The organism is Salmonella sp. NW722 (genome assembly GCF_051702785.1).
Lineage (GTDB): Bacteria > Pseudomonadota > Gammaproteobacteria > Enterobacterales > Enterobacteriaceae > Salmonella > Salmonella enterica.
The window spans coordinates 1-56,987 of the sequence record NZ_JAMMIN010000012.1 but is presented as its reverse complement, the minus strand read 5'-3'; the positions used below and the strand labels follow the sequence as shown (position 1 = coordinate 56,987).

The window sequence follows — 56,987 nt, the reverse complement described above, 5'->3', positions numbered from 1 at the left end:
GCCATGCCCCCCGCCGCGCCCATCAGCAACTGTTCCGCCATTCCCATCTGGAAAAAGCGATCCGGGAAAGCCTGGGCGAAAATATGTAGATCGGTATATTTTGACAGGTCCGCGGTCATACCGACGATTTCCGGGCGCTGCGCCGCCAGTTTTGACAGCGCGACGCCAAACGGCGCAGGGATCGTCGCCTGGCCTTCATCGGCGATAGAAGCAATCATCGCGGACGTTTTTAAACGTGGTTTACTCTGGCTCATTACAGCACTCCTTCCGGTTTGTTAGCGTCCAGCACCGCAATCGCTTTTTGCCACTCGTCAGCATCGACGCGAATAAAATGGTTCTTATCGCGGGTTTCGAGGAACGGCACCCCTTTGCCCATCAGCGTGTCGCAGAGAATGACCCGCGGCTGGTTGCCGGTATGACTTTTCGCGTTGTCAAAGGCCGCAATCACCGCGGCCAGATCGTTACCGTCCACGCGCTGTACGTACCAGCCGAAAGCGGCCCATTTTTCATGCAGCGGCTCAAAGCCGAGGATTTTGCGCGAATCGCCGTCCGCCTGCTGTTTGTTGACATCAACGATGTTAATCAAGTTAGTCAGGCCATAGTGGGCTGCCGACATCGCCGCTTCCCAGGTTGAACCTTCGTCCAGTTCCCCATCCGACATAGAGTTATAAACCCAGGACGTGCTGCTCTTTTGCTTCAGCCCGAGCGCCATTCCTACGGCAATGGACAGCCCCTGCCCCAGCGAACCACCGGACATCTCCATCCCCGGCGTGTAGGTCGCCATCCCCGACATCGGCAGGCGGCTGTCGTCGGAACCGTAGGTTTCCAGCTCCTCTTCCGGGATAATTCCCGCTTCCAGCAGCGCCGCATAATAGGCGATGGCGTAATGGCCGTGAGAGAGCAGGAAGCGGTCGCGCCCTTCCCACTCAGGGTCTTCCGGACGGTAGGTCATCGCGTGGCTGAACGCGGTTGCCAGCACATCGGCATAGCCCAGAGCCTGGCCGATATAGCCCTGTCCCTGAACTTCCCCCATTTGCAGGGCGTAGCGGCGGATGCGCCACGCCGCTGCGGCGACTTTTTGTGATTCGGTCATCTTCATCTCATTGCCTCGCTTAGTGAATTAACATGCCGCCGTTAACATCCAGGGTGATACCGGTGGAGTAGGACGCGAGATCGCTTCCCAGGAACAGCGCGGCGCGCGCGATGTCTACCGCATCGCCCAGGCGGTTCATCGGGATCCCGGCAAGGATGTTGGCCGTCATTTCATCGGTCAGCTTACCGGCGGTGATGTCGGTCTGAATCAGCCCCGGAGTGATGCAGTTTACGCGGACGTTATCGGGGCCAAGCTCACGCGCCATCGCCCGCGCCAGACCGAGCACGCCGGCTTTTGCCGCGCTGTAGTGCGGGCCGCCGAAGATACCGCCGCCGCGCTGGGCGGAAACGGAGGAGATGCAGACAATGCTGCCGGATTTTTGCGCTCTCATGACCGGGATAACCGCCTGTGACATCAACAGCGTGCCGCGCAGGCTGACGTCAAGCACCGCGTCATAATTAGCGCGCTTAATGTCCATTAGCTTCAGCGGCTGAGTAATACCGGCGTTATTCACCAGTACATCGACCCGACCATATTTAGCTATGATCTGTTCAATTGCCGCCTGAACCTGAACTTCGTCAGCGACGTTTGCCGCCAGCCCGAGATGACCTTCGCCTAATGCCGCAGCCGCGGCTTCGCTGGCTTCGCCATTGAGGTCGATAATGACCACTTTAGCGCCGTTTTCAGAAAATAATTTCGCGGTAGCAAAACCCAAACCGCGTGCGGAGGCCGCGCCAGTAATAATGGCGACTTTATCTTTTAATAACATATTTTCACTCCATGACATTACGTCATATTAATTAACAGGATATATTTCCGTTATTGTGGCTCATCGAGGAAGAGAATAACCACCAGACCAATTGCTGCGCAGATACCGAAATAGGTAAATACAGAATTAAAGCTGCCGGTCTTATCAAGTAAAAAACCCGCAGCCATCGGAGCGACAAACCCGCCGAGGTTGCCGCCGCTATTGATAATAGAAGAGGCAATGGGATAAGTTTTCGTGTCCGAAACCGCCATACCGTATGCTGTGAATGCGGGCCAGCCAATATTCAGGCATAAACCGACGAAGAATAACCCAACACATACCGCCCAGGTGCTTGCCGGAATATTCAGCATAATTAACATCATGACCACGGTGGAAATAGCGGTAAACATCATCGTTGGCTTACGACGACGGCCTAATACTTTATCCGAAATCCATCCGCCGCCAATCGCGCCAATAAACCCGCCGATGCACGGCATACTGGCTACAAACCCCATACTCATGACATCAAAACCGCGCTCTTTCACTAAATAGAGTGGGATCCAGGTTAATAAGCCATACAGCACGCTAACCATCATAAAATAGGCCAGGCAGTCACCAAGGATATTTTTAGAGGTGAATAATCCCTTCGCTGTATCAATAGGCGCCATCTTCTTCACCCGAATAATTTTATCCAGCAAAGTGAAACGATCGGCAATTAATATATTTTCCCGCACGGTGTTTTTATGGATATCACGCCCGGCATTAATCTCTTCCAGTTCACTTTGCGAAACAAATCCGCTCTCTGAAGGTTTTGACTTAACCAGTAAATACCAGGCAATCGCCGCCACGATCCCCGGGATCGCAAAGGAGAAAAAGACCCACCGCCAGCCCCAGGTGACTGCAATCCACACCGCCAACGGCGGCACGATAATCGGCGCAAACATGGTGGCCGCGATATAAACGCCGGTTGCCGTGGCTTTCTCTTTCGGCGGAAACCAGTTATTAATCGTTGAAGCCAGCCCCACCGGGCATGGTCCTTCGCTAAGCCCCAGTCCCAGTCGCACCATCTTCAGGCTAAACACCGAACTTACCGTGCCCATCAGCCAGGTGAAAGCGGAAAAGCCGAAAATTGATAGTGAAACTAACCCCCGCGTGCCGCGTTTGGCGATAAAAAAACCTGCCGGGATCTGGCTTACCGCGTAGCCAAGGAAAAACATACTGGCGATGGCTCCGGCTTCAAAGTTGTTGATATGAAACTCATCAATGATAAACGGCAGCACCGCGCCGATATTGGTTCTGTCGGCGTAATTTATTGCATACACCAGGAAAATCATCGTCAAAACCACCAAACGATATTTTGTCTTCCTGGCGTCAGTACAGACTACAGTATCTATACGTGACATAGGGTATCCTCATTATTGTTTATACCCTTCATACTTCAAGTTGCTTATGTGTTGGCTACGGATACTCGGCCCATCCATGGGCCTCGCCCTGACGGGCCGTCGCACGCGACGTTCAAATCTGCTCCCGGCAGATTTGTCGCTCACCCCAGTCACATAGTTATCTATGCTCCTGGGGACTCACTCCCTTGCCGCCTTTAAGCAACTCGAATTATTTTGGGTATATGTTTTTTTCGCGAACCTTACCGCATCGCGCCTTGTTATCAGGCCTGTGGTTGCAATATAACAATCCCCAAAAGAAACGGTATTCAAAAAACCTCAATTATGAATGAGGAAAATTTTCTTCGTGACTGGATTCAAATTATTGTTGAATCAGCTTGACCGACAGAAATGGCAGATAAAACTGTTAACTTCATCACGAATTACCCCATAACTTATTTTTCGCCTATGTTAAGCTGACCAGGTATTAGGGGAGTAACCGCTGAATTTACTTCCTGGGGTAATAAAATTGGGCGATCATCATTCCATTCACCGGAGATAATCATGAACCAGCCACTACAGAATAAAAGCTTGCCTGTGCCATCTTTACGCAATATCCAGGCATTCATTGAAGTGGCTGATACCAACAGCCTGAATCTGGCAGCTGAAAATCTCAATGTTACGGCCTCCGCGGTAAGCCATCAGATAGCCAGTCTGGAACAGTATCTGGGAAAGAAACTTTTTTCGCGCAGCAGTAAAGGCGTCGTATTGACCGCGATTGGTGAAAAATATTTAAAAGAGGTTTCGGGGGCGTTAAACATTATTGGACAGGCTACCAACCAGGTCATAAATGATATTCACCAGGATTATTTACGCATACATTCAGCACCGAGTTTTGGATTACTATGGTTGATGCCCCGTCTGAATAAATTTCGCCAGGCCTGGCCTGAGCTTAAAATTAGCCTGACCTGTTCTTACGAAAGTATTCAGTTCTCCCGTGATAATATCGACATCGATATCCGCCACGGCCTTTCACAATGGCCGACGCTGGTCGTCAAAACCATAAAAAATGAACGTATGCTCCCCTATACGTCATCGACTTATTTAGCGAGTCATAGCATTCAAAACATTGAAGACTTACTGGGTTGCGATCTTATTCATTCAGATAGCACGCTGATCAACTGGAGCAACTGGCTGTCCTGGCATAAGGTTCGCGGCTGGAATAAAAACTTTATTTTTAATTTTGACCGCTCCTATATGAGCATTGAGGCTGCACGTATGGGCATGGGGATTATTCTTGAAAGCAATTTACTGGCCGGACAAAGCGTTAGCCAACGCCACCTGGCGCCCGTTTTTACGACTGACGTGAGTATGCCGGTTAACGCTCACCACTTCGTTTTGCCACATCACAATGAACAAAAAGAGAAAGTGAAGATATTCTTTAATTGGGTTTCCAAAGAGCTAAGCCGCGAAGGATTTCAGATCTAATAGCTGGCGGTAGACAAACCTGAAATGTGCGCCTAAAGTTAATCAATCGATTGATTAAGACTTAGGGCGTGTGATGAATATTCCCACTACGACCACCAAGGGCGAGCAGGCGAAAAGTCAGCTCATTGCCGCCGCACTGGCGCAGTTTGGCGAGTATGGCCTCCATGCCACCACGCGCGATATCGCCGCGCTGGCGGGGCAAAATATTGCCGCCATTACTTACTATTTCGGCTCAAAAGAGGATTTATACCTCGCCTGCGCCCAGTGGATTGCCGATTTTCTTGGCGAAAAATTCCGCCCCCATGCTGAAAAAGCGGAACGTCTGTTTAGCCAGCCTGCCCCTGACCGGGACGCCATACGCGAGCTCATTCTGCTCGCCTGCAAGAACATGATTATGCTGCTGACGCAGGAAGACACCGTTAACCTGAGCAAATTTATTTCACGCGAGCAGCTCTCTCCCACGTCGGCCTATCAATTGGTCCATGAACAGGTTATCGATCCGTTGCACACCCATCTGACAAGATTGGTTGCCGCTTATACCGGCTGCGACGCCAATGATACGCGCATGATTTTGCATACCCATGCCTTACTGGGCGAAGTGCTGGCGTTTCGTCTCGGCAAAGAAACTATTCTGTTACGTACCGGCTGGCCGCAGTTTGATGAAGAAAAAGCGGAGCTGATTTACCAGACGGTAACCTGCCACATCGATCTTATTCTGCACGGTTTAACGCAAAGGAGTCTGGACTGATGAAAAAACCTGTCGTTATCGGACTGGCAATCGCAGCGATCGTCGCTGTGATTGCCGGTGGAACCTGGTGGTATCAAAGTCGGCAGGACGATGGGCTGACGCTATACGGTAATGTCGATATCCGTACCGTCAATATCAGCTTTCGCGTCGGCGGCAGGCTGGCATCGCTGAATGTTGATGAAGGCGATGCCATCAAAGCCGGACAGGTGCTCGGCGAACTGGATCACGCGCCATACGAAAACGCGCTAATGCAGGCGAAAGCTGGCGTGTCGGTCGCGCAGGCGCAATATGATTTGATGCTGGCAGGCTATCGCGATGAAGAGATAGCCCAGGCCGCCGCCGCCGTCAGACAGGCGCAAGCCGCTTATGACTACGCGCAAAACTTTTATAACCGTCAGCAAGGATTGTGGAAAAGCCGCACCATTTCCGCTAACGATCTGGAAAACGCCCGCTCATCGCGCGATCAGGCGCAGGCGACGCTGAAGTCCGCGCAGGATAAACTGAGCCAGTACCGTACCGGTAATCGTGAACAGGATATCGCCCAGGCGAAAGCCAGCCTGGAACAGACAAAGGCCCAACTGGCGCAGGCGCAGCTTGATTTGCAGGACACCACGCTTATCGCGCCTGCCAACGGAACCTTGCTCACCCGCGCGGTCGAGCCTGGCAGTATGCTGAACGCCGGCAGCACGGTATTAACGCTCTCGCTGACCCGCCCCGTCTGGGTGCGCGCCTATGTCGATGAACGCAACCTCAGTCAGACGCAACCGGGGCGCGACATTCTGTTGTATACCGACGGTCGTCCTGACAAACCTTACCACGGCAAGATTGGTTTCGTTTCGCCCACCGCGGAATTTACGCCGAAAACCGTCGAAACGCCGGATCTGCGTACCGATCTCGTCTATCGCCTGCGCATTATCGTCACCGATGCGGACGATGCGTTACGCCAGGGGATGCCAGTCACGGTGAAATTTAATGACGAGGCACGGCATGAGTGAGGCCGTTATTACGCTGCACGGTCTGACGAAGCGCTTTGCGGGAATGGATAAACCCGCCGTCGCGCCGCTCGACTGTACCATTCATTCCGGTTATGTCACCGGGCTGGTAGGGCCGGACGGCGCAGGAAAAACCACGCTAATGCGTATGCTGGCAGGCCTGCTCAAAGCCGATGGCGGCAGCGCGTCCGTATTGGGCTTCGACCCGATACAAAACGACAGCGAGCTGCACGCGGTTCTGGGCTATATGCCGCAGAAATTCGGTCTGTATGAAGATCTTACCGTCATGGAGAACCTTAATCTCTATGCCGATTTACGCAGCGTTACCGGCGAGATACGGGAAAAGACCTTTGCCCGTTTGTTGGAATTTACCGCCCTCGGCCCTTTCACTGGCCGTCTGGCGGGGAAATTGTCCGGCGGGATGAAGCAAAAACTGGGGCTGGCCTGTACGCTGGTCGGCGAACCGAAAGTGCTGCTGTTGGATGAACCGGGCGTTGGCGTTGACCCGATTTCACGGCGCGAGTTGTGGCAAATGGTCCACGAACTGGCGGGCGACGGGATGCTGATTTTATGGAGCACCTCCTATCTGGATGAAGCCGAACAGTGTCGCGATGTGCTGCTGATGAATGAAGGCGAGCTGCTCTATCAGGGCGAACCTAAAGCGCTGACGCAAACGATGGCCGGTCGTAGCTTTCTGATGAGCAGTCCACAGGAAAACAACCGTAAGTTGCTACAGAGAGCGCTCAGACTGCCGCAGGTGAGCGACGGCATGATTCAGGGACGTTCGGTACGCCTGATCCTGAAAAAAGAGGCGACCGCAGCAGATATTCGTCAGGCCGAAGGAATGCCGGAAATCACCCTCAATGAGACCGCGCCGCGCTTCGAAGATGCGTTTATCGATCTGCTTGGCGGAGCGGGAACCTCGGAGTCTCCGCTGGGTTCAATCCTGCATACGGTTGAAGGCACTGCCGGCGAAACGGTGATTGAAGCGCAGGAACTGACGAAAAAATTTGGCGATTTCGCAGCCACGGACCATGTTAATTTCGTCGTACAGCGCGGCGAGATTTTTGGCCTGCTCGGCCCGAACGGCGCGGGTAAATCAACCACCTTTAAAATGATGTGCGGCCTGCTGGTGCCGACGTCCGGCAAGGCGCTGGTGCTGGATATGGATCTGAAAGTCAGCTCCGGCAAAGCCCGTCAGCATCTGGGCTATATGGCGCAAAAATTTTCGCTTTACGGCAACCTGACGGTTGAGCAGAACCTGCGTTTTTTCTCCGGCGTCTACGGTTTGCGGGGCCGCGCGCAAAATGAAAAAATTCAGCGCATGAGTGAAGCGTTTGGTCTGAAAAGCATCGCGTCGCATCCCACCGATGCGCTGCCGCTGGGCTTTAAACAGCGACTGGCGCTGGCCTGCTCGCTGATGCACGAACCGGATATTTTATTCCTTGATGAACCAACGTCCGGGGTTGATCCCCTCACCCGCCGTGAATTTTGGCTGCACATTAATAGCATGGTGGAAAAAGGGGTCACGGTAATGGTGACGACCCACTTTATGGATGAAGCGGAATATTGCGATCGCATCGGACTGGTTTATCGCGGGAAGCTTATCGCCAGCGGTACGCCGGACGATCTCAAAGCGCAGGCCGCCGATGAGCAACAGGCCGATCCGACGATGGAGCAGGCCTTTATCACTCTCATCAATGACTGGGATAAGGAGCATACGCATGAGTAAGTCTCTCTCCTGGCGCCGCGTGCGTGCGTTGTGCGTCAAAGAGACGCGCCAGATCGTGCGCGATCCCAGTAGCTGGCTGATTGCGGTGGTGATCCCGCTGCTGTTGCTGTTTATTTTTGGTTACGGCATTAACCTCGACTCCAGCAAGCTGCGGGTGGGGATTCTGCTTGAACAGCAAAGCCAGGAGGCGCTGGATTTCACTCATGCGATGACCGGTTCACCCTATATCGACGCGACCATTAGCGATAATCGCCATGAATTAATTGAAAAAATGCAGGCCGGACGTATTCGCGGACTGGTGGTGATTCCGGTGGATTTCGCGCAGCAAATGGCGCGCGCCGGTGACAGCGCGCCGATTCAGGTGATTACCGACGGCAGCGAGCCAAACACCGCCAACTTCGTTCAGGGTTATGTGGAAGGCATCTGGCAAATCTGGCAACAGCAGCGGGCGGAAGATCGCGGCGACACCTTTGAACCGCTCATCGACGTCCAGACGCGCTACTGGTTTAACCCAGCGGCGATCAGTCAGCATTTTATTATTCCCGGGGCGGTGACCATTATCATGACGGTAATTGGCGCAATCCTCACCTCGCTGGTCGTTGCCCGCGAATGGGAGCGCGGCACGATGGAGGCGCTGCTCTCAACCGAAGTGACGCGTGTTGAACTGCTGCTGTGTAAGCTTATTCCCTATTACTTTCTCGGTATGCTGGCGATGCTGCTCTGTATGCTGGTATCGGTGTTTATTCTCGGCGTGCCGTATCGCGGTTCGCTGGTGATTCTGTTTATCATCACCAGTCTGTTTTTACTGAGTACGCTGGGGATGGGGCTGTTGATTTCCACCATCACTCGCAACCAGTTTAACGCCGCGCAGGTGGCGCTGAACGCCGCGTTTTTGCCCTCGATTATGCTGTCCGGATTTATCTTCCAGATAGACAGTATGCCTGCGGTGATCCGCGCGGTGACCTATATTATTCCGGCGCGCTATTTTGTCAGCACCCTGCAAAGTCTGTTTCTGGCCGGCAATATTCCGGTCGTGTTAGGCGTTAACGTACTGTTTTTAATCGCCTCGGCGGTGATGTTTATTGGCCTGACGTGGCTAAAAACCAAACGACGGCTGGATTAAATATGTGTATGGATAATTGTCGTCGTAGGCCGGATAAGGCGTTCACGCCGCCATCCGGCATTATGCCTGATGCGCTTTGCTTATCAGGCCTACAAACTGGACTGAGAGGACGGACATGTTTCATCGCTTATGGACGTTAATTCGCAAAGAACTGCAATCGCTTTTACGCGAACCGCAAACGCGCGCGATCCTGATTCTGCCGGTGCTGATTCAGGTCATCCTGTTTCCGTTCGCCGCGACGCTTGAAGTCACTAACGCGACTATCGCCATCTATAACGAAGATAACGGCAAACATTCGGTAGAACTTACCCAGCGCTTTGCCCGCGCGAAAGCGTTTACCCATGTGCTATTGCTGAACAGTCCGCAGGAGATCCAGCCGACTATCGATACGCAAAAAGCGCTGCTGCTGGTACGCTTCCCGGCGGATTTCTCGCGGAATCTGGATACCTTCCAGCCAGCGCCGATGCAACTCATTCTTGATGGACGTAACTCCAACAGCGCGCAAATCGCCGCCAATTATCTGCAACAGATCGTCAAGGAGTATCAGCAGACATTGCTGGACGGCAAGCCAAAGCCCAACAATAGCGAACTGGTGGTACGCAACTGGTATAACCCGAATCTGGACTACAAGTGGTTTGTGGTGCCCTCGCTGATCGCCATGATCACCACTATTGGCGTGATGATCGTCACTTCGCTGTCCGTCGCCCGCGAGCGTGAACAAGGCACTCTGGATCAGCTGCTGGTCTCTCCGCTCACCACCTGGCAGATTTTCGTTGGTAAAGCGGTGCCGGCGCTGATTGTCGCGACCTTCCAGGCCACGATCGTGCTGGCTATCGGCATTTGGGCATACCAAATTCCCTTCGCCGGTTCATTAGCGCTGTTTTATTTCACGATGGTGATTTACGGGCTGTCGCTGGTAGGCTTTGGCTTGCTGATATCATCGCTTTGCGCCACGCAACAGCAGGCGTTTATCGGCGTCTTTGTCTTTATGATGCCGGCGATTTTGCTCTCGGGTTATGTCTCGCCGGTGGAAAATATGCCAGTCTGGCTGCAAAACCTGACGTGGATAAATCCTATCCGCCACTTTACTGATATTACCAAGCAAATTTATCTTAAGGATGCGAGTCTGGGGATTGTCTGGGGAAGTTTGTGGCCGCTACTGGTGATAGCGGCCACCACGGGTTCAGCGGCGTATGCGATGTTTAGACGCAAAGTGATGTAGCTTTTTATCTTTCGCCAGTAGCGAGACCACGGCGGGCCCGGCCAGGATAGCCAGCCCCGCCAGCGCCAGTAAGACATTGTTTTGCAATACGCGGGATAGCAGCCAGAGGACAATCAGCGCGGTGCCGAAGTACCAGGTGGTAGTCAGCTCTTCCAGCACATCCGCCACATCGCGCCAGCGTTGCTCATGATGGCGCTGCAACGCCAGCATCAGCAGTACCGTCACGCCATAAAGCACGCATAATCCCAGGCCGACGCGCACTAATGTGCCGCTCATCCAGCCTATTACCAGCATCGCCACTACCAGTAAATGCAACATAATCTGCCAACAACCGAGGCCGGTTGCGACACGAACGCGTTGTTGCCACTTCATGGCTTTTCTCCTGAAGCATTTTTCTCTCATTATTCAGAGTACCGAACTTTACGGAAAATTCCGTAAGACCGCATCTTTTTGTGACGACGACTACACTATTTCAATCAGGATAGTGACGCGGACAGGAAGAAAATGACTCAACACACGCGAAATTTTTCATTCAAAGTGCTCACAATTAATACGCACAAAGGTTTTACCGCCTTTAATAAACGCTTCATCCTGCCGGAGCTACGCGACGCCGTCAGAACGGTCGGCGCCGATATCGTCTGTCTGCAAGAAGTAATGGGCGCGCATGAAGTACATCCGCTGCATATCGAAAACTGGCCGGACACTACCCACTATGAATTTTTGGCCGACACCATGTGGAGCGATTTCGCCTATGGCCGCAATGCGGTCTATCCGGAAGGCCATCACGGTAACGCGGTTCTTTCTCGCTATCCCATTGAACATTATGAAAATCGCGACGTCTCGGTCGGCGGTAGCGAAAAACGCGGCGTGCTCTATTGCCGCATTACGCCGCCCATGCTCAACCGCCCTATCCACGTCATGTGCGTACATCTCGGCCTGCGGGAGAGCCACCGCCAGGCGCAGTTAACCATGCTGGCGGGATGGGTGAATGCCTTGCCGGAATCAGAACCGGTGCTGGTGGCCGGAGACTTTAATGACTGGCGGCAAAAGGCCGGCCCGCCGTTAAATGCGGCCGGGCTGGAGGAGATATTCACCCGTGCCCATGGCCGACCGGCGCGCACATTCCCGGTGAGTATGCCGCTGCTGCGACTCGATCGTATTTACGTCAAGAATGCGAACGCCAGTTCTCCTACGGCGCTACCGCTGCGGAACTGGCGACATTTATCAGACCATGCCCCCCTTAGCGCGGAGATCCATCTATGAAATGCGGCTGGCGTGAAGGTAATCAAATTCAGCTACTGGAAAACGGCGACCAGTTCTATCCTGCCGTGTTTGAGGCTATCGCTCAGGCACAGCAAAAAATCATTCTGGAAACCTTTATCTTGTTTGAAGATGAGGTGGGTAAAAAACTCCATGCCGCTCTGCTAAAAGCCGCACAGCGCGGCGTAAAAGCCGAAGTATTACTCGACGGCTACGGCTCTCCCGATCTCAGCGACGCGTTTGTCGGCGAATTAACCTCAGCGGGCGTGATTTTTCGCTATTACGACCCCCGCCCGCGTCTACTGGGGTTGCGAACCAATATCTTCCGCCGAATGCACCGCAAAATTGTGGTGATTGATGATCGTATTGCTTTTGTCGGCGGCATTAACTACTCCGCCGAGCATATGTCGGATTACGGCCCGCAGGCGAAACAAGACTACGCGGTACGGGTCGAAGGGCCTGTTGTGGCCGATATCCTGCAATTCGAAGTCGAGAATCTGCCGGGGCAAAGCCCTGCGCGCCGCTGGTGGAAGCGCCATCACCAGGCCGAAGAAAACCGTCACCCCGGCGAAGCGCAGGCGCTGTTTGTCTGGCGAGATAATGAAGAGCACCGCGACGATATCGAACGTCATTATCTGAAAATGCTGACCCAGGCAAAGCGTGAAGTGATTATCGCTAACGCCTATTTTTTCCCCGGCTATCGCTTGCTCCACGCAATGCGTAAAGCCGCCCGCCGTGGCGTGAGCGTAAAACTGATTGTCCAGGGGGAACCAGACATGCCGATAGTCAAAGTCGGCGCGCGGTTGCTCTATAACTATCTGGTGAAGGGCGGCGTGCAGGTTTATGAATACCGACGCCGTCCGCTGCATGGCAAAGTGGCGCTGATGGACGATCACTGGGCCACGGTAGGGTCGAGTAATCTCGATCCGCTCAGCCTGTCGCTTAACCTTGAAGCTAACCTGATCATTCACGATCGTACCTTTAACCAGACCCTGCGCGATAATTTACAAGGCATCATCGTGAATGATTGTAAGCAGGTCGATGAGTCTATGCTGCCGAAACGCACCTGGTGGAACCTGACCAAAAGCGTGCTGGCGTTCCACTTTTTACGCCATTTCCCGGCGCTGGTCGGTTGGCTACCGGCGCATACCCCGCATCTGGCGCAGGTTCCCCCGCCTGCCCAGCCGGAAATGGAAACCCAGGATCGCGTTGATCCAGAAAATACAGGAGTGAAGCCCTAATGGCTAAATCGCATCCACGCTGGCGGCTGGCTAAAAAAGTGCTGACCTGGCTGTTTTTTATTGCGGTCGTCGTTCTGCTGGTGGTTTATGCTAAAAAGGTCGACTGGGGCGATGTCTGGACCGTCATCCGCGACTATAACCGCACGGCGCTTTTAAGCGCTGTAGGACTGGTGATCGTTAGCTATCTTCTGTACGGCTGCTACGACCTGCTTGGACGGCTTTATTGCGGCCATAAGCTGGCGAAGCGACAGGTGATGTTGGTATCGTTCATCTGCTATGCCTTTAACCTGACGCTCAGCACCTGGGTCGGCGGGATCGGGATGCGTTACCGACTATACTCTCGCCTCGGGTTGCCCGGCAGTACTATTACGCGCATTTTCTCACTCAGCATTACCACTAACTGGTTGGGCTATATCCTGCTTGGCGGCATCATTTTTACCTTCGGTGTTGTCCAGCTTCCCGACCACTGGTATATCGATGAAGGCACGCTACGTATTCTCGGTATCGTTTTATTGTTGGTTATCGCGGTCTATCTGTGGTTTTGCGCCTTTGCGAAGCGGCGGCATATGACGATTAAAGGGCAGAAACTGGTGCTGCCGTCATGGAAATTCGCGCTGGCGCAGATGGCGATCTCCAGCGCGAACTGGATGGCGATGGGCGCCATCATCTGGCTGCTGATGGGTCAGGATGTGAACTATTTCTTTGTGCTGGGCGTACTGCTGGTGAGCAGTATCGCGGGCGTCATCGTGCATATTCCGGCAGGCATCGGCGTGCTGGAGGCCGTATTCCTCGCGTTGCTGGCGGGCGAACATACGTCGCAAGGCACGATTATCGCCGCCCTGCTCGCGTACCGCGTGCTTTACTATTTTATTCCCCTGCTGCTGGCGCTGGTGTGCTACCTGATCCTGGAGAGCCGGGCGAAGAAGCTGCGGGCGAAAAACGAGCGGGCGATGGCGAAATAAATTTAAGCAGACGCGTTTTCGCTTTCCAGCACAACGCGTTTTATCCGGTAAAAATAAACATATGCTGAGAAAAAAGACGTATTCATCTGTAAGCGGGAAAAAAGCAGCAATGACCAGCTAAACAGCAGCAGGAGCACTTCGTGAAACTCGCCCATGAATACTGATGACAGGGTACAGAACGTTGCCAACGTAACGGAAATAATGGCCAACAATAGCGCATAGCGGTAAATAATGACCCCGCTCATTCTTCCTTTAAGCAGGAGCTGATTTGACGGGGTAAGAAAAGCGATATAGCCCACGGTCAGGAAGAAGACCAGCTCCAGATGCTTTTTATTGTGCAGCTCAAACTGCGCAATAACCATGTTTATACTGATGATCCATGTCATGGTCATCATGATCGCCGTAAGCCCAATCACGCCTCCGTGAGGAATACCTTGTTCATACCAGTTTTTTTTGTAGTGGCTGGCCGGATACACAGGTAACTTAATCTCTGGCGGGATCAGCTGCCCTTTTTTCACCAGCTCCGCCAGTGTTTTTCCTGTTAGCCACGTCATCAGATTCATGGGCTTATCATTTCCTTGTCTGTGAGGTGAGATATTTTTGTAATGCGACTCGCACTAATCGACGCCCCAGGCAGAAACGAATCATCATCGTAAACGTTTCGCCATTCATCACCCAGCGGCAAAGCACAACCATAATAATCGCGATAACCAGATCACTCTTTAGTTCGCTATTTTGATTGCACAACACGTCAAATAATCCAGTACCGCAGAGCATAATATTTAATAAAAACAGTAAAACGCAGAGGCGCAACCCCAGGATATAACCCTTGGCAATAAGCCATACCTCAGCCATAACACATAGCATCATACCTATAGCACTGCCCAAATAAATGATTATATTTAGTGGCCAATATAGAATAAACTTATCAAAAACAAAATGCGCACTGCACACACCTCCCACAAGAAGCATAAAACTAAACGCGCAAACAGGCGCAGGATTGGGTAATGAATGTTCCCATGACATTCCGGTAATGAAATGAGAAATCAGCGCTGGCGGGCATTTCTGATTAAAATCCTCGCCGCCATTTTTAATGGCGCGAGTGACGTCTTTAGCTTCACAAAACGCTAACCAAAATTGTTTGCCACATAATTTACTCATTATACCCATCATCACCAACCTGAATAAAAAACCTGCAACGCCTACGGCCTGAAAGATAGTAGTATTTCCAGAATCATCAAAATGATATAACGACACAGCGTAACCACAGCATTAATAATGCCAAGGTAAAGCGTCAGCGCGCCAAATAAAGCGCAACGAGGCAGGGATGAAAACTCGCTGTGATATAACATGCGGGCATAACCATGAAGTGTCGATTTTTCTAGTGCTGTAATCAATGTCCATACTAATACCGTCAGCACACTGGCTATCCAGACCAGAGTGCTACTGGCCACCAGGCTATTGACGACTATCGCAGCGATGATCCCGCTTACCACCATAAAAATTAACGGCCTGAATAGACCAGAACTGATATTCAGGTAGAAAATAAATAAGGCATTAAGACTAAACATGATTCCAACAATCACGAAAATGGTCGCGCCACCTGAGAAAAGGTAAGCTAATGACACGCCGGTAAGCGTAATGATGGCAATATATATCAACGTTGCGACAACAGTGCCAAAGCGGGAAAGACAGGTAACGGCCCCATACCCCAGGCCAAGCAAAAGTGCTGATATCCACAAAACAACAACAGGTTGAACGTGAGTTATCAAAAATTGAGTATACAACGTTAACCATATAATGCCGGCGGTACACCATAGTCCCAACGCAGTATACCAATAGGTAAGGGATAACATTGTCGCGGGAATAAATGCTATTTGCCGTATACGTATTGCAGCCAGAGGTCCCACTTGTCATTTATCGCTCTTCACATGATCACGGTGATAAGAATGGCAAGCGCAGGAAAACATTTCTAAGATATTTATGCTGTTTCGCCCTAAATATAGTCCTAAAAAAAATCCTGGCGCAGGGCCAGGATTTTAAGAGATCGCTATAATTAGCGGCGATTACCAAAAATACGCAGTAACATCAGGAACAGGTTGATAAAGTCCAGGTACAGCGTTAACGCGCCGAGAATCGAATATTTACGCAGATTAGCGCTATCGCGGGTATCTATTTGCTCGCCGATATTTTTCAGTTTCTGCGTGTCATAGGCCGTCAGACCGACAAACACCACCACCCCGATATAGGTTACCGCCCACATCAGCGCTTCACTCTTCAGCCAGAAATTGACCAGCGAGGCCAGAACGATACCAATAAGCGCCATAAACAGCATATTGCCGAAACCGCTAAGATCGCGTTTAGTGGTGTACCCGTACAGGCTCATGGCGCCAAACATTCCCCCCGTCACCACAAACGTGCTGGCGATAGAGGAGTAGGTGTAAACGATAAAAATACTGGATAACGTCAATCCGGTTAGCGCCGAATAGAGCATAAACAGCGTGGTCGCCATTCCGGCGCTAAGTTTATGCACCAGTCCCGACAGAACAAACACCAGCGCAAGCTGGGCAATAATTAAGCCAAAGAAAGTGATCTTACTGGAAAAGACAAACATCATGACGGCTGGCGTATTAGCCGCATACCACGCGATAAACGCGGTCAGTAACAGTCCGACCGTCATCCAGCCATACACTTGCGCCATATAGGTCTGCAGGCCGGATCGCGCCTGCACTATTGAATCAGATCGTGGAAATCTGTCCATGATGAACTCCTGTGTGGAAATGATACCCTAAAGCGTATCACATTCTGCTACCAACGTTTCGCCAACTGCTGGTCGCTGTCGCGCGCTTCGACCCAGCGATCGCCTTCCGGCGTGGCTTCACGCTTCCAGAACGGCGCACGGGTTTTCAGATAATCCATAATGAACTGGCCGGCGTCGAACGCGCTACTGCGGTGCGCGCTGGTGACGCCGACAAACACAATCTCATCGCCCGGCCATAATTCGCCAACGCGATGAATCACCGTGACCCGACCCAGCGGCCAGCGGGAACGTGCCTCAACGACGATCTCCGCCAGAGCTTTCTCAGTCATGCCGGGATAATGCTCCAGCGTCAGCGCCTTAACGCTATCGCCCAGGTTATGATTGCGCACTTTTCCGGTAAAGGTGACGACCGCGCCGTCTTCGTCGCGCGCCGCCAGCCAGGAATATTCCTCCCCGACGCTAAACGGCGCAGGGCCGACCACAATTCGCGTTTCGTGCATGTTAGCCCCCCGTGACTGGCGGGAAAAACGCCACTTCATCGCCCGCCGTCAGCGGATGGTCAAAACTTACCAGCGTCTGGTTGACCGCCGCCAACAGCTTACCGTCTTCCAGCGCCAGCGCCCAACGATCGCTCTTTGTCGCCAGATGCTGTCGCAGCGACTCAACGGTGGAAAAATCTGCTGGAAGCTCCAGCGCATCAGTTCCTGTAAGCTCGCGAACCTGGGCGAAGAAAAGCACTTTAATCATGCGCATCCACCTTAAAATCCCCCGATTTGCCGCCGCTTTTCGCCAGCAGGCGCACCGGACCAATTACCATATCTTTTTGTACCGCTTTGCACATGTCGTAGATGGTTAACGCCGCGACGGACGCCGCGGTTAACGCTTCCATTTCGACGCCGGTTTTACCGGTCAGACGGCACAGAGACTCAATACGCACGCGGTTATGCTCCGGCTCGGCCTGAAGCTGAATCTCCACTTTACTTAGCAGTAGCGGGTGGCACAGCGGGATCAGCTCCCAGGTGCGTTTGGCGGCCTGAATACCGGCAATTCGGGCGGTGGCGAAAACATCGCCCTTGTGGTGTTTGCCATCAACAATCATCGCCAGCGTTTCACTACGCATGGTAACGAATGCTTCCGCACGCGCTTCACGAACGGTTTCCGCTTTAGCGGAAACGTCCACCATGTGCGCTTCGCCTGCGGCGTTTATATGGGTTAATTGCGACATCGTTATTTCTTTAAATGAGGGTGAAAATTACATGGGCGTGTACGGGCATCCAGCTGCGGCGCAATGATATTCTCCCATGCGGTTCTGCACGCTTTTGTGGAGCCCGGCATGGCGAAAATCAAGGTGTTATTCGCCACGCCAGCTACCGCGCGCGACTGCAGAGTTGCGGTGCCGATCTCTTCAAACGAGAGCATACGAAACACTTCGCCAAATCCTTCCACTTCACGATCGAACAGCGGCAACAGCGCTTCCGGCGCCTGATCGCCTTCGGTCAAACCGGTCCCGCCAGTTATCAATACGACCTGCACCTCATCACTGGCGATCCAGGCGGAAACCTGGGCGCGAATCGCGTAACGGTTTTCTTTAACGATGGCTTTCGCCACCACTTCATGCCCGGCCTCCTGCGCCGAATCACGCAGATAATGACCGGAGGTGTCGTCTTCTTCGCCGCGTCGGCTGGAAACAGTAAGAATAGCGATGCGGGTCGGGATAAATTCAGCGCTGACCTGACTCATCTGAAATCTCCTTATTAAGGATTAACCGCCAATGTAAGATAAATTTTGCGTAATACCAGTATTGCTCTGATGAAGGAAGTGGGTCTGCTTTTTCTCCCGCAACGCGTCGGAAATACGTTCCTCAAGCGCGTATTGCTGCGCATCATCCTGTAACAGGTCGCGTAAACTTACGCCGCCGTCGCCAAACAGACATAAATGCAGCTTCCCGACGGACGAAACACGCAGGCGGTTACAGGTGGCGCAGAAATCTTTTTCGTACGGCATAATGAGACCGATCTCACCGGCGTAATCGGGATGACAAAAAACCTGCGCCGGGCCATCGCTACGCTGGCGGAGCTGGTGGATCCAGCCGCGCTTAATCAGCTCGTCGCGCAATACCTGACCCGAAATATGATGTTTGCGGAAGAGATCGCTCCCCTCGCCCGTCTCCATAAGTTCAATGAAGCGTAGCTGAATGGGGCGAGGCTGAATCCAGGCAAGGAAGGTATCCAACTGATGGTGATTCACGTCGCGCATCAGCACGGTGTTGACTTTCACCTTTTCGAAACCGGCGTCAAAGGCGGCATCGATGCCCGCCATCACCTGGCGGAATTTGTCCTGACCGGTAATCGCATGGAACTGACGCGCATCCAGACTATCCACGCTAACATTGACGCCCGTCAGCCCCGCTTCGCGCCAGTTCGCGGCATCGCGCGCCAGTCGATAACCGTTAGTGGTCACCGCGATCTGGCGAATAGCATCATTTTCACCCACGGCGGCAATGATGTCGGTAAAATCGCGGCGTAATGAAGGCTCGCCGCCGGTAAGACGCACCTTCTCCGTGCCAAGACTGGCAAAAGCGCGCGTAACGCGACGAATTTCATCAACGGTAAGGAAACCGTTGTTAGTGACGCCGCCAGGTTTGTAGCCATCCGGCAGGCAGTAGGTGCAACGAAAGTTACACACATCGGTAATCGACAAACGCAAGTAGTAAAACTTACGCGCGAAAGCATCGGTAAGTTGTGAAGCCATGTACACCTTTCCAAATACGGGAGGCGGAGTCATTTCTTCCTGCGCCCTGGTGGCAAACGTTAAACGTTGTCACGGCCAAAGCACCATATCAAAAATGACCCAGGTGCAGAGGCTAGAGTGTTTACTGTGGTTACGCCGATACTAGCGTGTAAATGACAATTTCGCCATCACGCTTTCGCTATATAAACATATACATAGCGATATGATCGTGCTATTTAGCGACAGAATACGTGAAAATCACACTTTTACATTGATATATATCATTTAGCCGTGGTAACGCCCTCGCTATAAAGGGGTAGTCGGGAATAATTAATTGTCTTTTAGCCGGTCGGCTAATTGCTGAAAACCCGCGACTTGCGCTACTGTAGCGCTGCTTATTTGACTTCAGGAATTTTTATGCGCAATCGTACGCTGGCTGACCTTGATCGTGTCGTTGCCCTCGGCGGAGGGCATGGATTAGGACGCGTCCTCTCCTCGCTTTCTTCATTAGGTTCGCGCCTGACCGGCATTGTGACTACCACAGATAACGGGGGGTCAACTGGCCGTATTCGCCGCTCGGAAGGCGGGATCGCCTGGGGCGATATGCGCAACTGTCTGAATCAGTTAATTACCGAACCCAGCGTCGCATCCGCTATGTTTGAGTACCGTTTTGGCGGTAATGGCGAACTTTCTGGTCATAACCTCGGAAATTTGATGTTAAAGGCGTTAGATCATCTGAGCGTGCGGCCTCTGGAAGCGATTAATTTAATTCGTAATCTGCTTAAAGTGGACGCGCAGCTGATCCCGATGTCGGAGCTACCGGTAGATCTGATGGCGATTGACGATCAGGGGCATGAGATTTATGGCGAGGTGAATATCGATCAGTTAGCGACTCCGCCGCAGGAGATCATGTTAACGCCAAACGTTCCGGCGACGCGGGAAGCGGTACAGGCCATTAATGACGCGGATCTGATTCTGATTGGCCCTGGCAGTTTTTATACCAGCCTGATGCCTTGCCTGCTGCTGGATGAACTGGCGCAGGCGCTGCGGCGCACCCCAGCGCCAATGGTGTATATCGGCAATCTGGGTCGCGAACTGAGTCTGCCCGCCGCCAGTTTAACGCTGGTCGATAAGCTGGCAATGATGGAGCAATATATTGGCAAAAAAGTCATTGACGCAGTAGTGGTTGGGCCGCGAGTTGACGTCAGTGCGGTGAACGATCGGCTGGTGATTCAGGAAGTGCTGGAGGCCAGCGATATCCCCTATCGCCACGATCGTCAGTTATTACACAATGCGCTGGAAAAAGCGCTACAGGCGTTGGGTTAAGCCCGTTTACCGACGACGCTGCGCTTATCAGAAGCCTGTTTACACCGAAGGGTAAACAGGCTCTCTCCCTCTTCTGATAAACTGCGTTCAGCTATCACCAGTAGGCGCTCACGAGCGAGCTCACCTCTTTTTTCAGCAATATATTCTCCATGATCTCAGTAAAGAGGGTCTGATTGATCTCTTCCATTATCCGCATTCCAGCCATGCGCTCTGCGTCAGGATCACCTGCTATTCCTAACGCTTCCAGTTCAGCATTGACCCGGCTCTGATACTCATCCGTTTCAATACACTCAGCCCTTTTGTCCATCATTTCACGCCACTCTTCTGGCGCTATACGCTCCAGCACTTTATGCCACGGCCCCCACAGCGCAAACCATTTGTGAAAATCCCTATTTTCAGCAATTTTTATCCTTATTTCCGCATCGTCCAGGTCAGACTCAGTAATACCCGAAACGTTATAGAACCGCATATCCTGGGTCATTGTTGTCAGCGACAGCGACTCTCGTAACTGATTCTGAAAACCCAGGTATACTTCGACTTCGTCAATAAAAAACAGCCGTTTTACCTTTTCTCTGGCGAGCGATTCTATTTGCTCCAGCCGAAAAATTTCACGCCCCGCCATAATCAGTTCCGCTAAGTGGCTATCAAAGGCGCCTCTTTCAGCATCATGAACCAACGTCGCTTCCTGCATTTGGTGGTATGCCAGTGTGACCCGATCTTCACAGCTTATCGTTGCATCCATCGCTATAAAAAATGCGGTTTCTCTTAGTGTGCTATCATCAGCCAGGCGCATTAGCCAGGCGGAGACTTGTTCCTTAAAATCCGGGTGTCGGGTGTTCTGCGTATCGCTAAGACGATCCAGAAACATGCTGAAGGCTGCCGCGTTTACTTCCGTCTCAAACGCCCGCCATTGGTTGACGTCTTCCTCCTCGAGATTGGTTAGCCACCCCTGGACAGCTTGATGCAGTGGTCGAGTTACCCGAACAATTGAAAAGTCGCCCATGGCAAAAAATACCTCGGGTCCCTGATAACCCGCAGAGGACATTAGCCGCTGCATATTCTGTATCGTTCGTTCTGAAAAAGGATTATGTTCTACGATTATTCTTGTAGGTCGAGGTCCCTCACCACGAAAACGGGGTAACGACTCCGGGAGACGGACCAGGCGATTGCGAGAGGCCTGCATTATTTGTAATGCCGCCGGGAGGTTTTCCGGTAGATTACTCAATGCGTTACGGGAAACGTCCAGCGTTGTTATCGTGGGAGGTAGTGTTTCAGGCAGAACAGTAATCTGATTTTTACTTACATCCAGGAACTGTAATTCTGGTGGTAACGATGCGGGCAGACTGGTTAAGGCATTTTCACCGGCCTCCAGATTCTTCAGGCCCGGCGGCAATGTTTCAGGCAGAGCGGTTAACGAATTACTCTGCACATTCAAATGGGTAATCCCTGACGGAAGATGTTCTGGCAGTGTCCTTATGCGGTTATCATAAACGCTCAGGTACCGAAGTTCCTCAGGTAGATTTTCAGGTAAGGAACTAATTTTATTATGGAAAAGATCCAGCGATTGAAGCGCTGAAGGCAAACGTTCCGGTAATTCAGTAATACGGTTAATGCTCAGCTCCATTTTCTTTATGGTATCCGGTAACGTGGCAGGGATACTGGTTAGCTGATTACTGCTGGCATACAGGGTCTTTATATTTCCCTGTAAATTTTCCGGAAAACTTTTCAGTTCATTGTTATCGAGTATCAGAGTAGTTATCTGCTCAGGAATACAGGCGGGTATAGTGGTAAGTCCTAATATTTTCAGACGGAGTTCCGTCTTATTATTTTTCAGGCAGTCACGCATCCGTTGTACGGCTTCTTCACGATTTGCTGCCTCTTCCGCTGGCGCCGCTTTTACCCACTCAGACCAGATTAACTCATAATTCACAGTATCTTTGGAGCCGGAAGCGCTACTCGCCTGCTCGCTTTCTGTCACACGGGTATAGGTGACTGACTTTCCCCCTCCCTCAACGGTATATCCATCTGTATTAAAAACTATAGACAGAATTTCCTGACTATTTTCACTCAAAATACAGTATTGGTCTGCCCCCCCTCTACTATACTGAATATTATCCGCATACGCCGGGAAAGCTAACATCCTTAAACATTCAAACTTGCTTTTGATCTCTTCTGGCGAGGCGGTTTCAGGTGGATGACAAAGATAAGCGATGCAGCTTTGTGCTTCAACCTGATGTTCTGAAGAGAAAAAGGCACTTATTTTATTCCATATCTCTTCTTTTAAAGGCACCTCTGTTGATGTCTCATTGCTAATACTTTGCTGCCTTGCCGTAGATTGTATATTAGTAATATTAAACATATTTTCCCTACCTGATCTGAACGTAACCTAAAGTAACAGATAAGGATATTCTCAACTTTAAATAAGAGGTCCTGGTCGTCATTATTTCGGACAAATCATTCAGTATTTGCAGCGCTTGACTTATAAATGCTCGTGCTTCCATCACCTCTTTTTTAAGTAGGATGATGTTATCTGTTGCCATGACACGATTTCAACGAACTCACATAAGATTAAAATGACGATCATAAGGATAGCTATACCGATAATACGGGGCGTTTTTTTCATAGCCGAGGAGAGAGGGAAAATTAGCGTTGGGTTCAGCCTCAACGCTAATTTTCTTCAGTTGTGATTAAACTAGCTAACTCATTGATGTTTTTAGTTTTTCGACAATCTCGTTAGTCAAAGCCTGTCACTGTTTTTCATTCCTGACTGACTTAGCCCTTACTATTGCACTGAAATTCTCAAAAGCGAGCCATGGTAACGATGACTCGCTGGCGATCGACACATTGTCAGGACGCCGCGATAAACAACTCGCGTAACTGGTGCAACTGGTCGCGAATTTGCGCGGCTTCTTCAAACTCCAGATTTTGCGCGTGCTGCATCATTTGCCCTTCCAGTTCATGAATTTTCTGCTGCAACGCTTTCGGCGTCATATCCAGTTCGACAATTCCGGCTTTTGCCGTAGAACGGCCCTTGCCTTTCCCCTTCGCTTTGGTTTTCGCAATGTTCTGCCCCAGCGCCAGAATGTCGACCACTTTTTTATTCAGCCCCTGCGGAGTGATACCGTGCTCTTCGTTGTACTTCTGCTGCTTCTCGCGACGTCGCTCGGTTTCGCCAATCGCCTTCGCCATCGACGGCGTGATTTTATCGCCATACAGAATCGCTTTACCATTAACGTTACGCGCCGCGCGTCCTATGGTCTGAATCAGGGAGCGCTCGGAGCGCAGGAAGCCCTCTTTATCGGCGTCCAGAATCGCCACCAGCGAGACTTCCGGCATATCCAGCCCTTCGCGCAGCAGGTTAATCCCCACCAGAACGTCAAACTCGCCCAGACGCAAATCGCGGATGATTTCCATGCGCTCCACGGTATCAATATCTGAGTGCAGGTAACGCACGCGCTCGCCGTGTTCTTCCAGATATTCGGTCAAATCTTCCGCCATCCGTTTGGTAAGCGTAGTGACAAGGACACGCTCATTAATGGCCGCACGCTGACGAATTTCGGACAGCAGATCGTCCACCTGGGTCGCCACCGGACGCACTTCAATAATCGGGTCCAGCAGCCCGGTCGGTCGCACAACCTGATCCACCACCTCATCACCAGATTTTTCCAGCTCATAGTTGCCGGGCGTGGCGGAAACATAGATAGTTTGCGGCGCTAAGGCTTCAAACTCCTCAAACTTCAGCGGGCGGTTATCCAGCGCCGAAGGCAGACGGAAGCCATACTCGACCAGCGTCTCTTTGCGCGCCCGGTCGCCGCGGTACATGCCGCCTATCTGCGGGATGGTGACATGAGACTCATCCACCACCAGCAGTCCGTCGGCGGGCAGATAATCGAACAAGGTTGGCGGCGGTTCGCCCGGCCCGCGGCCCGACAGAAAGCGGGAATAGTTTTCAATGCCTGAGCAGTAGCCCAGCTCGTTCATCATCTCTAAATCGAACTGCGTGCGCTGGCTTAATCGCTGCTCTTCAAGCAGCTTATTATTTGCCAGCAAGACCTTACGCCTGTCCGCCAGCTCATCTTTTATCTCTTCCATCGCCTGCAGAATACGCTCGCGCGGCGTCACGTAGTGCGTTTTGGGATAGATGGTATAACGTGGCACCGTTGACTCTACCTGCCCGGTTAACGGGTCGAACAGCGACAGGCGTTCCACTTCTTCATCAAACAGCTCAACGCGTAGCGCGATGTCGTCAGATTCAGCCGGGAAGATGTCGATCACTTCGCCGCGCACGCGAAAGGTACCACGCTGAAAAGCTTGATCGTTACGGGTGTATTGCAATTCCGCCAGCCGACGCAAAATCGCGCGCTGGTCAATCAGCATTCCCACCGTCAGATGCAGCATCATTTTCAGGTAGAGATCCGGATCGCCCAGACCGTAAATCGCGGACACGGAAGCCACCACCACGACATCGCGTCGCTCAAGCAACGCTTTCGTTGCCGACAACCGCATTTGCTCAATATGTTCGTTTACCGAAGCGTCTTTTTCGATAAACGTATCCGAACTTGGCACATACGCTTCCGGCTGATAGTAGTCATAGTAGGAGACGAAATACTCCACCGCGTTTTCCGGGAAAAACTCTTTCATTTCGCCGTAGAGCTGCGCCGCCAGGGTTTTATTGGGCGCAAGCACCATCGTTGGCCGCTGCAAGTCCGCAATGACGTTGGCGATGGTGAATGTCTTCCCGGAGCCGGTCACGCCCAATAACGTCTGATGCGCCAGCCCGTCCTCCAGCCCCTCTTCCAGACGACGTATAGCGTCCGGCTGATCGCCAGAAGGTTTAAAAGCGGAATTCAGTTTGAACGGTTTACTCATGAGCGGCTACCTGAAGGAGTGAGCGGGCAGGGGTGTAATTTTACTCTCGACGGTGAATATTGCCAATAAAAAATACTGGATGAAAAAACAGTAACACTCCAGTGTATAATGGCTATCGGCAGATACCCCACGCTATTTAGAGGTAAAACATAGACAGTCGCGGGGTAAAATTCCAGCAGTGTGCTGGTTATCCCCAGACCAGAGTCTTTTTTAACATTTGTCAAGTCGAATGATGAAAGTTTTATGTCAACGTATCCCCCTTCCTTTACAACCATTGATTTTATATAACTTGCTGTCTGAAAAGGGATATTTTCTCAAGCCGTCTTTCGCGCCAATTTAGTCGCAGGCCGCGTCGCCTCTCGCTTACGTTGTGTTTTCTAACTCTAATACACAAGGTTATCCACAGGAATAGTGGATAACTGCTTCCAGCCCGTATCCCCTGCCGCCTGGCAAAATCAGCCCCTGACGTTTTCGCCGGGCGATAAAAAAAAATTATCGCTATTTTTGGCAGATTATTGGCTAACGAGAAGGGAAAAATTGAAGCGTACACGCTCACATTTTGCACATTTTTAGCCTGGCGACGTCAGGAGGGTCTGGCGAAAGAACAGCAGGATCGTCTGATCCTGCAAGAAGGCGGTTTTTAGGCGCGGTCAGGCGTGTTCCAGGGGGCTAAGGTCCAGATACTGTCCTGTCGCCGCCTGCGATGGAGAAACGCCCAGCCACGGGATTTCCCCTAACAGCGGGGCCGGTATGACGCGGCGAAGCGTCGCGAGATATTCACCATGACGCGCGCCTGGCGGCTGTACGTCGTTGGCTATCCATCCGACAAGCGGTAATCCGGCCTGTTCTACCGCCAGCGCCGTCAGCATGGCGTGATTAATACAGCCCAGCTTGACGCCAACAACCAGAATCACCGGCAGCTGCTCCGTCTGTACCCAGTCGGCAAACGTCAGCGTGGCAGAGAGCGGTGTAAACCAGCCGCCCGCCCCTTCTGTCAACACCCAGTCTGCCTGCGCCTCCAGCGTTCGCAATCCGCGTGATAATACCGCCGCGTCTATCGCCCGGCCTTCGTCGGCGCTAACGATGTGGGGAGAGGTAGGCTCGGCAAAAGTATAAGGATTGATAGCGGAATAAGGTTGCGGCAGGCTGCTGTTACGCTGCAAGGCCAGGGCATCGCCATTGCGTAGCCCGTCGGTTGTCATTTCGCTGCCGGAAGCGACGGGCTTATAGCCTACGGTTTGATAACCTAATTGCGTTGCGGCCTGCAATAAGGCGCAACTGGCAACCGTTTTACCGACTTCAGTATCAGTACCGGTCACAAAATAGCGTTTAGTCACGTTCAATCACTCCCATAAAAAGATGGTACGTCAGCGGATATTTCCCCTGCCGCTGCGGCCATGCCAACTGAATCTGTCTAAGCCGGGCGCGGGTTAATACATCTGACTCCCGCCCTTCATGAAGATGGGTGGCGCCAATGCCTTTAAGCGAGCGCATCGCGCTCAGGGCATCCTCAAACCACAATGTCATCGCCTGAGTATGACGAGACGCCCGGCAGCCGCGCAGCGCGTGGTCAATGGCCTCTTCCGGCAAAAAGCTATTCGCGTGAGCGCGATTATCGACGGCCTGCCATGCCTGACGCAGCTCCGGCAACGACCCCTGGCACAAGGTGGTAAACGCCACCACGCCGCCGGGCCGTACAACCCGATACAACTCGCTCAACGCATCACGTAAATCGCCACACCACTGGACCGCCAGGTTGCTCCAGGCCAGGTCAAAAACTTCGGCGTCATGGGGAATCGCTTCGATATCCGCCAGCAAATAGTGATGCGCCGCCTGACGATCGCGAGCCTGTTGCAGCATCGGCAGCGAAAGATCCAGGGCGGTCACTTCGCTCCCCCGCTCTCGCCAGTAACGACTCATACGTCCGGGGCCGCAGCCTGCGTCCAACACACTGGCAAACTGGCGGCCTGCCAACAGCGTCAGCAGCGCATCCGCGCTGTGTTGCTGCAAAGAGGCGTGCTGTTCATATTGCGATGCGGCCCGGCCAAACGCCGCCGCAATAGCCTGCTTATTCACCTGCGCCATGCAGCACCTCCAGCAGACGGTCGATATCACACGCTTCATGCGCCTGCGTTAACGTTAAGCGCAGGCGCGCCGTGCCGACAGGCACCGTCGGCGGGCGAATCGCCGTCGCCCAGCATCCTTGTTGACGCAGTGCCTCCGCCAGGCGTAATGCACGGCTGTTATCGCCCACGATTAACGGCTGGATGGCGCTATGGGCATTTAGTAGCGTAAACCGGGACGCGTTAACGCCGGCCCGAAAGCGCTGAACCAGAGCGGCGAGTTTTTCGCGCCGTTCACCACCTTCATCGCTACGGATCACCGCCAGCGAGGCGCTTAACGCCTGCGCCTGGGCGGGCGGCATACTGGTGCTGTAAACCAGATGACGGGCAAATTGCAGCAGATAATCCGCGACGCTTTCCGAGCAGAGCACCGCAGCGCCGCTGACGCCAAACCCCTTACCGAAAGTCACCACCAGCAACTCAGGCTTCACCCCCCGTTGCCAGCAGGTGCCCCGCCCCTCATCGCCAGTCACGCCGATGCCGTGCGCATCATCAACCAACAGCCAGGCATGATGCCTGCGGGCAATGTGCTGGATTTCCGCCAGCGGCGCGCTGTCGCCGTCCATGCTGTATACACCTTCTGTCACCACCAGTTGCTGGCCCACGCAGGGCGATTGCAGTAAACGCGACAGATGCTGCGTATCGTTATGGATAAAGCGGCGAAGCTGCGCCGGACTCAGATTAGCGGCCTCCAGCAGGGAAGCATGACTCAACCTGTCGGCCACAATCCGGTCATTTTTTTTCATTAAGGCGGTAATGACCGCCTGATTCGCCGCAAAGCCAGAGATAAACAGCAGCGCGCGTGGATATCCTAACCATTGCGCCAGTTCCTCCTCTAACGCCTGGTGCGCCACGGAATAACCGCTGATATGACCCGACCCGCCGCTGCCGACGCCAAAACGTATCGCTGCCTGTTGCCAGGCGCGAATAATCTGCGGGTGTTGACTTAAGCCGAGGTAATCATTGCTGGAGAAGTTAAGATACTGTCGCCCGTTCGCTACCAGCCAGCGTCCGGCGCCCTGCGACACCACATAGCGGCGGCGCAACGTATCCGTCGCCCGACGCGCCGTCAGCGCATCGTCGACGCGTTGTTGCCAACTCATAAGGCTGCCGCGTTGTAATAATCATCGGTGTCAGGCGTCATCAGCGTCTGCTCCAGACGTTGCTGCTGCTCGTTATCGCCCGCCAGCACCCTGGTCTGCTGCGGATTCAGCCCCAGCTTACGGAATAACTGCAGATCCTTGTCCTCTGCCGGATTTGGCGTAGTTAACAATTTGCAGCCATAGAAAATCGAGTTCGCCCCGGCCATAAAGCACATCGCCTGGGTCTGCTCGTTCATCTGTTCACGTCCTGCGGAAAGACGCACGTATGAGGTCGGCATCATGATGCGCGCTACGGCGATAGTACGAATAAAATCAAACGCATCCACGTCATCGTTATCCGCAAGCGGCGTGCCTTTCACCTTCACCAGCATGTTAATTGGCACGCTTTCCGGCGGCGTCGGCAGGTTCGCCAACTGCAACAACAGTCCGGCGCGATCGGTAACCGTTTCGCCCAGACCCACAATGCCGCCGGAGCACACTTTAATCCCTGCTTCACGGACTTTTTCCAGCGTGTCGAGGCGCTCCTGATAGGTACGGGTAGTGATGATATTGCCGTAAAACTCCGGCGAGGTATCGAGGTTGTGGTTGTAGTAATCCAGCCCGGCGTTAGCCAGACGCTGCGCCTGGCTCTCGTTCAACATGCCGAGCGTCATACAGGTTTCCAGCCCCATCGCTTTGACGCCCTGTACAATCTGCTCCAGATAAGGCATATCGCGTTCATGCGGATTCTTCCAGGCCGCCCCCATACAGAAGCGGGTCGAACCGGCGTTTTTCGCTTTACGGGCGGAGTCCAGTACCTGCTCTACCTCCATTAAACGCTCGGCTTCCAGCCCGGTTTTATAGCGCGAGCTCTGCGGGCAGTATTTACAATCCTCCGGGCAGGCGCCGGTTTTGATCGACAGCAGCGTACTAACCTGTACCTGCTGCGGATCGAAATGCTGGCGATGAATTTGCTGCGCTTCAAACAGCAATTCCAGCAGTGGTTTTTCAAATAATTCGGTTACTTGCGACAGTGTCCAGCGTGGGTGGCGAGCCATCGGGCTTCTCCAAAATATGTTGTTTGTTTTTGATATGGTGTAGACTCGTAAACCTAAATCTTTTTAATTTGGTTTACAAGTCGATTATGACAACGGACGATCTGGCCTTCGATAAACGCCATATTTGGCATCCTTACACTTCCATGACCTCGCCGCTGCCGGTATATCCCGTTGAGCGGGCCGAAGGCTGCGAGTTGGTTCTCGCCTCGGGCGAACGCCTGATTGAGGGGATGTCCTCCTGGTGGGCGGCCATTCATGGTTATAACCACCCGCAATTGAACGCGGCGATGAAAGCGCAAATTGACGCCATGTCGCATGTCATGTTCGGCGGCATAACCCATCAACCTGCGGTGAATCTGTGCCGTAAGCTGGTCGCGATAACGCCTGAACCGCTGGAGTGTGTCTTTCTGGCCGACTCCGGTTCGGTGTCGGTAGAAGTGGCCATGAAGATGGCGCTGCAGTACTGGCAGGCGCGGGGCGAATCGCGTCAGCGTTTTCTGACGTTTCGCCACGGTTATCATGGCGACACGTTCGGCGCGATGTCGGTGTGCGATCCGGATAACTCCATGCACAGCCTGTGGAAAGGCTATCTGCCGGAAAACCTGTTCGCGCCGGCGCCGCAAAGCCGGATGGATGGCGAATGGGATGAAAGCGACATCGCGCCATTTGCCCACCTGATGGCCGCGCATCGCCATGAAATAGCCGCCGTGATTCTGGAACCTATCGTTCAGGGCGCGGGCGGGATGCGCATATATCATCCACAATGGCTCAGGCGTATTCGTAACATGTGCGATCGCGAAGGCATTCTGCTGATTGCCGATGAAATAGCCACCGGGTTTGGCCGTACCGGCAAACTGTTCGCCTGCGAGCATGCCGGGATCGCACCGGATATTCTGTGTCTTGGCAAAGCCTTAACCGGCGGCACCATGACCCTCTCGGCAACGCTCACGACACGCCAGGTTGCAGAGACTATTAGCAACGGCGAGGCGGGATGTTTTATGCATGGCCCGACGTTTATGGGGAATCCGCTGGCCTGCGCCGTCGCCTGCGCCAGCCTGACGCTGCTGGAAAGCGGCGAATGGCGTCAGCAGGTGGCGTCTATCGAGTCTCAGTTACGCGCTGAGTTAGCCCCCGCGCAAAGTTCGCCCTGGGTGGCGGATGTGCGGGTGTTGGGCGCGATTGGGGTGGTTGAAACCACGCATCCGGTCAATATGGCGGCGCTTCAACGCTTCTTCGTCGGGCAAGGCGTCTGGATCAGGCCGTTCGGCAAGCTAATCTACCTGATGCCGCCCTACATTATTCGTCCGGATCAACTGCGCCGTTTGACCCAGGCGGTCAATGACGCGGTACACAATGAAACATTTTTTAGCCATTAATCAGCGGTAAGCGATGCTGCTTCTGGCTACACTTCTGGTGAGTCAAAAGGAGAGCGCATGAAACTTATCAGCAACGATTTGCGCGATGGAGATAAACTTCCTCATCGCCACGTTTTTAACGGTATGGGCTATGATGGCGATAATATTTCGCCGCATCTGGCCTGGGACGACGTGCCGATGGGCACCAAAAGTTTTGTCGTGACCTGTTACGATCCCGATGCGCCGACCGGCTCCGGCTGGTGGCACTGGGTGGTGGTGAACCTCCCGGCGGATACGCGCGTACTGACCCAGGGGTTCGGCTCAGGCCTGGTGGCCGTACCAGACGGCGTCATTCAGACGCGTACCGATTTCGGTAAAGCGGGCTACGGCGGCGCGGCGCCGCCTAAAGGGGAAACGCACCGCTATATCTTTACGGTTCACGCGCTGGACGTCGAGCGTCTTGATGTTGATGAAGACGCCAGCGGCGCGATGGTCGGCTTTAACGTGCATTTCCATTCGCTCGCCAGCGCCTCGATCACGGCGATGTTCAGTTAAACGCTGTGCCGGATGGCGGCGTAAACGTCTTACCCTGCCAACGGGTTGGGTAAGCCGAATAAACGCCGCGCCATCCGGCAGCATTCACATAAAGTCCGGCACCAGACGCTGTAACGCGCCTTGCGCCAGCAGCGCCGTCGCACACTCAATATCGGGCGCGAAAAAACGATCCTGCGTATAGTGCGCCACCCGCTCGCGCAGTGTCTGCCGCGCCTGTTCCAGTAACGAGCTGGAGGTTAACCCTTCCCGTAAATCTATCCCCTGACAGGCCGCCAGCCACTCCACGGCAATGATGCCGCGGGTATTCGCCGCCATTTCCCAGAGTCGCCGTCCTGCCGCCGGGGCCATTGAGACATGATCTTCCTGATTCGCCGAGGTCGGCAGGCTATCCACGCTGTGCGGGTGCGCCAGCGCTTTATTCTCGCTGGCGAGCGCCGCGGCGGTGACCTGGGCAATCATAAAACCGGAATTAACGCCGCCATTTTTTACCAGGAACGGCGGTAACTGCGACATATGTTTATCCATCATCAGCGCGATGCGCCGCTCCGATAGCGCGCCGATTTCCGCTATCGCCAGCGCCAGATTATCCGCCGCCATGGCAACCGGTTCAGCATGGAAGTTACCGCCGGAGATCACCTCCCCCGCATCGGCAAAGACCAGCGGATTATCGGATACCGCGTTGGCTTCAGCCAGCAGTACCTCTTTCGTCTGACGTAACTGGGTCAGACAAGCGCCCATTACCTGCGGCTGGCAGCGAAGGGAATACGGGTCCTGAACTTTATGACAGTGGTGATGTGATTCAGCAATAGCACTGGTATCGGTCAGCAGATGCCGGAACAACCGCGCGACGTCAATTTGCCCCTGTTGTCCGCGCGCGGCATGAATGCGCGCATCAAAAGGACGGCGCGATCCCAGTACGGCTTCGGTGGTCAGCGCGCCGCAGACGACGGCGGAGGCAAATAACTCCTGTGCCTCAAACAAACCGCGCAGCGCGAAGGCCGTTGACGCCTGGGTGCCGTTAAGCAGCGCCAGCCCCTCTTTGGCCGCCAGCGCGACAGGCTCCAGTCCGGCCTTTTTTAGCGCCGTCTGCGCCGGAAGCCATTCGCCCTGCCAGCGCGCTTTTCCTTCGCCAAGCAGCGTCAGCGACAGATGCGCCAGCGGCGCTAAGTCGCCCGACGCGCCAACCGAGCCTTTTGCCGGAATCAGCGGATACACGCCGGCATTCACCAGAGCGATGAGCGCCTCTATCACGCTCAACCGAATCCCGGAAAACCCGCGCGCCAGGCTATTGATTTTCAATACCATAATCAGACGCACCATCGCGTCATCCAGTGGGTCGCCTACGCCCGCGGCGTGAGACAACACCAACGATCGCTGTAGATTTTGCAAGTCTTCATCAGCGATGCGCGTCTGCGCCAGCAGGCCGAAACCGGTGTTGATGCCGTAGGCGGTACGCCCTTCGGCAACGATATCATTGACGCACGCGACGCTGGCGTTAATGCCGTCAATGGCGCTGGCGTCCAGCCGAAGCTGTACCGGATGACGCCAGACATCGTACAGTTGAGAGAGGCTTAGCTGCCCCGGAGTGAGTGTCATGGTGTTCATATCAGCCTTTCCCCTGCGTCGCCGCAACCATCGGTAAATTCAGACCTTGCTCAACAGCGCATTCCACCGCGAGATCATATCCGGCATCGGCATGGCGCATGACGCCCGTCGCCGGATCATTGTGTAACACGCGGCGAATACGCGCGGCGGCCTCGTCAGTGCCATCACAGACAATCACCATACCGGCGTGTTGCGAAAACCCCATTCCCACCCCGCCGCCATGATGGAGCGATACCCATGTCGCCCCGCTGGCGGTATTCAGCAACGCATTTAACAGCGGCCAGTCGGAAACCGCGTCAGAGCCGTCGCGCATCGCTTCGGTTTCACGGTTAGGGCTGGCGACGGAACCGGAATCCAGGTGATCGCGGCCAATCACAATGGGCGCGGATACCTCGCCGCAACGCACCATTTCGTTGAACGCCAGCCCCAGTTTTTGCCGCCACTCCAGGCCTACCCAGCAGATACGCGCCGGTAACCCCTGAAAATGAATGCGCTCGCGCGCCATATCCAGCCAGTGATGCAGATGTTTATCCTCAGCCACTATCTCTTTGACTTTGGCATCGGTTTTATAGATATCCTGCGGATCGCCGGACAGCGCCACCCAGCGAAACGGCCCGATGCCACGACAGAACAGCGGACGAATATAGGCTGGCACAAATCCCGGAAAATCAAAGGCGTTTTCCACCCCCATCTCTTTCGCCATCTGGCGAATATTGTTGCCATAGTCAAAGGTCGGCACGCCCATTTGACTGAACGCCAGCATCGCCCGAACATGCGCCGCCATGGAACGTTTCGCTGCCTGCATCGTCCCGTGGGGATCGGATTGCGCGTTTTTCTGATACTCCTCCCAGCGCCAGCCGGAGGGTAAATAGCCATGTAGCGGATCGTGGGCGCTGGTCTGATCGGTCACCAGGTCCGGGCGCACGCCGCGATTAACCAGTTCCGGCAGGATATCCGCCGCGTTCGCGCACAGGGCGACGGACACGGCTTTCCCCTCGCGGGTGTAGCGCGTAATGCGGGCCAGCGCGTCATCCAGCGTGGCGGCCTGCTCATCCACGTAGCGAGTACGCAGACGAAAATCGATACGGCTTTGCTGGCATTCAATCGTCAGCGAACACGCTCCGGCCAGCGTCGCGGCTAGCGGTTGCGCGCCGCCCATGCCGCCCAGTCCGGCGGTCAGCACCCAGCGTCCCGCCAGCGTGCCGTTATAGTGCTGACGCCCCGCCTCGACAAAGGTTTCGTATGTTCCCTGCACGATTCCCTGGCTGCCGATATAGATCCAGCTTCCGGCCGTCATTTGACCGTACATCGCCAGCCCTTTCGCATCCAGTTCGTTAAAGTGTTCCCATGTCGCCCAGTGGGGAACCAGGTTGGAGTTGGCGATTAATACCCGCGGCGCGTTGTCGTGCGTTTTAAATACGCCGACCGGTTTGCCAGACTGAATAAGCAACGTTTCGTCCGCCTCCAGCCGGGTGAGCGCATCAACAATAGCGTCATAGCATTCCCAGTTGCGCGCGGCGCGACCAATCCCGCCGTAGACCACCAGCTCATGCGGATTTTCCGCCACGTCAGGATCGAGATTATTCATTAACATCCGCAGCGGGGCTTCTGTCAGCCAGCTTTTCGCCGTTAATACCGTGCCTCGGGGCGCGCGGATAGTCTGCTGACGATACTTGCTTTCAGGCATAGCAATGACTCCTCATTATTATCGGTCTGCTATCGCCAAATAACGCTAAAACGCCACTATCAGGCACCGCCGCAGACCCACAGATAAGAATCAGACATATACTTGTCTATACAAGTAAGCACAAGAATAGAATTAACAAAAATGATACAATTTTGTTATATTGTGTCAGCAATCACGTTTTCCGGCAGCGGCCCGCTCAGGAGATAAATCGTCCCTGTAGCCGGTAGCGCGACCCGGGGAAAAGTAAACGGGCGTGAGAAACAATCCGCGACGCGGACCAGGTTGTACGACGAATGAGCAGACAGGGCTCATGCTCTTTGATAGTTAACCACGCGCACTCTTGCGCCGTGGCGCGCACCGCCTCCACAATATGTTCCCCTTCCGTTAGCGGCGCGATCCGCGACAAATAAGCGTGCGGCGTGGTCTGACGGTAATCCTGCGTCAGGTAATCCACGGCAATATCCGCATTCACGCAGCGATCTTCAATTTGTACCGGCAGATCGTTTTCATAATGCACCATGATGGAATGGAAAATGACATCGCTCTCATTGACGTTGAGAGCGCTGGCCTGGATGGCGTTTGCCCGCACACGCTCCAGCGTGAGCACCTCACAACGATGCTGATGATGGCGGGCGGCAATCTCCTCGGCGATACTGCGGACTTCAAACAGCGCGGACTGGCCTTTCGGTTCGGCGACAAACGTCCCCACGCCCTGTAAACGCACCAGCCACCCTTCATCCGTCAGCTCACGCAGCGCCCGGTTGATGGTCATTCGGCTAAAGCCATACTGAGCGACCAGTTCAGCTTCCGACGGAATGCGATCGTGCGGCTGCCAGACGCCGCCGGCTATTTTTTTACAGATGTCCTGTTTCACCGTTTCGTAAAAAGGCGCAGGCGCAGAACGGGAGCGGGATGAATACATGCGTGAAGCCTTCCTTATGCGGAGAGTGTTTTCCGGATGACAGATTAACGCCACCAGTGCGCGATTTGCCAGCCAAGCCGCGCCGCCACGCGCGCCGCTGCGCCATCTTCATCAAAGCGTGGATTAAATTCAACCAGATCCGCCGCCTGTAATTTTCCGCTGCGGCAAACCGGCTCAATTAAACGCAGAACCTGTATCAGCGGCACGCCCAGCGCTGCGGGAGCGGAGACGGCCGGCATTTCCCAGACAGGCAATACGTCGAGATCGATAGTCAGATAAATTTTATCCACCTTGTCGATAAACTGCGTCATCTGTGCCAGCGCGTCATGGCAGTCCAGATCCTCCACCACGGTAACATTCCGCCACTGCGCTTCCCGCCACAACGCCTGCGTATTCGCCGCACGGCTCACGCCGAAACAGGCATAATGAAACGCGCGGCTCTGCGCGTCGCATAGCTGCGCCAGTTGACGAAACGGCGTCCCGGATGTTGCCCGGTCGGTCTGACGGAGATCCAGATGCGCATCAAGATTAATGATCCCTACGCTTTCCTGCGCAAACGCGTCCAGCACCCCCGCGCCGTGTCCAAACGCGGTTTCATGCCCGCCGCCCAGTACCAGCGTGCGCATCCCGGCCCGCAGACAGCGGCTTACCGCATCGCGCAAGGCCTGCTGCGCGCCTTCCAGATCGGGCGTCGGCGCAACCCAATTGCCTAAATCCACCAGCCGTTCATGTCCCTGGTGGCTGGCCATATTCGCCAGCGCTTTACGCAACGCGTCCGGGCCGCCTGCCGCGCCGGGACGACCTGCATTGCGTTTTACCCCCTCGTCGCAGGCAAATCCCATTAACGCGATCTTTTGCTGCCAGTTTTCGGGGGAAAAGGTCTCGCTGCGCGTGACGGTCTGAAACAGACGCCGCGCATCCGGCGCTTCTATACTGTCATCGCGCCCCTGCCAGAGCGCCGGAGAAGCCGGATACCATTGCGTCATGAGATTTGTCCTCTGTATACCCGCTGATATAAAGGGTTACGCCCCGGCTCATACACAATCTCTACCGGCTGTTCAGCATCCCACACCACAAAATCCGCCCGGTAGCCGGCCCTGATCTGCCCATGCGTCGCCTGTCTTCCCAGCGCGCGAGCGGCATGGCGCGTAACGCCCGCCCATGCCTCTTCCGGCGTCAGACCAAACTGTACGCAGGCCATATTCATCGCCAGATGCAAACTGCAAAACGGGCTGGTGCCGGGATTGAAATCGCTGGCGACGGCGACAGGCACCTGATAGCGGCGCAGCAGTTCTACCGGCGGGCGCTGCGTCTCGCGCAGAAAATAAAACGCGCCGGGCAATAATACGCCGACAGTACCGCCGTCACGCATCGCCGCGACGCCCGCTTCATCAAGATATTCGATATGATCCGCCGATAAACCCTGATAACGACTCACCAGCTGCGCGCCGCCCAACAGCGAAAGCTGCTCAACATGGCCTTTAACGGGAATACCTAACGCCTTCGCCGTCTGCAACACGCGCTCACTCTGGGCCACATTAAAGCCGACGCTCTCGCAAAAGAGGTCTACCGCATCAAATAACCCTTTTTGCCAGAGCTGCGGAATCATCGTCTCGCAGACCAGAGTGATGTAGCCGTCCGGGTCGTCACGATACTCCGCTGGCGTAGCATGAGCGGCCAATAGCGTGGGGCTAATGTCGATAGCGTTTTCGGCAGCAAGTTTTGCAGCGACGCGCAACAGCTTTTCTTCTGTCGCCAGCTCCAGACCATAGCCGGATTTAATCTCCAGCAGCGTAACGCCTTCGCTGGCAAGGCGCATCATGCGTTCGCGCGCCAGCAGGTAGAGCGTCTCCTCCGCACAGGCGCGGGTTGCTGATACCGTCGCGTTAATGCCGCCGCCCTGAGCGCTAATATGCTGGTATGACGCGCCGTTAAGCCGCTGCTCCCACTCTGCGGCGCGGTTACCGGCAAACACCAGATGCGTGTGGCAATCGATAAGTCCCGGGGTTACCAGTCGTCCCTGCATATCATGGATATTGTCCCCACTGACAGGAAGCTGCGTCTCTGGCACGATATCGCAAATATGCCCTTCGCGTACAATCAGCGCCTGGTTATCCACCAGCCCATACGGGGCTTGCTGCTGCGGGTCCATTGTCGCCAGCCTGATGTTTCGCCAGACAGTATCGCCCGGTAAAAGTTGCCGCATTCCTGTCGCTCTCTTGCCTGTCATGAGTTGTATAGACATTTATTTTCTTTCTGCTCCGGATTGTCAACTCAAAGCGCGAAAGTTGTTGCTTAATTGTGATAAAACTATCTGATGCTACAGGTGTTTCCAGCCTGAAAAGGAACTTTTTACCTTTTCGCCTTCCCGTTTCGTTCAACTTAGTATAAAAAAGCAGGCTTCAATGGATGTCATTTAACTTTTTCAAGCCCGGAGCAACCTGTGAATACATTATCGGTTTCCCGTCTGGCGCTGGCACTGGCTTTTGGCGTGACGCTGAGCGCCTGTAGCTCTACGCCACCCGATCAGATCCCTTCCGATCAAACCGCGCCTGGCACCGCCTCGCGCCCAATTCTGTCGGCAAATGAAGCGAAAAACTTCGTTGCGGCGCGCTATTTTGCCTCCCTGACGCCGAATACCGCCCCGTGGTCGCCGTCGCCGATTACCCTGCCCGCACAGCCTGACTTTGTGGTGGGGCCGGCAGGTACGCCAGGCGTTACGCATACCTCAATTCAGGCCGCGGTCGATGCGGCAATGGTTAAACGCACGAACAAACGCCAGTACATTGCTATTATGCCGGGCGACTATCAGGGGACCGTGTATGTTCCCGCCGCGCCGGGAAGTCTGACCCTGTACGGGACCGGTGAAAAACCGATCGATGTGAAAATTGGGATGGCGATTGATGGTGAAATGAGTGTCGCTGACTGGCGCCGCGCGGTGAATCCCGGCGGGAAATATATGCCTGGTAAACCCGCCTGGTATATGTTCGATAACTGCCAAAGCAAACACGCCGCGACGATCGGTGTGATGTGTTCTGCCGCGTTCTGGTCGCAGAATAACGGTCTGCAGCTACAAAATCTGACCATCGAGAACACGCTGGGCGACAGCGTCGATGCCGGAAACCATCCGGCGGTGGCGCTGCGTACCGATGGCGACAAAGTCCAGATTAACAAGGTCAATATCCTTGGCCGCCAGAACACCTTCTTTGTGACCAACAGCGGCGTGCAGAACCGTCTGCAAACCGATCGTCAGCCGCGTACGCTGGTGACGAACAGCTATATTGAAGGCGATGTGGATATGGTGTCCGGACGCGGCGCCGTGGTGTTCGATAACACCAACTTCCAGGTCGTCAACTCCCGCACACAGCAGGAAGCCTACGTTTTCGCCCCGGCGACGCTGTCCAATATTTACTATGGCTTTTTGGCGATCAACAGCCGCTTTAACGCCTCCGGCGATGGCGTTGCGCAGCTTGGCCGCTCGCTGGATGTCGACGCCAACACCAACGGTCAGGTCGTGATCCGCGACAGCGTGATTAACGAGGGCTTCAACGTTGCCAAACCGTGGGCCGACGCGGTCATCTCGAAACGTCCGTTTGCCGGAAATACGGGAACCGTGGATGACAAAGACGAGGTGCAGCGTAATCTGAACGACACGAACTACAACCGCATGTGGGAATACAACAACCGCGGTGTAGGCAGTAAAGTGGTGGCGGAACCTAAGCAGTAATCGCCGTTCCGGTTCAGGCTTATAAACGGGCCGCCGCAGCAGATGTGGCGGCCCGTGGTTTTACTGCAAGCGATGTTTATTGAAATTAATCAGGCAGCCCGCCGCCCTCCGGCACACAGCGCTTTAGTACGCGTTCACCACAACCCACATCGGCCCCTGCCCGACGGCATAACGGCCTTTTTCCGTCAGCAACCCCTGAATGCCCGTAATTTCATAGACCGCGATATGATGTGATTTTTGACCCGCAGCAATCAGGTATTTTCCGCTATTGTCGATATTAAAGCCGCGCGGTTGGGCTTCCGTCGGCTGGAAGCCTTCAACGCTCAGTACGCTGCCGTCTTCGGAGACACTAAAGACGGTAATCAGACTGGCGGTGCGGTCACAGGCATACAGATGCCGTCCATCCGGCGTAATATGAATATCCGCCGCCCAGCGGGTATCGGAAAAATCGGCGGGCATCATATCCAGCGTTTGTACGCACTCTATCTCGCCATGCGGATTTTTAAGCTGCCAGACATCCACCGAACTGTTCAGTTCATTGACGCAATACGCATATTGTCGATTCGGGTGGAAGACCATATGACGCGGGCCTGCCCCTTCAACTGTATTTACTTCCGCCGGCTCCTGGGCCACCAGATGGCCGTCATCGCTTAGCGTAAACAGACAAATGCGATCTTGTTTTAGCGCAGGCACCCACAGGGTACGGTTATCAGGCGTAATATTTGCCGAGTGGCAGCCGTCCAGCCCTTCCACCACATCCACCAGCTCAACCGGCAGACCATCCTGTAAGCGCGTCACGCTGACATTACCGGCGTTATACGATCCGACAAAGACAAAACGACCATGATGATCGGTAGAAATATGGGTCGGGCTACCCGACAGGGCGGATTCGGCGGCAAACGTCAGCGCGCCATCATCCGGCGCAATACGATACGCCAGGACACGAAACTCCGGGCGCACGCCGACATAGAGGTAGCGTTTATCCGGACTGACCACCATCGGCTGAACCTGACCGGGCACATCCACGACCTGCACCAGCGTCAGCGTCCCTTCGTGGTTCAGGCTCCAGACGTGAATTTGCTGACTCTCAGGGCTGGCGGTATAGACTGTTTGTTTCATGAATACTCCTTTGCATATGGCATGTAGCTGCAATAACAGGACACAGCTTAACGTAGTCGCTTTTGACGGCGAATGCTGAATTCAGACGCAGAATTTTGTCTGCTTACCGTCCCGGTGTACCATGCCGACAGACGGAATTATTACTCTTAATCTGGAAAAAATTATGACTGCACGCGTGATTGCCCTCGATTTAGACGGAACGTTATTAACCCCGCATAAAACCTTACTCCCCTCCTCGCTTGACGCGCTATCACGCGCCAAAGAGGCGGGCTTTCAACTTATCATTGTCACTGGTCGCCATCACGTTGCTATTCATCCTTTTTATCAGGCGCTGGCGCTGGAAACACCTGCTATTTGCTGCAACGGCACCTATTTGTATGATTATCAAGCTAAAACTGTCCTGGATGCCGATCCTATGCCCGTGGATAAGGCGTTGCAGTTGATTGATTTACTGGATGAGCATCAGATTCACGGCCTGATGTATGTTGATGACGCTATGCTTTACGAACACCCAACCGGTCACGTCGTGCGTACCTCCCGGTGGGCGCAGACCTTGCCGCCGGAGCAACGTCCGACCTTTACACAGGTCTCTTCGTTGGCGCAGGCGGCGCGCGACGTGAATGCCGTGTGGAAGTTTGCGCTTACCGATGAAGATATTCCCAGGCTACAGCGGTTCGGTCAGCATGTTGAACAGGCGCTTGGCCTGGAGTGCGAATGGTCATGGCACGATCAGGTGGATATCGCGCGCAAAGGCAACAGTAAAGGCAAGCGCCTTACCCAGTGGATAGAAGCGCAGGGAGGGTCAATGAAAAATGTGATCGCTTTCGGCGATAACTACAACGACATCAGTATGCTGGAGGCGGCAGGCACCGGCGTTGCGATGGGCAACGCCGATGAGGCGGTGAAAGCGCGCGCTGACGTTGTGATCGGCGATAACACTACCGATAGCATCGCCAAATTTATTTACACCCACCTGCTATAGTCAGGCGGTGATAGAAACGCTTTTCACCTGCGCGTAAAGCCACAGGCCAGGCTTGATATTCAGCTCATCCCTGGCCCACGGGCTGATTCGCGCCCACAGCGTTCTGCCGCCTATCTCAAGCTGGACTTCCACCTGTCCGTTATCGTCATAACAATTCGCCACTTTTGCCCGCAATACGTTGCGGATACTGGTCTGCTGCGGCGGCTGTAGTACCAGCGAGACATCCGACGCCTGTATACGAATACGCAGTGTGGATTGCAGCGGCTGATTGAGTTTATTTACCCACAGGTGCTGGTCGCCAAGCGCCAGAGCGGTCATGGCATAATGCGGGTGATGCTCCAGCACGCTGACTTTCAGAATACTGCTCTGTTGCTCTTTCGGCAGCCACGGGTGCATAACGCTGCTTCCCCAGACTTCTTCCAGCGGGCCAAACGCTTTAACCTGTCCATCCTCCAGCACCATAACTTTATCCGCCAGGTGGAGAATTTCATCGAGAGAATGGCTGACATACAGCATGGGAATATTGATTTCTCGCGCCAGCCGTTGCAGGTACGGCAGTAATTCGCGTTTACGCGGGATATCCAGCGAAGCCAACGGTTCGTCCAACAGCAGCAACTCCGGGGCGGTGAGCAATGCCCGGCCTATCGCTACGCGCTGTTTTTCTCCGCCGGACAAGCTCCCCGGCAGGCGATCAAGCAACGCTTCAATTCCCAGCAGCGACACCAGCTTATCAAACTGACCGGTCATGCTTTTCGCCATGCCGTAGCGCAAATTGCCGCGTACTTTGTAATGGGGGAACAGGCGCGCATCCTGGAAAACATAACCGATGCGGCGCTTTTCCGGCGTTAAACAGATACCGTTTTCCGCGTCATGCAACACCCGGCCATTCAGCGCGATGCGTCCTTTTTGCGGGCGAGTCAAACCGCTGATGGCATTAATCAGCGAGGTTTTTCCCGCGCCGGAGACGCCAAAGATAGCCGTGATCCCACTGGCTGGCAGCGTTTCGTTGAGGGTTAAACTGTGCGTTCCCAGCGTCTGGGAAAAATTAAGCTCCAGCATGGTTAGCGCCCCGTCCGTTCACGGCTAATCCGCGCCAGCCATTCAGAAATCAACAGCGAAATCAGCGCTAATACAATCGAAATCACGCACAGTCTCGCCGCCGCACTCTCTCCGCCAGGCGTCTGAATCAAAGTATACATGGCGGAAGGTATGGTGCGGGTTTCGCCCGGAATATTGGAAACAAAGGTAATGGTCGCGCCAAATTCGCCAAGCGAACGGGCAAACGCCAGCACCGTACCAACAATAATGCCCGGCAGGGTAAGCGGTAAGGTGATCGTCAGAAAAACGCGCCAGCGCCCGGCGCCCAGCGTTCTGGCGGCCTGTTCAAGCTTGATATCCACCCCCTCCAGCGCCAGCCGAATGGCCCGCACCATCAGCGGGAAGGACATCACCGCCGCCGCCAGCACGGCGCCGCGCCAGCTAAAGGCAAACGTGAGACCGAACCAGTCATACAGCCACTGGCCAATAAACCCGCGTCGCCCCATCGACACCAGCAGCAGATAACCGACCACCACCGGCGGCAGCACCAACGGCAGATGCAGGACGCTATCAAGTAAGGCTTTGCCCGGAAACCGGCATCGCACCAGTAACCAGGCAAAAAAGATCCCAAACGGCAGGCTAAACAGCACGGCCAGGGAAGACACTTTCAGGCTAAGAAGGACAGCCTGCCATTCTGGATCGGTCAGTATCATTACTTCGTCGTAAATCCATAACGTTTAAAGATTGCCGAGGCCTGCGGTCCTTTCAGGTAATCATAGAACGCGCTGACGGTCGCATTTTTATGCCCCTCCACGATAGCGATGGGGTATTCCACTTTTTTATGTGAATCTTCCGGGAACGTCGCCACCACGTTGACCCCCTTGCTGGCGACCGCATCAGAACCGTATACAATGCCCAAAGGCGCTTCGTTACGTTCGACCAGCGCCAACGCGCCGCGCACATCCTCGCCCGGCGCCAGTTTCGGTTCAAGCGTTTGCCATGCGCCCAGCTTTTGCAGCGCTTCTTTGGCATAAATTCCCGCCGGTACGTGTTGCGGATCGCCCACCGCCAGACGCCCGCCGTTCAGCAGACGAATCCAGTCCGTTTTGTTGTCGATGGTAAACGGTTTCTGCTCGCTGGCTTTCGGCGCTACCACCACCAGGCTATTGCCAAGCAATGTTTCGCGCGTCGTGGTATCCACCGCTTTTTTATCGGCTGCGTAATCCATCCATTTCTGGTCAGCAGAGATGAACAGATCCGCCGGCGCGCCCGCTTCTATCTGGCGCGCCAGCGTTGAAGAGGAGGCGAATGAGGAGACCACATCCACATTTTTCTCTTTTTTATATTCTGCCGCAATGTCTTGCATCGCGTTCGTTAGCGACGCGGCGGCGAATACGGTGATCTTGCCTTCATCCGCCAGCGCATGACCAGCGATGACGAAAGATAATGTCGCCCCTGCGACCAGGCGTAACCAGGAATGCGCCATCTGTAACTCCTTGTGCGTTTCGTTATGTAAATGACAATATAACGATAATCTCAGGGGTTTCCCAGCGGTTATTCATACCCATTAACGATTAAACACAGAAAATATCGGCAGGAAAAGCAGGATCTTGAGTAACAAAAACGCCCGACTGAGCGGGCGTTTGGGGAAATCAGCGGTTCTGTCTGGACTGGTCTTTCTGACCGATACCGGAAAAAATGTTGAACACCTCACCCAGACCGTAAATCAGACCGAGGATGATGGCCATCACTACCGGTACCATGATGACGGCGAATACCAGACTTTTTAATAACTCTAACATGGGCAACTCCAGATATAGTCCTTTTTGTATTTTAACCGCATCACACAGAAAAGCACTCCCCTTTTGTGCGGTCGGCTTTGCGCTGACGCGCTTTTCAGTCACAATAGTCTTTTTACCAGGAGCTGGTTATGCAGGCCGAAATCCTTCTTACCCTGAAACTTCAGCAAAAGCTTTTTGCCGATCCCCGACGTATCTCTCTGCTGAAACACATTGCGCTTTCCGGCTCGATTAGTCAGGGCGCGAAAGACGCGGGAATCAGTTATAAGAGCGCCTGGGATGCGATAAACGACATGAACCAGCTTAGCGAACATATGCTGGTTGAACGCGCAACAGGCGGCAAAGGCGGCGGCGGCGCGGTATTAACCCGCTATGGTCAGCGTCTGATCCAGCTTTACGATTTGCTGGGCCAAATTCAGCAAAAAGCGTTCGATGTGTTAAGCGACGATGACGCCCTGCCGCTTGACAGTCTGCTGGCCGCTATCTCCCGCTTTTCACTGCAAACCAGCGCCCGAAATCAGTGGTTCGGCACCATTACCGCCCGCGATCGCGATCAGGTGCAACAGCATGTCGACGTGCTGCTGGCCGACGGCAAAACGCGGCTCAAAGTCGCGCTGACGGCGCAAAGCGGCGAGCGTCTCGGCCTGGAGGAGGGAAAAGAAGTGCTGATCCTGCTAAAAGCGCCGTGGGTTGGCATTACCCGGGATGCAGCCGTTGCGCGCGCCGCTGACAATCAGTTGTCGGGAACGATCAGCCATATCGAGCGCGGCGCGGAACAGTGTGAAGTGTTGATGGCGCTGCCGGACGGCCAGACGCTGTGCGCCACGATACCGACTGCGGATGCCGCCACGTTAAAGGAAGGCGATGACGTGATTGCCTGGTTTAATGCGGACAGAGTGATTATTGCAACGTTGTGCTAAGCACATTGACATCCGTTGCCGAAAGACGTATCCCTGTCATTCATCGCTGCAAAAAATGGGATGCAAAATGTCATCGTTGCAAATTTCGCAAGGCACGTTTCGTCTGAGCGATACAAAAACACTTCATCTGGATTCGCTGACGCTCAATGCGGGCGATAGCTGGGCATTCGTTGGGGCTAACGGGAGCGGGAAGTCGGCGCTCGCCCGCGCGCTGGCGGGTGAACTGCCGTTATTAACTGGCGAGCGCCAGTGTCGGTTTACCCGCATTACTCGTCTGTCCTTTGAACAATTGCAAAAGCTGGTCAGCGATGAGTGGCAACGTAATAACACCGATATGCTCAGTCCTGGCGAAGACGATACCGGGCGCACTACCGCGGAAATTATTCAGGATGAAGTTCACCATCCTGCCCGCTGTGCGATGCTGGCGCAGCAGTTCGGCATTTCCGCTTTACTCGACAGGCGTTTTAAATACCTTTCTACCGGCGAGACGCGAAAAGCGCTGCTGTGTCAGGCGCTGATGTCTGAGCCGGAGTTATTGATCCTTGATGAACCGTTCGACGGGCTTGACGTGACCGCCCGTCAACAACTGGCGCAACGCCTGACGGCGTTGAACCAGGCGGGTATGACCCTGGCGCTGGTACTCAACCGTTTTGATGAAATCCCGGACTTCGTGCAGTTTGCCGGCGTGCTTGCCGACTGTACGCTGGCGGAGACCGGAACGACGACAGAGTTACTGCAACGGGCGTTGGTCGCTCAACTCGCGCACAGCGAGCGTCTGACCGACGTACAATTACCCGAACCGGACGAACCTTCCGCCCGCCATGCGTTACCCGATGGCGAACCACGGATCGTACTTAACGATGGCGTAGTCTCGTATAACGATCGCCCTATCCTCCACCACCTAAGCTGGCGAGTAAATCCAGGCGAACACTGGCAGATCGTCGGTCCTAACGGAGCGGGTAAGTCTACGTTGCTTAGCCTTATTACTGGCGATCATCCGCAAGGCTACAGCAACGATCTTACGCTGTTCGGGCGGCGGCGAGGAAGCGGCGAAACAATCTGGGATATCAAAAAACATATCGGCTACGTCAGCAGCAGTTTACATCTGGATTACCGCGTCAGTACCACGGTACGCAATGTCATTCTCTCCGGCTATTTCGATTCTATCGGCATTTACCAGGCCGTTTCAGACAGGCAACGAAAACTGGCGCAACAGTGGCTGGATATTCTGGGAATCGATAAGCGTACGGCGGATGCCCCCTTCCACAGTCTCTCCTGGGGACAGCAGCGGCTGGCGCTGATCGTGCGCGCGCTGGTTAAACATCCGACAGTGTTGATTCTGGATGAGCCGCTGCAAGGGTTGGATCCGCTGAACCGCCAACTGGTACGCCGTTTTGTAGATGTATTAATTCGCCAGGGAGAGACCCAACTGCTGTTCGTTTCCCATCATGCAGAGGATGCGCCTGCCTGTATTACCCACCGGCTGGAATTTGTACCAGATGGCGAACGTTATAAGTACGTTTCCGGACGATGCAATAATTAAATGTATTATCAGAATGGCGCCGCGCGCCATTCTGGAACCACTCTCCTTTTATTAAGAATAATAATAACGGTCGATAAGCTTACTATCTCTTGAATCGCTGACCGCCTCATTGTCATAATAATCCTGAAATTTTCGACAATGATGTCGTATGTGAATATAAGGGATTCATTATGGCTTTTCGTTTTCCACAAATAATACTATTTTTACTGGCAGCTATTTTATTTTGCCCCAGCAGTTATGCTGAGCAAAAGCCGACCGCTGCGCAGGAAGCGCGTAAAACCGCTGTTGAGGTCGCTGTTGAAGGCATGAGTCGCGCCGCCGTTGCGGGTCCGACAAAGATTAGTTTAGGTGATAAAGCCACGCTTAATCTGCCGGAAGGATTTACCTGGATACCCGCAAAAGAAGCGGCGGTATTTATGCGTGAAATTGGTAACTATGTTGACGATGAATATTTTTACGGTCTCGTATTTAAAAAGGAAATGAATGGATTTATTTCTATCGAATATGATGATTCTGGTTATGTAAAAGATGATGATGCAAAAAATTGGGATGCCGATGAATTAATGGATAACCTGCGCAAAGGCACAAAAGAAGCGAATAAAGATCGTATTGCAAAAGGCATTGAGCCGATAGAAATTATTGGCTGGATCGAGAAGCCTACCTACGATGCAACCAATCATCGTCTGATCTGGTCCGCCGCCATCCAGGATATCGGCACCAACGAACCACTGAATGAACAAGGCGTGAACTACAACACCTATCTGCTGGGACGTGAAGGCTATTTTTCTTTAAATCTGGTGACCGACAGAGGTTCTGTTGACCATGAAATCCCTCTGGCGAAAAGAATTCTCAGTTCCGTCAAGTTCAACGCTGGACAACGCTACGCTGACTTCAACGAATCAACGGACAAAATAGCGGAGTATGGGCTCGCCGCGCTGATTGGCGGTATCGCGGCCAAAAAAGTAGGTCTGCTTGCTATGCTCGGTATCGCGCTGCTTAAGTTCTGGAAAGTGACCGCCATCGGCGTCGTCGCTGTCGGGGCGCTCGCCAGGAAGCTACTCTCGCGTAAAAAAGACTGACAGCTCCTGCCCCGTCCGTTTCATTCCCAGGCGCGTAACGCGCCTTTTTTTCGGATAAAAAGCAGAAGCATTCTCAAGCCAGATGATTTGTAATCATTTAATTGATATAAATGCGTAAAATCACCAGTGTGTAAACGATTCCACTAATTTATTACATGTCACACTTTTCGCATCTTTGTTATGCTATGGTTATTCCATACCATAGGCTTAACGGAGCGAATTATGAGAGTATTGGTTACAGGTGGTAGCGGTTACATTGGAAGTCATACCTGCGTACAATTGCTGCAAAATGGTCATGACGTCGTCATCCTCGATAACCTCTGCAACAGCAAGCGCAGCGTGCTGCCCGTTATTGAACGTCTGGGCGGTAAGCACCCGACCTTTGTCGAAGGCGATATTCGCAACGAAGCGCTTATAACCGAAATTCTGCACGATCACGCGATTGATACCGTGATTCACTTTGCTGGCCTGAAAGCCGTCGGCGAATCGGTCGCCAGGCCGCTGGAGTACTATGACAACAACGTCAACGGTACGCTGCGGTTGGTCAGCGCCATGCGTGCAGCCAACGTTAAAAACCTTATTTTTAGCTCCTCCGCCACCGTTTATGGCGATCAGCCCAAAATTCCTTACGTCGAAAGTTTTCCTACCGGCACGCCGCAAAGCCCCTACGGCAAAAGTAAATTGATGGTAGAACAGATCCTCACCGATCTGCAAAAAGCCCAGCCGGAGTGGAGTATTGCGCTGCTGCGTTATTTCAACCCGGTCGGCGCGCACCCGTCGGGCGACATGGGAGAAGATCCGCAAGGTATTCCGAATAACCTGATGCCCTATATCGCCCAGGTCGCCGTGGGTCGTCGCGAATCGCTCGCCGTTTTCGGCAACGATTACCCGACCGAGGATGGCACCGGCGTACGCGATTACATTCACGTTATGGACTTAGCCGACGGGCACGTCGTGGCGATGGAAAAACTGGCGGACAAATCCGGCGTACATATTTATAACCTCGGCGCGGGTGTCGGCAGTAGCGTCCTGGATGTGGTCAACGCCTTTAGTAAAGCCTGCGGTAAACCCATTAATTACCACTTCGCGCCGCGCCGCGACGGCGATCTCCCGGCGTATTGGGCAGATGCCAGCAAAGCCGATCGCGAGCTGAACTGGCGCGTCACCCGCACGCTTGACGAAATGGCGCAGGACACCTGGCACTGGCAGTCACGCCATCCGCAGGGATACCCAGATTAAGGACGTTGTTATGACCCCATTTAATCCCATCGATCATCCGCATCGCCGTTATAACCCGCTTACCGGCCAGTGGGTTCTGGTTTCGCCGCATCGCGCAAAGCGCCCCTGGCAGGGGGCGCAGGAAACGCCGTCTCAGCAAATGCTGCCGGCCCACGATCCGGACTGCTTCCTGTGTGCGGGCAATACGCGTGTCACCGGCGATAAAAATCCCGATTACAAAGGGACTTACGTCTTTACTAACGATTTCGCGGCGCTGATGGCCGACACGCCGGATGCGCCGGACAGCCACGATCCGCTGATGCGCTGTCAGAGCGCGCGCGGCACCAGCCGCGTGATCTGCTTTTCTCCCGATCACAGTAAAACGCTGCCGGAGTTGAGCCTGCCCGCGCTGACGGAAATCGTCAGAACCTGGCAAACGCAGACCGCCGAGTTAGGCAAAACCTATCCGTGGGTGCAGGTCTTTGAAAATAAAGGCGCGGCGATGGGCTGTTCGAACCCGCATCCGCATGGACAGGTCTGGGCCAACAGCTTCCTGCCGAATGAGGCCGAACGCGAAGATCGTTTACAAAAAGCCTATTTCGCCGAACAGCGTTCGCCAATGCTGGTGGATTATGTCCAGCGGGAACTGGCGGACGGCAGCCGCACCGTGGTCGAAACCGAACACTGGCTGGCGGTGGTGCCTTACTGGGCGGCGTGGCCGTTCGAAACGCTACTGTTACCCAAAACGCATGTCCTGCGCATTACCGATTTAAGCGACGAGCAGCGCGACTCTCTGGCGCTGGCGTTGAAAAAGCTGACCAGTCGTTATGACAACCTGTTCCAGTGTTCCTTCCCTTACTCAATGGGCTGGCACGGCGCGCCGTTTAACGGTGAAGAAAACGCACACTGGCAGTTGCACGCGCACTTTTATCCGCCGCTGCTGCGCTCTGCGACCGTCCGTAAATTTATGGTCGGCTATGAAATGCTGGCGGAAACCCAGCGTGATTTAACCGCAGAACAAGCGGCTGAACGCCTGCGCGCGGTCAGCGACATCCATTTTCGCGAATCCGGAGTATAAAAATGAATCTGAAAGAGAAAACGCGCGCGCTGTTTGCTGAAATTTTCGGCTACCCTGCTACCCACACGATTCAGGCGCCAGGCCGCGTCAATCTGATCGGCGAGCACACTGATTACAATGATGGTTTTGTTCTGCCCTGCGCTATCGATTACCAGACCGTAATTAGCTGTGCGCCGCGCGACGATCGTACCGTACGGGTGATTGCCGCCGATTACGACAATCAGGTGGACGAATTTTCACTGGATGCGCCGATCGTGACCCACGATAGCCAGCAGTGGTCTAACTATGTGCGCGGCGTAGTGAAACACCTGCAACAGCGTAACAACGCGTTTGGCGGCGTGGATATGGTCATCAGCGGCAATGTGCCGCAGGGCGCCGGGTTAAGCTCCTCCGCCTCGCTGGAAGTGGCGGTGGGCACCGTCTTCCAGCAGCTTTATCACCTGCCGCTGGACGGCGCGCAAATTGCGCTCAACGGACAAGAGGCCGAGAACCAATTTGTTGGCTGTAACTGCGGCATTATGGATCAGCTCATCTCTGCGCTCGGCAAAAAAGATCATGCGTTGCTGATTGATTGCCGTACGCTCGGCGCCAAAGCGGTTTCCATGCCGAAAGGTGTCGCCGTGGTGATCATCAACAGTAACTTTAAGCGCACGCTGGTGGGCAGCGAGTATAATACCCGCCGTGAACAGTGCGAAACCGGCGCCCGTTTCTTCCAGCAGCCGGCCCTGCGCGATGTCAGCCTTGAGGCGTTCAATGCCGTCGCCAGCGAACTGGACCCGGTAGTCGCAAAACGCGTTCGCCATGTATTGAGCGAAAATGCGCGCACCGTTGAAGCGGCAAGCGCGCTGGAGAAAGGTGATTTGCAACGTATGGGCCAACTGATGGCGGAGTCCCATGCCTCAATGCGCGATGATTTCGAAATTACCGTCCCGCAGATAGACACGCTGGTAGACATCGTCAAAGCGACCATCGGCGATCAAGGCGGCGTGCGCATGACCGGCGGCGGCTTCGGCGGCTGTGTTGTCGCGCTGATCCCGGAAGATCTGGTTCCCGCTGTGCAGCAGGCCGTTGCGCAACAGTACGAAGCGAAAACCGGAATCAAAGAAACCTTTTATGTATGCAAACCGTCACAAGGAGCAGGACAGTGCTAAATGAAACGCCCGCACTGGCCCCCGATGGTCAACCGTACCGCCTGCTAACCCTGCGCAACAGCGCAGGGATGGTGGTAACGCTGATGGACTGGGGAGCCACTCTTCTTTCCGCCCGTATTCCGCTGTCTGACGGCAGCGTTCGGGAAGCATTGCTGGGCTGCGCCAGCCCGGAACACTACCCTGAACAGACGTCATTCCTCGGCGCCTCTATTGGCCGTTACGCGAACCGTATCGCCAATAGCCGCTATACGTTTGCCGGCGAAACCGTACAGTTAAGCCCAAGTCAGGGCGAGAACCAGCTACACGGCGGACCGGAAGGCTTTGACAAGCGCCGCTGGCAAATTGTGAACCAGAACGATCGCCAGGTATTATTCGCGCTCACCTCTGATGACGGCGACCAGGGCTTTCCCGGCCATCTTTGCGCCACGGCGCAATATCGTCTGACCGATGACAATAGAATCTCCATCACCTACCGGGCGACGGTCGATAAACCCTGTCCGGTGAATTTGACCAACCACGTCTATTTTAATCTGGACGGCGATCGGACCGACGTGCGCCAGCATAAGCTGCAAATTCTGGCGGATGAGTATCTGCCGGTAGATGAATCCGGTATTCCACGCCAGGGGCTAAAATCGGTAGCCAATACCTCGTTTGACTTCCGGATGCCAAAAGTCATTGCCAGTGAATTTCTCGCCGATGACGATCAGCGCAAGGTTAAAGGGTACGATCATGCTTTCCTGCTACAGACGCAGGGTGATGGCAAAAAGCCGGCGGCCCGTCTGTGGTCACAGGATGGAAAGCTACAAATGATGGTTTACACCACCGCCCCGGCGTTACAGTTTTATTCTGGCAATTATCTGGCGGGTACACCTTCCCGCGGACCGGAACCTTATGCCGACTGGCAAGGGCTGGCGCTGGAAAGCGAACTGCTGCCGGACAGCCCGAATCATCCTGAATGGCCGCAGCCTGACTGTATCCTTCGCCCTGGCGAGGAGTACGCCAGCCTGACCGAGTATCAGTTTATTCCGTTCTAACGATATGCCGCTACATGCCCGATGACGCAAGCTTATCGGGCCTACGCGCCATTGCCCTGCTCAAACCTCCACCACTTAAAGACAAAATCGCAACTCTGAGTTCACAAGAACCTTACACTGCGCCACTATTTTCGCTATGGTTATGCGTAAGCATTGCCGCCAACACCTCGCGGCAATATAATGAGAATTATTATCATTACATATGATTTATAGGAGTGAGAGTATGGCTGTAACTAAGCTGGTTCTGGTACGTCACGGTGAAAGTCAATGGAACAAAGAGAACCGTTTCACCGGCTGGTATGATGTTGACCTGTCTGAAAAAGGCGTAAGCGAAGCAAAAGCAGCGGGTAAACTGCTAAAAGAAGAAGGTTTCAGCTTTGATTTTGCCTACACTTCCGTACTGAAACGCGCTATCCATACGCTGTGGAACGTACTGGATGAACTGGATCAGGCGTGGCTGCCGGTGGAAAAATCCTGGAAACTCAATGAACGTCACTATGGCGCGTTGCAGGGGCTGAATAAAGCGGAAACGGCAGAAAAATATGGTGACGAGCAGGTTAAACAGTGGCGCCGCGGTTTTGCCGTGACGCCGCCGGAACTGACCAAAGATGATGAGCGTTATCCGGGTCACGATCCACGTTATGCCAAACTGAGCGAGAAAGAGCTGCCGTTGACCGAAAGTCTGGCGCTGACCATCGACCGCGTTATTCCTTACTGGAACGACACCATCCTGCCGCGTATGAAGAGCGGTGAGCGCGTGATCATCGCCGCTCACGGTAACTCATTGCGTGCGCTGGTGAAATACCTGGATAACATGAGTGAAGATGAGATCCTTGAGTTAAACATCCCGACCGGCGTGCCGCTGGTGTATGAGTTCGACGAAAACTTCAAGCCGCTCAAACATTACTATCTGGGCAACGCTGACGAAATCGCCGCGAAAGCGGCTGCCGTGGCGAATCAGGGTAAAGCGAAGTAATCACCTTTGCCGGATGGCGGTATAACTGCCTTATCCGGCCTACGAGCAATGGGTAGGCCGGATAAGCGCAGCGCCATCAGGCAATACGTCTTAAACAGCGATCACGCCGTCCAGCACCACCTGCAATTTACCCTGCGAACAGCGCTCCACGCGTCCTCGTACCCGGTACACTTCAGCCAGACGCTCCGCAGTAATCACCGTCTCCGGCGCGCCGCTGGCGACCAGCCTGCCGTCTTTTAGCATCAGGACATGATCACCATGACGCAGTGCAATATTAATGTCATGCGCCACGACTATCGTCACCCTATTTTGCGCCTGGGTATCCCGACGCACGAGATCCATTACGTGAAACTGATAGTTTAAATCCAGCGCGCTGAGCGGCTCATCCAGCAACAGAAGTTCAGGGCGACGAATCAGCGATTGCGCCAGACCCACTAACTGCCGCTGACCGCCGGAAAGCTGGTCGAGATACTGCAACGCCAGATGCGTTATGCCCAATTGCTCAAGGATAGCCAGTATCTGCGCTCTGCCCTGCGCATTGTCTCTGCCGCCTGATGCCCGCAGTACCACGATAATCGACTCCAGTACATGCAGATGTACGCCCTGCGGTAATGACTGCGGCAAAAACACAACTTTCTGCGCCCGCTCGGCAAACGATAACGACATGAGATCTTCGCCATCAAGCAGCGCCTCGCCGTCGGCGTTATTCAGCCCGGCCAGCGAACATAGTAACGTCGATTTACCACAGCCGTTCGGCCCCAGCAAAATGGTAATTTTCCCGCGCGGCAGTAAGGGAACGTTGAGATCTGCAATAACCGGCTGAGTGGAATAGCCGGCGCTAAATGAGCGGAGCATTAACCCGCGCATCAGAGACTCCCCCGATGTCGCAATACAATGCTTAAAAAGAACGGAACCCCGACCAGCGAGGTGACAATCCCCACCGGCACCATGACGCCCGGAATACTATTTTTCGCCGCAATAGAGGCCAGCGATAACACCAGCCCGCCTATCAGCACGCTGCCCGGAAGGTAGAAACGGTGATCTTCCCCCAAAAGTATTCGCGCAATGTGCGGCGCAACGAGACCAATAAAACCAATCGGCCCGACGAAAGCTACCGCCAGCGCTGATAACAAGCTGATACGCAACAATGACAGCAGGCGTAAACGGCGGACATGAATCCCAAAGCTCATCGCCCTCTCTTCGCCCAGACGTAATGCCGTGAGTTGCCAGGCGCTTCGTAACGCGCAAAAAAGCACAGCAATAAACACCACGGCCAGTACGCCCAATTTTTCCCACGACGCGCGGACCAGGCTCCCCATCGTCCAGAATACCAGCCCCTGCAGCGTATCTTCATCAGCCACAAACTGCATAATGGCGACCAACGCGTTAAAGGTGAATACCAGCGCAATACCGAACAACACCACTCCGGATGCGGCGACGCCTGTCCAACGGGTAATACCGTCCAGGAGTAACGCGGATAAAAGCGCAAAGATGAACGCATTGGCCGGGATAAACCAGGCGGCAGGAATACCGGGAATACCGATCCCCAGCACAATCGCCAGCGCAGCGCCAAAAGCCGCCGCGGACGATACGCCGAGGGTAAACGGCGTCGCCAGCGGATTATTTAAAATGGTTTGCATTTCGGCGCCCGCTAACCCTAACGCCATGCCAACCAGTAGGGCCATCAGGGCATAGGGTAAGCGGATATCCCAGACAATAACGTGTATGCCCGCATTCACCTTTTCCGGCTGAAAAAGCGCCTGCCACAGCGCACTGAGCGGTAAACCAGAAGACCCACAGGTTACATCCACCATCAGTGAAGCCATCATCGCCAGCGCAATAGCTAACATGAGCACGGCCCGTTTGCGTATGAGCTGGCGATAGCGCGGAATGACGGGCGTGGAAGCGAAACCGGGGGCTAAAAGTGATTTGTCCTGACAGGTCATGGCTCGGGCTACGTTATTAATCAGAGGAGAATTATAGCGCCGAATTATTTCGTTATATATTTATTTATATTTCGATTGATGACACGGTGGCCTATCTCACCGGTTTCCAATAAATATCCTCCGGCATAGCCCTGTCTCTTGATCAGATCTCCTGATCAAGAGACAGGGCCTGGCTGGGGGTTTTCCATAGACAAAAAAAGCGTGGAGCCATCCACGCTTGAGGCTACTGACAACGTGTAACCAGGTGGCAATGTTCCAACCACGGACCTACAAAAAGTACGTAATCTGTTGATATTCTCGTTTCGTAAGTCAGGCAAAGCGCTAGCTGCCTCTCGCAGAAATGCCAACACAACAGATAATTGTCAGCAGTCCTCATTTTTCAGTCAGCAAATATCGGTCCGGCAGGGAATTTCGCCAGAAACCCGATGACGGCCAGCAGCGACCATAGCCCGGGCCACTCAATCTGGCGCTCCCGCAGTTCATCATCCAGCGTCATAAGCGCAAACTCACCTTTATCGCCCAGCACGCCGCCCTGCCAGAGCAGCCGCTGCGCCTGCTGCCGCGCCCAGGGAGAATCGCTCTTCCAGGCCAGCAGGTGCAGCAGAGCCTGCTGCAGGCAGACACCGTGAGAATGTTGATCCCGCAACAGCCGCCGATAAACCGGCAGCGATATGCTGCGCACGGTATAAAAACCGCTGCGGGTTTCGCTGTCAACATCTGCCATGCCAGCACAGAACTGACTGGCCAGGTCACATAAACGATTGTGCGTCAGCGGCTGGCGCAGGGCATCCAGACGACCTGCTGCGGCACACAGCAGCCCGCTCCTTTGCCGTTCTTGTGGCAGCGAATCAGGCAAAACCGCTACCGTTTCAGCCGCCCCGGCCTGCGCATGCTGTACGCCCGCGTCATAACAACGGACAAAGAAATCATGGCTGCCACGGACGATTGACGGGTGCGCCAGCAGATTCAGCGCCGGGTGCAGTTGTTCAAGCTCGTCCAGTGACGCCAGCGTGTAATTGACAACCACATCTTTTGTCGATGCCCGGCCTTCCGGACGAAATGCTATGGTTTCCTTCATCAAAGTCTCCTTATGGGACATTCCCGGAGGCGATGCTGCGCATCTGTCCGGGCTACAGATCCATGCAATCCGGTAGCCCGGACAGGCGCAACGCGCCGCCTCCGGGAAAGGAACAGATTTACATCGCCAGCACGTACTTCAGCATCACCCCGGCGGCTATCGCCGAGCCAATCACCCCGGCCACGTTCGGGCCCATCGCGTGCATCAGCAGGAAGTTCTGCGGGTCCGATTCCAGCCC

57 protein-coding genes and 1 riboswitch (1 of these 58 running past the window's edge) are annotated in these 56,987 nt (G+C 54.1%); of the genes, 22 read left to right on the top strand and 35 right to left on the bottom strand.

The features are described 5' to 3' along the window. The 4 genes in view from NA330_RS22070 to NA330_RS22055 are tightly spaced (at most 50 nt apart) and all read right to left on the bottom strand, a layout consistent with a single transcriptional unit that may run on beyond the window. On the bottom strand, positions 1-254 hold the start of the coding sequence (locus NA330_RS22070) for a transketolase family protein (protein ID WP_052894833.1). The gene continues 739 nt to the left of window position 1, outside the view; 254 of the gene's 993 nt are visible here — the first part of the coding sequence; the start codon lies at positions 252-254; its stop codon lies beyond the left edge, outside the window. After that, positions 254-1,099 (bottom strand): transketolase, encoded by an 846-nt coding sequence (locus NA330_RS22065; protein WP_000784292.1) that lies wholly within the window; start codon positions 1,097-1,099, stop codon positions 254-256. Before NA330_RS22065 ends, NA330_RS22070 begins: the two co-directional genes overlap by 1 nt. 13 nt (positions 1,100-1,112) lie before the next feature. After that, positions 1,113-1,862, bottom strand: a complete 750-nt coding sequence (locus NA330_RS22060; RefSeq protein WP_001523094.1) for an SDR family NAD(P)-dependent oxidoreductase — start codon at positions 1,860-1,862, stop codon at positions 1,113-1,115. Positions 1,863-1,912: 50 nt separating this feature from the next. After that, entirely contained in the window at positions 1,913-3,244 is a 1,332-nt protein-coding gene (locus NA330_RS22055) for an MFS transporter (protein WP_001518324.1), read from the bottom strand. A gap of 540 nt (positions 3,245-3,784) precedes the next feature. Here NA330_RS22055 and NA330_RS22050 point away from each other — a divergent pair. The 6 genes from NA330_RS22050 (at position 3,785) to NA330_RS22025 (ending at position 10,525) form a co-directional block, all read left to right on the top strand. Continuing rightward, positions 3,785-4,708: a LysR substrate-binding domain-containing protein gene (locus NA330_RS22050; protein WP_001075546.1), complete on the top strand. Its 924-nt coding sequence runs from the start codon at positions 3,785-3,787 to the stop codon at positions 4,706-4,708. A 73-nt stretch (positions 4,709-4,781) separates the two neighbouring features. After that, complete coding sequence (gene cecR / locus NA330_RS22045) at positions 4,782-5,456, top strand: transcriptional regulator CecR (RefSeq protein WP_001025254.1); 675 nt, start codon at positions 4,782-4,784, stop codon at positions 5,454-5,456. Then, complete coding sequence (hlyD, locus tag NA330_RS22040; RefSeq protein ID WP_023242352.1) at positions 5,456-6,451, top strand: secretion protein HlyD; 996 nt, start codon at positions 5,456-5,458, stop codon at positions 6,449-6,451. The genes cecR and hlyD overlap by 1 nt, the downstream gene beginning before the upstream one ends. Then, the gene (locus NA330_RS22035; RefSeq protein ID WP_001287616.1) at positions 6,444-8,180 is read left to right on the top strand and encodes an ATP-binding cassette domain-containing protein; all 1,737 of its coding nucleotides are present in this window, start codon (positions 6,444-6,446) and stop codon (positions 8,178-8,180) included. The genes hlyD and NA330_RS22035 overlap by 8 nt, the downstream gene beginning before the upstream one ends. After that, positions 8,173-9,303, top strand: coding sequence for an ABC transporter permease (locus NA330_RS22030; RefSeq protein ID WP_000045762.1), 1,131 nt, complete (start codon positions 8,173-8,175; stop codon positions 9,301-9,303). The genes NA330_RS22035 and NA330_RS22030 overlap by 8 nt, the downstream gene beginning before the upstream one ends. Positions 9,304-9,418: 115 nt before the next feature. Beyond that, positions 9,419-10,525 carry an ABC transporter permease gene (locus NA330_RS22025; protein ID WP_000469044.1) on the top strand — a complete coding sequence of 369 codons (1,107 nt, stop codon included), beginning with the start codon at positions 9,419-9,421 and terminating at the stop codon, positions 10,523-10,525. On the opposite strand, the gene NA330_RS22020 is transcribed toward NA330_RS22025, so the two are convergent. Then, a complete protein-coding gene (locus tag NA330_RS22020; RefSeq protein ID WP_000871970.1) occupies positions 10,487-10,897 on the bottom strand; it encodes a YbhQ family protein in 411 nt (136 codons plus the stop codon). The two genes, NA330_RS22025 and NA330_RS22020, sit on opposite strands and share 39 nt — an antisense overlap. A gap of 132 nt (positions 10,898-11,029) precedes the next feature. On the opposite strand from NA330_RS22020, the gene NA330_RS22015 reads away from it, so the two are divergent. From NA330_RS22015 to NA330_RS22005, 3 genes are read left to right on the top strand one after another with little or no spacing between them, the layout of a single operon-like run. Next, on the top strand, positions 11,030-11,788 hold the full coding sequence (locus NA330_RS22015) for an endonuclease/exonuclease/phosphatase family protein (protein ID WP_000192039.1): 759 nt from the start codon (positions 11,030-11,032) through the stop codon (positions 11,786-11,788). Then, positions 11,785-13,026 (top strand): cardiolipin synthase ClsB, encoded by a 1,242-nt coding sequence (clsB, locus tag NA330_RS22010; RefSeq protein ID WP_000649639.1) that lies wholly within the window; start codon positions 11,785-11,787, stop codon positions 13,024-13,026. Before NA330_RS22015 ends, clsB begins: the two co-directional genes overlap by 4 nt. Beyond that, complete coding sequence (locus tag NA330_RS22005; RefSeq protein ID WP_023242037.1) at positions 13,026-13,988, top strand: lysylphosphatidylglycerol synthase transmembrane domain-containing protein; 963 nt, start codon at positions 13,026-13,028, stop codon at positions 13,986-13,988. Before clsB ends, NA330_RS22005 begins: the two co-directional genes overlap by 1 nt. A 2-nt stretch (positions 13,989-13,990) precedes the next feature. Here NA330_RS22005 and NA330_RS22000 read toward each other — a convergent pair whose 3' ends face one another. From NA330_RS22000 to moaA, 9 genes are all read right to left on the bottom strand, one after another. After that, entirely contained in the window at positions 13,991-14,551 is a 561-nt protein-coding gene (locus NA330_RS22000; protein ID WP_023206964.1) for a hypothetical protein, read from the bottom strand. A gap of 7 nt (positions 14,552-14,558) precedes the next feature. Continuing rightward, on the bottom strand, positions 14,559-15,167 hold the full coding sequence (locus NA330_RS21995; RefSeq protein ID WP_077943784.1) for a hypothetical protein: 609 nt from the start codon (positions 15,165-15,167) through the stop codon (positions 14,559-14,561). 23 nt (positions 15,168-15,190) lie between these two features. After that, on the bottom strand, positions 15,191-15,898 hold the full coding sequence (locus NA330_RS21990) for a Bax inhibitor-1 family protein (protein WP_023242035.1): 708 nt from the start codon (positions 15,896-15,898) through the stop codon (positions 15,191-15,193). 146 nt (positions 15,899-16,044) lie between these two features. Then, positions 16,045-16,749, bottom strand: coding sequence for a Bax inhibitor-1/YccA family protein (locus tag NA330_RS21985; protein ID WP_000373611.1), 705 nt, complete (start codon positions 16,747-16,749; stop codon positions 16,045-16,047). Between the two features lie 47 nt (positions 16,750-16,796). Continuing rightward, positions 16,797-17,249: a molybdopterin synthase catalytic subunit MoaE gene (gene moaE, locus NA330_RS21980; RefSeq protein WP_000545205.1), complete on the bottom strand. Its 453-nt coding sequence runs from the start codon at positions 17,247-17,249 to the stop codon at positions 16,797-16,799. Between the two features lies 1 nt (position 17,250). Beyond that, positions 17,251-17,496 carry a molybdopterin synthase sulfur carrier subunit gene (gene moaD / locus NA330_RS21975; RefSeq protein ID WP_000598599.1) on the bottom strand — a complete coding sequence of 82 codons (246 nt, stop codon included), beginning with the start codon at positions 17,494-17,496 and terminating at the stop codon, positions 17,251-17,253. Continuing rightward, the gene (gene moaC / locus NA330_RS21970; RefSeq protein WP_000080894.1) at positions 17,489-17,974 is read right to left on the bottom strand and encodes a cyclic pyranopterin monophosphate synthase MoaC; all 486 of its coding nucleotides are present in this window, start codon (positions 17,972-17,974) and stop codon (positions 17,489-17,491) included. Before moaC ends, moaD begins: the two co-directional genes overlap by 8 nt. Before the next feature lie 2 nt (positions 17,975-17,976). After that, a complete protein-coding gene (moaB, locus tag NA330_RS21965; RefSeq protein WP_000084604.1) occupies positions 17,977-18,489 on the bottom strand; it encodes a molybdenum cofactor biosynthesis protein B in 513 nt (170 codons plus the stop codon). 21 nt (positions 18,490-18,510) lie between these two features. Then, complete coding sequence (moaA, locus tag NA330_RS21960) at positions 18,511-19,500, bottom strand: GTP 3',8-cyclase MoaA (protein WP_000168180.1); 990 nt, start codon at positions 19,498-19,500, stop codon at positions 18,511-18,513. Further along, positions 19,488-19,632: riboswitch (molybdenum cofactor riboswitch) on the bottom strand. Its footprint overlaps the gene before it by 13 nt. Before the next feature lie 264 nt (positions 19,633-19,896). Here moaA and yvcK point away from each other — a divergent pair. Next, the gene (gene yvcK, locus NA330_RS21955) at positions 19,897-20,805 is read left to right on the top strand and encodes a uridine diphosphate-N-acetylglucosamine-binding protein YvcK (protein WP_001246033.1); all 909 of its coding nucleotides are present in this window, start codon (positions 19,897-19,899) and stop codon (positions 20,803-20,805) included. Positions 20,806-20,899: 94 nt separating this feature from the next. On the opposite strand, the gene slrP is transcribed toward yvcK, so the two are convergent. From slrP to bioB, 7 genes are all read right to left on the bottom strand, one after another. Then, positions 20,900-23,164 carry an SPI-1 type III secretion system effector E3 ubiquitin transferase SlrP gene (slrP, locus tag NA330_RS21950; RefSeq protein ID WP_023242034.1) on the bottom strand — a complete coding sequence of 755 codons (2,265 nt, stop codon included), beginning with the start codon at positions 23,162-23,164 and terminating at the stop codon, positions 20,900-20,902. A 7-nt stretch (positions 23,165-23,171) separates the two neighbouring features. Next, positions 23,172-23,345, bottom strand: coding sequence for a hypothetical protein (locus tag NA330_RS21945; protein WP_001648458.1), 174 nt, complete (start codon positions 23,343-23,345; stop codon positions 23,172-23,174). A gap of 307 nt (positions 23,346-23,652) precedes the next feature. Then, positions 23,653-25,674 carry an excinuclease ABC subunit UvrB gene (gene uvrB, locus NA330_RS21940; protein WP_000042502.1) on the bottom strand — a complete coding sequence of 674 codons (2,022 nt, stop codon included), beginning with the start codon at positions 25,672-25,674 and terminating at the stop codon, positions 23,653-23,655. Positions 25,675-26,324: 650 nt separating this feature from the next. Next, the gene (gene bioD / locus NA330_RS21935) at positions 26,325-27,011 is read right to left on the bottom strand and encodes a dethiobiotin synthase (protein WP_017441924.1); all 687 of its coding nucleotides are present in this window, start codon (positions 27,009-27,011) and stop codon (positions 26,325-26,327) included. After that, complete coding sequence (bioC, locus tag NA330_RS21930) at positions 27,004-27,759, bottom strand: malonyl-ACP O-methyltransferase BioC (protein WP_023242033.1); 756 nt, start codon at positions 27,757-27,759, stop codon at positions 27,004-27,006. The genes bioD and bioC overlap by 8 nt, the downstream gene beginning before the upstream one ends. Further along, positions 27,743-28,900, bottom strand: coding sequence for an 8-amino-7-oxononanoate synthase (bioF, locus tag NA330_RS21925; protein ID WP_023242032.1), 1,158 nt, complete (start codon positions 28,898-28,900; stop codon positions 27,743-27,745). The genes bioC and bioF overlap by 17 nt, the downstream gene beginning before the upstream one ends. Continuing rightward, on the bottom strand, positions 28,897-29,937 hold the full coding sequence (gene bioB / locus NA330_RS21920; protein WP_000090727.1) for a biotin synthase BioB: 1,041 nt from the start codon (positions 29,935-29,937) through the stop codon (positions 28,897-28,899). Before bioB ends, bioF begins: the two co-directional genes overlap by 4 nt. 86 nt (positions 29,938-30,023) lie before the next feature. On the opposite strand from bioB, the gene bioA reads away from it, so the two are divergent. Next, on the top strand, positions 30,024-31,313 hold the full coding sequence (gene bioA / locus NA330_RS21915) for an adenosylmethionine--8-amino-7-oxononanoate transaminase (protein WP_023242031.1): 1,290 nt from the start codon (positions 30,024-30,026) through the stop codon (positions 31,311-31,313). 57 nt (positions 31,314-31,370) lie between these two features. Continuing rightward, positions 31,371-31,847, top strand: coding sequence for a kinase inhibitor (locus NA330_RS21910; protein WP_000767403.1), 477 nt, complete (start codon positions 31,371-31,373; stop codon positions 31,845-31,847). An 84-nt stretch (positions 31,848-31,931) separates the two neighbouring features. On the opposite strand, the gene hutH is transcribed toward NA330_RS21910, so the two are convergent. From hutH to hutI, 5 genes are all read right to left on the bottom strand, one after another. Continuing rightward, positions 31,932-33,452 (bottom strand): histidine ammonia-lyase, encoded by a 1,521-nt coding sequence (gene hutH / locus NA330_RS21905; RefSeq protein ID WP_023242030.1) that lies wholly within the window; start codon positions 33,450-33,452, stop codon positions 31,932-31,934. A gap of 1 nt (position 33,453) precedes the next feature. Next, positions 33,454-35,139, bottom strand: coding sequence for a urocanate hydratase (hutU, locus tag NA330_RS21900; RefSeq protein WP_001115217.1), 1,686 nt, complete (start codon positions 35,137-35,139; stop codon positions 33,454-33,456). Positions 35,140-35,335: 196 nt separating this feature from the next. Further along, positions 35,336-36,061 (bottom strand): histidine utilization repressor, encoded by a 726-nt coding sequence (locus NA330_RS21895; protein ID WP_000287410.1) that lies wholly within the window; start codon positions 36,059-36,061, stop codon positions 35,336-35,338. A gap of 44 nt (positions 36,062-36,105) precedes the next feature. Then, on the bottom strand, positions 36,106-37,047 hold the full coding sequence (hutG, locus tag NA330_RS21890; RefSeq protein ID WP_001616913.1) for a formimidoylglutamase: 942 nt from the start codon (positions 37,045-37,047) through the stop codon (positions 36,106-36,108). Next, complete coding sequence (gene hutI, locus NA330_RS21885; protein WP_023242029.1) at positions 37,044-38,267, bottom strand: imidazolonepropionase; 1,224 nt, start codon at positions 38,265-38,267, stop codon at positions 37,044-37,046. Before hutI ends, hutG begins: the two co-directional genes overlap by 4 nt. A gap of 237 nt (positions 38,268-38,504) precedes the next feature. Here hutI and NA330_RS21880 point away from each other — a divergent pair, with 237 nt between their 5' ends. Then, complete coding sequence (locus tag NA330_RS21880; protein WP_001094776.1) at positions 38,505-39,788, top strand: putative acyl-CoA thioester hydrolase; 1,284 nt, start codon at positions 38,505-38,507, stop codon at positions 39,786-39,788. Positions 39,789-39,911: 123 nt separating this feature from the next. Here the strand turns inward: NA330_RS21880 and pgl are convergent, their stop codons facing one another. After that, the gene (pgl, locus tag NA330_RS21875) at positions 39,912-40,907 is read right to left on the bottom strand and encodes a 6-phosphogluconolactonase (protein ID WP_023242028.1); all 996 of its coding nucleotides are present in this window, start codon (positions 40,905-40,907) and stop codon (positions 39,912-39,914) included. A gap of 163 nt (positions 40,908-41,070) precedes the next feature. On the opposite strand from pgl, the gene NA330_RS21870 reads away from it, so the two are divergent. Beyond that, positions 41,071-41,889: a pyridoxal phosphatase gene (locus NA330_RS21870; RefSeq protein WP_001748281.1), complete on the top strand. Its 819-nt coding sequence runs from the start codon at positions 41,071-41,073 to the stop codon at positions 41,887-41,889. On the opposite strand, the gene modC is transcribed toward NA330_RS21870, so the two are convergent. From modC to NA330_RS21850, 4 genes are all read right to left on the bottom strand, one after another. Continuing rightward, positions 41,890-42,948 (bottom strand): molybdenum ABC transporter ATP-binding protein ModC, encoded by a 1,059-nt coding sequence (gene modC, locus NA330_RS21865; RefSeq protein ID WP_023203657.1) that lies wholly within the window; start codon positions 42,946-42,948, stop codon positions 41,890-41,892. Positions 42,949-42,950: 2 nt separating this feature from the next. Then, a complete protein-coding gene (modB, locus tag NA330_RS21860) occupies positions 42,951-43,640 on the bottom strand; it encodes a molybdate ABC transporter permease subunit (RefSeq protein ID WP_000604026.1) in 690 nt (229 codons plus the stop codon). Beyond that, positions 43,640-44,413 carry a molybdate ABC transporter substrate-binding protein gene (gene modA, locus NA330_RS21855; protein ID WP_000951416.1) on the bottom strand — a complete coding sequence of 258 codons (774 nt, stop codon included), beginning with the start codon at positions 44,411-44,413 and terminating at the stop codon, positions 43,640-43,642. Before modA ends, modB begins: the two co-directional genes overlap by 1 nt. Positions 44,414-44,579: 166 nt before the next feature. After that, positions 44,580-44,729 carry an AcrZ family multidrug efflux pump-associated protein gene (locus tag NA330_RS21850; RefSeq protein WP_000891513.1) on the bottom strand — a complete coding sequence of 50 codons (150 nt, stop codon included), beginning with the start codon at positions 44,727-44,729 and terminating at the stop codon, positions 44,580-44,582. A 128-nt stretch (positions 44,730-44,857) separates the two neighbouring features. Between NA330_RS21850 and modE the strand changes: the two genes are divergently transcribed. The 8 genes from modE (at position 44,858) to gpmA (ending at position 53,725) form a co-directional block, all read left to right on the top strand. Then, positions 44,858-45,646: a molybdenum-dependent transcriptional regulator gene (gene modE, locus NA330_RS21845; RefSeq protein WP_001147416.1), complete on the top strand. Its 789-nt coding sequence runs from the start codon at positions 44,858-44,860 to the stop codon at positions 45,644-45,646. 67 nt (positions 45,647-45,713) lie between these two features. Further along, the gene (gene modF / locus NA330_RS21840) at positions 45,714-47,189 is read left to right on the top strand and encodes a molybdate ABC transporter ATP-binding protein ModF (protein WP_023242027.1); all 1,476 of its coding nucleotides are present in this window, start codon (positions 45,714-45,716) and stop codon (positions 47,187-47,189) included. Positions 47,190-47,359: 170 nt separating this feature from the next. Then, on the top strand, positions 47,360-48,268 hold the full coding sequence (locus NA330_RS21835; protein ID WP_000885513.1) for a DUF2167 domain-containing protein: 909 nt from the start codon (positions 47,360-47,362) through the stop codon (positions 48,266-48,268). A 222-nt stretch (positions 48,269-48,490) separates the two neighbouring features. Then, entirely contained in the window at positions 48,491-49,507 is a 1,017-nt protein-coding gene (gene galE / locus NA330_RS21830; protein WP_001265465.1) for a UDP-glucose 4-epimerase GalE, read from the top strand. 10 nt (positions 49,508-49,517) lie between these two features. Further along, entirely contained in the window at positions 49,518-50,564 is a 1,047-nt protein-coding gene (galT, locus tag NA330_RS21825) for a galactose-1-phosphate uridylyltransferase (protein WP_000187473.1), read from the top strand. A 2-nt stretch (positions 50,565-50,566) separates the two neighbouring features. Then, a complete protein-coding gene (gene galK / locus NA330_RS21820; RefSeq protein WP_001049364.1) occupies positions 50,567-51,715 on the top strand; it encodes a galactokinase in 1,149 nt (382 codons plus the stop codon). Beyond that, entirely contained in the window at positions 51,709-52,749 is a 1,041-nt protein-coding gene (gene galM, locus NA330_RS21815) for a galactose-1-epimerase (protein WP_000931428.1), read from the top strand. Before galK ends, galM begins: the two co-directional genes overlap by 7 nt. A gap of 223 nt (positions 52,750-52,972) precedes the next feature. Next, a complete protein-coding gene (gene gpmA, locus NA330_RS21810; protein WP_000301556.1) occupies positions 52,973-53,725 on the top strand; it encodes a 2,3-diphosphoglycerate-dependent phosphoglycerate mutase in 753 nt (250 codons plus the stop codon). A 90-nt stretch (positions 53,726-53,815) separates the two neighbouring features. Here the strand turns inward: gpmA and NA330_RS21805 are convergent, their stop codons facing one another. The 4 genes from NA330_RS21805 to NA330_RS21790 all read right to left on the bottom strand — a co-directional run. Next, on the bottom strand, positions 53,816-54,592 hold the full coding sequence (locus NA330_RS21805) for an ABC transporter ATP-binding protein (RefSeq protein WP_023242026.1): 777 nt from the start codon (positions 54,590-54,592) through the stop codon (positions 53,816-53,818). After that, positions 54,592-55,671: a FecCD family ABC transporter permease gene (locus NA330_RS21800; protein WP_000128338.1), complete on the bottom strand. Its 1,080-nt coding sequence runs from the start codon at positions 55,669-55,671 to the stop codon at positions 54,592-54,594. The genes NA330_RS21805 and NA330_RS21800 overlap by 1 nt, the downstream gene beginning before the upstream one ends. 379 nt (positions 55,672-56,050) lie before the next feature. After that, on the bottom strand, positions 56,051-56,749 hold the full coding sequence (locus NA330_RS21795; protein ID WP_023242025.1) for a triphosphoribosyl-dephospho-CoA synthase: 699 nt from the start codon (positions 56,747-56,749) through the stop codon (positions 56,051-56,053). A gap of 118 nt (positions 56,750-56,867) precedes the next feature. After that, positions 56,868-56,987 (bottom strand): sodium ion-translocating decarboxylase subunit beta (locus NA330_RS21790; protein ID WP_072143887.1); only part of this gene is annotated, 120 nt, incomplete at its 5' end.

What these genes read in the sequence shown, in the direction of transcription:
- NA330_RS22065 (WP_000784292.1), bottom strand. Translation starts at nt 1,099, where the DNA reads ATGAAGATGACCGAATCACAAAAAGTCGCCGCAGCGGCGTGGCGCATC.
- NA330_RS22060 (WP_001523094.1), bottom strand. Translation starts at nt 1,862, where the DNA reads ATGTTATTAAAAGATAAAGTCGCCATTATTACTGGCGCGGCCTCCGCA.
- NA330_RS22055 (WP_001518324.1), bottom strand. Translation starts at nt 3,244, where the DNA reads ATGTCACGTATAGATACTGTAGTCTGTACTGACGCCAGGAAGACAAAA.
- NA330_RS22050 (WP_001075546.1), top strand. Translation starts at nt 3,785, where the DNA reads ATGAACCAGCCACTACAGAATAAAAGCTTGCCTGTGCCATCTTTACGC.
- cecR (WP_001025254.1), top strand. Translation starts at nt 4,782, where the DNA reads ATGAATATTCCCACTACGACCACCAAGGGCGAGCAGGCGAAAAGTCAG.
- hlyD (WP_023242352.1), top strand. Translation starts at nt 5,456, where the DNA reads ATGAAAAAACCTGTCGTTATCGGACTGGCAATCGCAGCGATCGTCGCT.
- NA330_RS22035 (WP_001287616.1), top strand. Translation starts at nt 6,444, where the DNA reads ATGAGTGAGGCCGTTATTACGCTGCACGGTCTGACGAAGCGCTTTGCG.
- NA330_RS22030 (WP_000045762.1), top strand. Translation starts at nt 8,173, where the DNA reads ATGAGTAAGTCTCTCTCCTGGCGCCGCGTGCGTGCGTTGTGCGTCAAA.
- NA330_RS22025 (WP_000469044.1), top strand. Translation starts at nt 9,419, where the DNA reads ATGTTTCATCGCTTATGGACGTTAATTCGCAAAGAACTGCAATCGCTT.
- NA330_RS22020 (WP_000871970.1), bottom strand. Translation starts at nt 10,897, where the DNA reads ATGAAGTGGCAACAACGCGTTCGTGTCGCAACCGGCCTCGGTTGTTGG.
- NA330_RS22015 (WP_000192039.1), top strand. Translation starts at nt 11,030, where the DNA reads ATGACTCAACACACGCGAAATTTTTCATTCAAAGTGCTCACAATTAAT.
- clsB (WP_000649639.1), top strand. Translation starts at nt 11,785, where the DNA reads ATGAAATGCGGCTGGCGTGAAGGTAATCAAATTCAGCTACTGGAAAAC.
- NA330_RS22005 (WP_023242037.1), top strand. Translation starts at nt 13,026, where the DNA reads ATGGCTAAATCGCATCCACGCTGGCGGCTGGCTAAAAAAGTGCTGACC.
- NA330_RS22000 (WP_023206964.1), bottom strand. Translation starts at nt 14,551, where the DNA reads ATGAATCTGATGACGTGGCTAACAGGAAAAACACTGGCGGAGCTGGTG.
- NA330_RS21985 (WP_000373611.1), bottom strand. Translation starts at nt 16,749, where the DNA reads ATGGACAGATTTCCACGATCTGATTCAATAGTGCAGGCGCGATCCGGC.
- moaE (WP_000545205.1), bottom strand. Translation starts at nt 17,249, where the DNA reads ATGCACGAAACGCGAATTGTGGTCGGCCCTGCGCCGTTTAGCGTCGGG.
- moaD (WP_000598599.1), bottom strand. Translation starts at nt 17,496, where the DNA reads ATGATTAAAGTGCTTTTCTTCGCCCAGGTTCGCGAGCTTACAGGAACT.
- moaC (WP_000080894.1), bottom strand. Translation starts at nt 17,974, where the DNA reads ATGTCGCAATTAACCCATATAAACGCCGCAGGCGAAGCGCACATGGTG.
- moaB (WP_000084604.1), bottom strand. Translation starts at nt 18,489, where the DNA reads ATGAGTCAGGTCAGCGCTGAATTTATCCCGACCCGCATCGCTATTCTT.
- moaA (WP_000168180.1), bottom strand. Translation starts at nt 19,500, where the DNA reads ATGGCTTCACAACTTACCGATGCTTTCGCGCGTAAGTTTTACTACTTG.
- yvcK (WP_001246033.1), top strand. Translation starts at nt 19,897, where the DNA reads ATGCGCAATCGTACGCTGGCTGACCTTGATCGTGTCGTTGCCCTCGGC.
- slrP (WP_023242034.1), bottom strand. Translation starts at nt 23,164, where the DNA reads ATGTTTAATATTACTAATATACAATCTACGGCAAGGCAGCAAAGTATT.
- NA330_RS21945 (WP_001648458.1), bottom strand. Translation starts at nt 23,345, where the DNA reads ATGGCAACAGATAACATCATCCTACTTAAAAAAGAGGTGATGGAAGCA.
- uvrB (WP_000042502.1), bottom strand. Translation starts at nt 25,674, where the DNA reads ATGAGTAAACCGTTCAAACTGAATTCCGCTTTTAAACCTTCTGGCGAT.
- bioC (WP_023242033.1), bottom strand. Translation starts at nt 27,759, where the DNA reads ATGGCGCAGGTGAATAAGCAGGCTATTGCGGCGGCGTTTGGCCGGGCC.
- bioF (WP_023242032.1), bottom strand. Translation starts at nt 28,900, where the DNA reads ATGAGTTGGCAACAACGCGTCGACGATGCGCTGACGGCGCGTCGGGCG.
- bioB (WP_000090727.1), bottom strand. Translation starts at nt 29,937, where the DNA reads ATGGCTCGCCACCCACGCTGGACACTGTCGCAAGTAACCGAATTATTT.
- bioA (WP_023242031.1), top strand. Translation starts at nt 30,024, where the DNA reads ATGACAACGGACGATCTGGCCTTCGATAAACGCCATATTTGGCATCCT.
- NA330_RS21910 (WP_000767403.1), top strand. Translation starts at nt 31,371, where the DNA reads ATGAAACTTATCAGCAACGATTTGCGCGATGGAGATAAACTTCCTCAT.
- hutH (WP_023242030.1), bottom strand. Translation starts at nt 33,452, where the DNA reads ATGAACACCATGACACTCACTCCGGGGCAGCTAAGCCTCTCTCAACTG.
- hutU (WP_001115217.1), bottom strand. Translation starts at nt 35,139, where the DNA reads ATGCCTGAAAGCAAGTATCGTCAGCAGACTATCCGCGCGCCCCGAGGC.
- NA330_RS21895 (WP_000287410.1), bottom strand. Translation starts at nt 36,061, where the DNA reads ATGTATTCATCCCGCTCCCGTTCTGCGCCTGCGCCTTTTTACGAAACG.
- hutG (WP_001616913.1), bottom strand. Translation starts at nt 37,047, where the DNA reads ATGACGCAATGGTATCCGGCTTCTCCGGCGCTCTGGCAGGGGCGCGAT.
- hutI (WP_023242029.1), bottom strand. Translation starts at nt 38,267, where the DNA reads ATGCGGCAACTTTTACCGGGCGATACTGTCTGGCGAAACATCAGGCTG.
- pgl (WP_023242028.1), bottom strand. Translation starts at nt 40,907, where the DNA reads ATGAAACAAACAGTCTATACCGCCAGCCCTGAGAGTCAGCAAATTCAC.
- NA330_RS21870 (WP_001748281.1), top strand. Translation starts at nt 41,071, where the DNA reads ATGACTGCACGCGTGATTGCCCTCGATTTAGACGGAACGTTATTAACC.
- modC (WP_023203657.1), bottom strand. Translation starts at nt 42,948, where the DNA reads ATGCTGGAGCTTAATTTTTCCCAGACGCTGGGAACGCACAGTTTAACC.
- modB (WP_000604026.1), bottom strand. Translation starts at nt 43,640, where the DNA reads ATGATACTGACCGATCCAGAATGGCAGGCTGTCCTTCTTAGCCTGAAA.
- modA (WP_000951416.1), bottom strand. Translation starts at nt 44,413, where the DNA reads ATGGCGCATTCCTGGTTACGCCTGGTCGCAGGGGCGACATTATCTTTC.
- NA330_RS21850 (WP_000891513.1), bottom strand. Translation starts at nt 44,729, where the DNA reads ATGTTAGAGTTATTAAAAAGTCTGGTATTCGCCGTCATCATGGTACCG.
- modE (WP_001147416.1), top strand. Translation starts at nt 44,858, where the DNA reads ATGCAGGCCGAAATCCTTCTTACCCTGAAACTTCAGCAAAAGCTTTTT.
- modF (WP_023242027.1), top strand. Translation starts at nt 45,714, where the DNA reads ATGTCATCGTTGCAAATTTCGCAAGGCACGTTTCGTCTGAGCGATACA.
- NA330_RS21835 (WP_000885513.1), top strand. Translation starts at nt 47,360, where the DNA reads ATGGCTTTTCGTTTTCCACAAATAATACTATTTTTACTGGCAGCTATT.
- galE (WP_001265465.1), top strand. Translation starts at nt 48,491, where the DNA reads ATGAGAGTATTGGTTACAGGTGGTAGCGGTTACATTGGAAGTCATACC.
- galT (WP_000187473.1), top strand. Translation starts at nt 49,518, where the DNA reads ATGACCCCATTTAATCCCATCGATCATCCGCATCGCCGTTATAACCCG.
- galK (WP_001049364.1), top strand. Translation starts at nt 50,567, where the DNA reads ATGAATCTGAAAGAGAAAACGCGCGCGCTGTTTGCTGAAATTTTCGGC.
- gpmA (WP_000301556.1), top strand. Translation starts at nt 52,973, where the DNA reads ATGGCTGTAACTAAGCTGGTTCTGGTACGTCACGGTGAAAGTCAATGG.
- NA330_RS21805 (WP_023242026.1), bottom strand. Translation starts at nt 54,592, where the DNA reads ATGCGCGGGTTAATGCTCCGCTCATTTAGCGCCGGCTATTCCACTCAG.
- NA330_RS21800 (WP_000128338.1), bottom strand. Translation starts at nt 55,671, where the DNA reads ATGACCTGTCAGGACAAATCACTTTTAGCCCCCGGTTTCGCTTCCACG.
- NA330_RS21795 (WP_023242025.1), bottom strand. Translation starts at nt 56,749, where the DNA reads ATGAAGGAAACCATAGCATTTCGTCCGGAAGGCCGGGCATCGACAAAA.